The sequence below is a fragment of the Thermoanaerobaculia bacterium genome (genome assembly GCA_018057705.1).
Lineage (GTDB): Bacteria > Acidobacteriota > Thermoanaerobaculia > Multivoradales > JAGPDF01 > JAGPDF01.
This window is the reverse complement of record JAGPDF010000002.1, coordinates 84589-141463: the sequence shown is the minus strand read 5'-3', so window position 1 is coordinate 141463 and position 56875 is coordinate 84589. Positions and strand designations below refer to the sequence as shown.

The following is a 56875-nucleotide window of genomic DNA, read 5'->3' as shown; positions in this document are numbered from 1 at the left end:
TCGTCGAGGCGGCAAAAAAGACGCAAACCGGCTTCCCGCTCAAGCGCGTGACGGTCGCCAAGAGCCAGAGCAAGGCGACCGGCAGCGGCATGATGGCCAAGATGATGCAGAAGTCGGCCGACAAGCAGAACGCCGCGGGCCCGCAGACGACGACCTTCATCGTCACCGAGCTCTCCGAGGAGAAGGTCCCGGCCTCGGTCTTCGCCATTCCCCCCGGCTACACCGAGACCGAGCTCATGGCTCCCGGCATGATGATGCCGAACATGAACCCGCCGGACTGAGGCCCTCCATCGCCGGGATTCTCCTCAACACTTTCGGGTCGCTCGGCGACCTCTACCCGTACCTCGCCCTCGGCCGGGAGCTCCGGACGCGGGGGCATCGGGTGGCGGTCGCCACTTTGCGCCACTACGCGTCGCGCGTGACGGCGGCGGGGCTCGGGTTTCATCCGATCGGACCCGACTTCGACCCGACCGATCCCGTGCAGCTCAAGCGGGCGATGCACAAGCGTCGCGGTCCGGAGTACGTGCTGCGCGAGATGACCCTCGGGCATCTGCGAACCGCTTTCGACGACCTGCGTCCGGCGGCCGCCGCCGCGGATCTGATGGTGACCCATCCGCTTGCCCTGGGCGCCCAGCTCCTCGCCCGAGCCGCCGGACGGCCCTGGGTCTCCACCGTACTCTCGCCACTCAGCCTGTTCTCGACCACCGATCCGGCGATCTTCTCGGGCGTCCCGTTCGAGCACAGCCTCGCCCGGCTCGGCCCTCGCGGCCAGCGGGTCGTCCTGCGCCTCGCCGACTTCATGCTCAGCCGCTGGCTCGCGCCTTATCGCGAGCTCGAAGCGGAGCTCGGCCTCGCACCCGGTGCCAATCCGATCCTCCACGGCCAGCACTCACCCCATCTGGTTCTGGCGCTTTTTTCACCGCGCTTCGGTCCGCGGCAGGCCGACTGGCCGCAGAACACCCAGGCCGTGGGTTTTCCCTTCCTCGCCGATCCGCAGGCTTTGACGGCCGAGCTCGAGCGCTTCCTCGCGGCCGGGCCGCCGCCGGTGGTCTTCACGCTCGGCTCGGCGGCGGTCGGTGCGGCCGGAGCCTTCTACGAGCACAGCATCACGGCGGTCGAGCGTCTCGGACTGCGGGCCGTGCTGCTCGTCGGCACCGACCCGGCGAATCTTCCGCGCCGCGCGCTGTCGGAGAGACTGCTGGCGGTACCGTACGCGCCGCATGCCGCGCTCTTCGCCCGGGCAGAGCTCGTGGTCCACCAGGGAGGTGTCGGCACCTCGGCGGAGGCTCTGCGCTCCGGACGACCGATGCTGGTCGTCCCGCACTGCCACGACCAACCCGACAACGCCCACCGCCTCGCGCGGCTCGGCGTCGCCCGGGTCCTTCCTGCGGAGCGCTACTCCGCGCGGCGCGCGGAGCGCGCGCTCGCCGCTCTGCTTGCCGACGCGACGGCCGCCGGCCGCGCGCGTCTCCTCGGCGCGCAGATCGCCGCCGAGACGGGCGTCGCTTCCGCCTGCGACGAGCTCGAACGGCTGCTCTGAAGATCCGCAGGTAGGATCTCCCTCATGCGCACCTCGCAGATCTGGCTTCTGCTCGTCCTCTCCGCCGCCCACCTGCCGGCCCAACAGGGGGCCAACCCTCCGGCCCCCTCCGACGACCCGGCGCAGCTCTCGTTCATGCAGTACGACCCGCCGTCGACGCTCAAAGTCTCCGAGCATCCGGTGCCGCGGGCGAAGTTCCCGTTCGTTGACGTCCACTCGCACCAGTTCGGCCTCACCGAAGCCGAGGTGCGGACGCTCGTCGAGGAGATGGACAAGCTGAACATGGCGGTGATGGTGAACCTCTCGGGCCGCGGCTTCGAACGCACGACCGGCCCGGACGGCCAGCCGCGCTTCGCCCTCAAGGCGCCGCAGTACATGCGTGACGCGATGGCGCTCACCGAGCGGCTCGCTCCCGGAAGGCTCGTCCACTTCACCAACGTCGACTTCTCGCGCGTCGGCGCCGCCGACTGGCCGGCGGCAGCGGTCGCTGAGCTCGAGGCCGACATCGCGGCCGGCGCGCGCGGCTTGAAGATCTACAAGGGCCTGGGGATGGACACGGTGGACGTCGCCGGCAAGCGCATCGCGGTCGACGACCCGCGCCTCGCGCCGATCTGGGCGGCCTGCGCGCGGCGCGGCGTGCCGGTGCTGATCCACACCGCCGATCCGGCGCCGTTCTGGCAGCCCAGGGACAAGGACAACGAGCGCCTCTACGAGATGATCGAGATCCCCGGCCGCTGGCGCGACCCGGCGGAGAACACGCCGTGGGAGCAGCTCATCAGCGAACAGCACAACCTCTTCCGCGCCAACCCGAAGACGACCTTCATCAACGCGCACTTGGGCTGGCTCGGCAACGACCTCGGGCGGCTCGGCAAGCTCATGGACGAGGCGCCGAACGTGATGACCGAGATTGGCGCCGTGCTCGCCGAGCTCGGCCGCCAGCCGCGCTTCGCGCACGACTGGCTGGTGAAATACCAGGACCGCGTGATGTTCGGCAAGGACTCGTGGGAGCCGTCCGAGTACCCACCCTACTTCCGCGTCCTCGAAACCGCCGACGACTACTTCCCCTACTACCGCCGCCGCCACGCCTTCTGGAAGCTCTACGGCCTCGCCCTCCCCGACGAAGTCCTGCGCAAGCTCTACTACGAAAACGCCCTGCGGGTCATCCCCGGCCTCGATCGCTCGCGGTTCCGCTGATTTCCGCGGGCGACGCATGCGTCGCCCCTACGGAACACTTGGAAATTCCGTTCCGAACCTCGGAGGGATAGAGCGCGACCGCTGCGTTTCGCTGCGCGCTACGCCGCTCACGTATCTGCATTTGTAGGGGCGACGCATGCGTCGCCCGCGCGGCCCATCCGGAGATTCCCGGCGGCGGGCGAGCGGCGAGCCGCACCCCTCCAACGCTACGGAGCCGGCGGCGCCGCCGCGCTCTCCAACAAGCTCGTCATGGCGGCGTTGCCTTTTTCGCGCGCGGTGGTGAGGAGGAGGTCGCGGTCGCGGGGGAGGTCGGCGCCGGCTTCGATCAGGAGGCGGGCGTTCTCGACTTGGCCCTCGAGGACGGCGTGGTAGAGCGGGGTGAAGGCGGACGAGGTGCGGAGCTTCGGGTTGGCGCCGGCGGCGAGGAGGGCCTGTACGACTTCGGGATGCGGCCTTCCGGCGGCGAGCATCAGCGGCGACATTGCCGAGCGGTCGGCGCGGTAGTCCGGCGCCGCTCCGGCCGCGAGCAGGCGGGTGATCGCGGCGAGGTTCCCGGCGTCGGCGGCGATCGCCAGCGCGCTCATGCCGCCCGCGCCTCCGATCCCGCCGACTTTCTCCAGGTCGGGCGAGAGCGCGAGCGCGGCGTCGATCTCGTCGCCGGTGCCGTCGCGGAGTACCTCGTCGAAAGAGCGCTCGGGCGGCAGAGTCCGCTCATCGGCGGCGATCTCCGGCCAGTCGCCGGTCTCCCGGCGCAGGATCGGGGCCGAGAACCAGGCCTCGAAGTTCATCCCTTCACCCGAGAGCACCAGGCGACCTTCGAGCCGCGCGACGCTCTCGCTCTCGGGGGTGAAATGCGCCAGGCCACGCAGCGAGATCCCGCGCGGCAGGCGCGGATGGTGAAACCAGACCTCGATCTCCCCGCCATCCCCTGGCAGGCCGGCGACGAGCGATCGCGCCTCGTCGCGAGCGGCGAGCGCATCGCGCTCCGCGGCGCTCGCGAGCGCCTCCTCCGTGAGCTCGCGGTCGGCGAGCACCACCCGCAGCTCGCCGCTCGCCCCGTCGCCCGATTCCCCGAGCACATAGGCGTAGCGCAGCACCGTGCGCTCCCTCGCCACCTCGAGCCAGCCCTCGGCCCCGCCGCCGGAGGCGGCCTGTCCGTCACCGCCGGAGGCGGCCGGCCCATCAGCGCCGGACGCGACTAGATCTTCACCACCGGAGGCGGCGTCTTCTCTGCCACCGGATTCGGCCAGTCCTCCGTCAACGCCGGAGGCGGCCGGTTCATCACCGCCGGCGACGTCGGGCGGAGTGTCCTGGGCTCGGGCGGTGACCGAGAAGAGGCCCGCCAATATCACTGCGAGCGCAGCGGAACGTGCGGCGGCGGACTTCCTACTCTTTCGCACCGGCCGCCTTGAGCATCGCGACGACATCGTCCTGGTCGCCGTTCCTGGCCATCTTGAGCGGTGTGTCGCCGTCCGGCGCCTTCTGGTTGACGTTCGCCCCGAGCTCGATGAGGACCGAGACAACTTCGGGCTTTCCGGCGGTGATGGCGCTGGTGAGGGCGCTCTGACCGGTCTCCTTCGAGGCGTAGTTGACGTTGGCGCCGTAGCGCACCAGGAGCCGGATGAGATCGGTGTTGCCGGCGAAGGCGCCGAACATCATCGGCGTCAGGACGAGGCCCGGGAGCTCAGGTTTCGCTTTCGCCTTGAGCAGCATCTCGGTGACCTCGAGGTTGCCGGCAGCTGCGGCGTTCGACAGCGCCGACTGCATGTACTTGTTGACCGTGTTCGGATTGGCCCCCTTCTCGAGGAGAAGCGCCACCATCGCCGTCTGGTCGCGGCTGATCGCCGCCTCGAGCGCCGTCGCCTGCTCGTTGTCCTGGATGTTGACATCGGCGCCGCGGGCGAGGAGGAGACGCGCGATCTCGAGCGTCCCCGAACGCGCCGCCTTCATGAGCGGCGTCTCGAAGTTCTCGCCGTAGTCGATGTGGGTGTCGGCGGACAGGCCCGAATCGAGGAGGGCCTGCACCTTGTCGAGATCGTCGTCCTCGATCGCCACTGCGAACTTGGCACCCGGAGAGAGCTCCGACTCCGGAATGACCTCGATCTGGGCCTGCAAGAGAGCGGACTGCGCGGCGAGGCCGGCGGCGAGACACAGGACGCGAACGGTTTCGGAACGCTTCATGATCGACCTCCCTTGACTCTCGAGAACGGATTCGACATCGAATGGGTGCCATCTGAAGTCTAGCCTGCGATCAAGGCGTCCGCCTCGCCGCGATGTCTCCCTTCACCGCCACCCTCCGTTCTCCCTGGTGAAAGCAGGAGATCTCGACATGCGCCCCATCGCCCCATCCGCCGTGCTCTGCCTCACTCTCGCCATCGCCGGCGCACTGGCCCCAGCCCCCGCGCGGTCCGAGGCCGTCAACACCCGCCTCGGCGGTCCGGGGAGCCCGACTACGGACGCTACGGACGACTCCCGGCTGACGCCGGACGGGGAATGGGCGATCGTCCTCTGGGACCTTCAAACGGACGGCCTCTACGAGCTCTACGCCATCCGCCGTGACGGCAGCGAGGGACACTCGCTGTCGGCCGCCGCGCCCGCCGCGGAGGTCGTCTCCTTTCTCATCTCAGCCGACTCGCGCTACGTCGTCTACGAGGCCGAGCTCCTCTCGAACGGCGTCCGCGAGCTGCGGAGCGTCCCGATCGCCGGCCCTGCCGTCACGGCTCGCCTCAGCCCGGACTGGACCGACGGCGACGGCGTGGTCGACTACGCGATCTCGCCCGACTCGAGCCGGGTCGTCACCTACGGCGACTTCGAGGTCCCCGGCATCAACGAGCTTTCGAGCGCGCCGATCGCCGGTCCTACCGGCTCTTCCATCCATCTCAGTCCAGCGCCGGTCGCGAACGGCGAGGTCGTCGAGTTCCAGATCTCGCCCGACTCGACCCGCGTCGTGTTCGCCGGCGACCTCACGCAGGTCGACCGCCTCGAGTACTGGACCGTGCCGATCGCCGGACCGTCCGCCTCTGCCGTGCGCCTCACCACCTCCATCGCCGCCGGCACCACGACCTCCAGCTCGATCCACATCAGCTCCGACAGCGCGCGCGTCGTCTACACCGGTACGTTCAGCACGGCCTCGCAGACGGAGCTCTGGAGCGTCCCCATCGCCGGGCCCGCGTCGAGCTCGCGCAAGCTCAATCCATCCGTCGTCGCCGGTGGCGACGTGCACACCAACCACCTCGAGATCACCTCCGACGGCGCCTATGTCGTCTTCTTCGGCGACCTGCGGGTCGATGAGCGGCGGGAGATCTGGAGCGTGCCGATCGACGGCTCCTTCGGCGACGCGGTACGTCTCAACCCGACGCCGGTCGCCGGCGGCACGCTACACAATGCCGACCCTTTCGTCATCAGCCCCGACAGCACCTGGCTGGTGATGCACGGTGACCTCGAGACCGATGGCGCCTCGGAGCTCTGGCGGGTGCCGATCGCCGGCCCGGCCGCCTCTGCCGTCAAGGTCCATCCGGACCCGGTCGCCGGCGGCGACGTCGGCATCGGCGACTACGAGATCAGCCCCGACAGCGAATTCGTCGTCTTCCTGGGCGATCTGGTCACGGACGACAAGATCGAGCTCTGGAGCGCCGCGCGCGACGCCGCTCCGGAGACGGCAGAAAACCTCTCCGCGGGCCTCATCACTCCTGACGACGTTCTGGACTTCCAGATCGCGCCTGACAGCTCGCGTGCGGTCTTTCGCGGGGATCTGGTCTTCGCCGACAAACACTGGCTCTTCAGCCACGCCCTCGACGGCTCCGGCAGTCGCCAGTTTCTCACTGACGAGCTCTTTTCCAACCCCGATGCCGACGTCGACGACTGGACGATCACCGCCGACAGCCGCGACGTCCTCTATGAAGCGAACCCCGACGACCCCGACCGCAACGAGCTCTTCCGCCGCCGCATCGCCGACGGCGAGGACTTCCAGCACCTCTCCGACGGCGACCCGGCGTGGAGCGACGCTCAGCTCCTCGGCTCGAGCCCCGAAGGCCGCGGGGCGCTGTTCCTCTCCGACACCCAGTTCGACAGCGCCTTCCTGCTTTGGATCGCTGACGACTGGATCCTGTCCGCCAATTTCGAGGAAGGAAACTTCACCGAGTGGTCGAGCAGCGTGCCGTAGCCTGAGCGCGCTGCGGGAGGAGGAAGAAATGGACTCGACTTCGAACGCGCTGCATGAGCGGTACAGGAACTTCCACCTCTGGATGCTCCTGCCGTTCGCGATCTCGTTATTGGGGTTTTCTTACAGCTACTATCTCCGGCTGTCGACTGCGACCTTTCATCAACATGTACACGGCCTTTCCGCGACACTCTGGTACGTGCTGGTCGTCGTGCAGCCGTATCTGATCGTCCGCAAAAAGAACATTCAACGGCACAGAGCGCTCGGCGCCCTGGCGCTGCTCGTAGCGGGCGTCGTGGCCGGAAGCGCGCTCACGATCATTCCCAAGAACATCGATGATGTCGGGACGCTGGATGAGAACGGATTCTTCAGCCCGACGTTTGCCTACTTCGCCGTACTGATCGATCTCCTGCTGGTGAGCATGTTCATCGCAAGTGTCTGCATGGCGATTCTCTGCATCAAGCGGAAGGATCTCTCCGGCCACGTACAATGGCTGATGGCCTCGGTCTTCTTCGTCCTGTCGCCGGGCCTCGCGCGGTTGCTCGGACTGGGCCTCATCATGGCCAATCAGGGGAACATGGAGGGCATCTCGCTGGTCAAGCTGGCGGTGCCATCCATGGCGGCGATGATGGCGCTCATCGTTCTCTACTACTGGAAGTACGGCAGCTTCAAGCACGCTTCCTTCTGGCTGTTGCTCGTCTGCCATGTGCCGTATCTGTTCGTCGAGCAGATCGGCGAGAACCCATCCTTCAGGCACATGGCCTCGATCATCTTCAAGTAGCGCCTGCCCTTCAGAACCTCTGGGTGAGGCGCTTCGGAACGGGGGTGCTTCGTTGAGTCCTAACCCCTACGATTTCGCAAGTGCTTCCGCGGCGGCTCGCAGCGCGCCGGCTTCGCGGCAGAGCGCCTCGGCCGCTGCGACCACCGGCGACGGGCCCGCGACGCCCGACGTCGCTGCCGCGCCTGCCGCCGGCGCCGGGCCGGGGTGCGCGTCGTCGGGGTCGCCCAGTCCGGTGTCGCGGTGACGGCGTAGCGAGGCCTCGATGCGGTCGCGCAGGGCGGTGGCGTTCTCGATGCCGCGGAAGCGGCCGACGTGGAGGTCTGTGCTGGTGCTCCCGGGCTCGTCGCGCGAAGACTTGCCGCCGCCGGCGGTGCGGACTTCGAGGTCGGCGATGCCGAGCAGCTTCTGAAGAGGTCCGCGGCGGATCGAGAGGTTCTGGATGTTGGCCACGGTCATCGTGCGTTCATGAGTGCGAAACAGGCCCTCCCGGATGCGCAGGCTCTCGTCGCTCACCATGTACCAGCGCGCCTCCCAGTCGAGGCGGAGCAGCACCCAGCTCGCCGCCAGCCCGACGACGAAGAAGGCCACAGCCAGGAGCTCGAGGGCACGGACGACGTTCCACACCTGGTCGGTCAAATGGGCGGCGAGCTCGGGCCGGTCGATGTGGAAGATCCGGTCGGCGAGCCTCGCCATCACCTTGTTCAGGGTGCCCTCGCCCGCCTGCTCGACGGCCGCGAGGAAGGCGAGAGAGAGCACGATGCCGGCAAGAGCCAAGGCCTGGCCGAGCGCCCAGCGAGCCGCCTGGAGTTGGAAGAAGCGGGGCGAGGCCCGGAAGATCTCGAGTGTCGGGCCCGATCCCGGCGGCGGCTCGGGCCGCTCGGCGAGTCGCAGGAGCCGCAGCAGGTGCGCCTTCACGGTGCGCCCGCCGCCGTGCCGCGCTCGGCCTTGCGAATGTCTGCGACGCCTTCGAGGAGCTCGCGTACCCGCCGGAGCTCGGCCGTCGCCTCCTGGAGCGCCGCAACCACCCGCTCGGCCTCGGGGAGCGCCGCGGGTCCGACGGCGGGGGGCGCCGCTGGGTGCCGCCGGGCACCGCGGGTCCGGGTGTAGATCCAGTCGCGGACCGCCTCGAAGTCGGGCAGCCCCTCGATCGTCATCTCCGCACCGCTCGAGCCGCTCGCGGTCTGAATCTGGATGCGGGCCAGTCCGAGCCAGCGCTCGAGGAGGTTACTGGCCAGGTGGATGTCCTGAATGCGCGAGTAGGAGAGGCTGATTTCGTGGCGGAACAGGATTCCCCACTCCGCCGCGAGCCCTGCGCCGTCGAGGTGGTAGCGCAGGCTCCGGTACTTGAAGAGGCGCGGCACGAAGAGCATCGGAAAAAACGGGCCCAGCAGCAACGAGTGGAGGAAGTAGTAGACGAGGAGGTTCTTGTGCGGCCTCCTCAGGCCGATCGCTGCGCTCTCGCCGGAGGCTTCGTCGAGGTTCATCCCGCCACTCTATGGGGTCTCGATCCGAAGGCGCACGCCCAAGCGCGGCGGTCGCTCCATCCGGCTCTCTCCAAGGCTGCGTCGAGGGGGGGCAGGGCCAGGGAATCACCCTGGTCCTGCCCGGCTGTCGCGCTCTGCGTCAGTTCCCCAGGCGCCAGGCCTGATTCCCGCTCCCCTGGCACTGGTACTGGATCAGGCGCGCACCGTCCTGGCGGCCGCCGCCCTCGACGTCGAGGCACCGGCCGCTCGCGACGTTGACGATCTGGTAAGCGCCGCCGCCCAGGCGTTCGATCCGCCAGAGCTGGTCTTCGTTGCCGTTGTAGCGGAACTGCCGCACGGGATCGCCGTCGCGCTCGGCGGCGCCGCGCACGTCGAGGACCTTGTTGCTGTCCTGACTGACGAAGACGACGCGGCCGCGGCCGGCGTCGATGACGTCCCAGAGCTGGTTCGGCGTGCCCTTGAAGGCGTACTGAATCACCGCCGCGCCGTCATAGTTGCTGCCCGCCGCGACGTCGAGCGCCTTGCCGCTCTGGACGCTGATCACGGCGCCGCTCCAGATCACGCGCCCCTGCGGCATGTGGTTGGGGCCGCCCGGCCATCCGTCGTCGTCCTTCGGGCCCAGAGCCGGCCCGGTCCAGTCGTAGCTCGCCTTGGCCACTCCCGTGCGGGAGTTGAAGGTGCACTTGTAGGCGTAGGGCCGGCCGCGGTCGAAGCGATCCCGTCGGTAGAGGCCCTGGCCTTCGACGCGAATTTTGGAGGACGACAGCGCTACGACCCGGGCCCGGCGGTAGTCGAGTCCCGAGTCCGGGACGTTGCCGCCGGCCTTCCGGGAGATCTGGTAGGCGAGCTGCAGGTCGCAGCGATCCTTGGCCACCTCAGCGGCGGAGTTCTGGGCTGCGGCCGGGGCGAAACCACCCGCGGCGAGAGTGGTGGCCAATGCGAGGGCGAACGGCAAAGACGGAAGAATCTTCATAACTCTCTCCTGGTCGCGCTCCGCCGCGCCTTGCGGCGGAGCTCCTGCACGGCGCAGGGGCGCAGAGAGCGGCCTCGCTGGAGGTTCCGACCCGGCGCACCCGGTCGCCTGCCCCAGGCGACTGCAGGAGCGCTGCCAGAAGGAGATGAGGGCGCGCCGGGCTAGAGTCTCAGCGCGGGGGGCCGAGGCGGCGGGAGAGGTGGTACTGCGCCTGCCGCTTCCACCAGGCCCAGTTGTGGGCGACGTCGTAGCCCCAGATGTCGCGATCGTGCGGGATCCCCTTGTTCTCGAACAGGTCGCCTAAGGCCTGGGTCTCCTCGATGCAGCCCTCTTCGAAGGCTCCCTGACCGCAGACCAGGGTGATGTGAGTGTTGCGGCGCACCCGGTCGAGAGGCTCGCCGGAGAGGCCCTGGACGTAGGCCAGCGGGTTGTTGAGATAGACGTCGAGGTTCGAGTAACCCTCGGTGAAATGAGTCATAAGGTAACGGCCGCTCATGCAGAGCGCCCAGCGGAAGATCTCCGGGTACTTGAGCGCGATGTTCGCCGCGTAGAAAGCGCCCAGGCTCGCGCCGGCGGTCATCATCGGAGCCGCTGGAGTGTTGCAGTCCTGCCGGATGTGCGGCACCAGGGTCTCGACGACCCACTTTTCATAGAGGACGTGACGCTGGATCCGCCAGGCGGCGTCGTTCTCCTTCTTCGTCCAGGCCTCGGCGACGTTCGACTCGGGGCAGTAGAGCTTGAGCTTCCCGGCCTCGAGCCAGGGGGCGAGCGCCTCGACCATCCCCTGCGCTTCCCACTCGTGCGCGAAACCCGCCGCTGTCGGGAAGACCACCAGAGGCGGCCCCCAGTGGCCGTAGCTCCAGAGACTCACTGTCCTGCCCAACTGCGGGCTCTGCACCCTCTCGAGCCGTTTCTTCATGCCGATCCTCCGAAAAGAACGCCGCGAATCCTATCCCAGCCCTCCTCTCGAGTCCGACGCCGGACCGCCCGACGGCGCGCCCGCAGGAGATGCCTTCCATCCGGCTCCGGCGACCGCGCCGTACCTGATCCATAGCGCGGGGTTCGACCGCCCGCAAGGGTGGGTCGGGTTTGACAAGCCGCCGACCGATGTGAAATTTTTCGCCGACGCTTCGCACGCCCTCGGCGCGCCCTGGACACGTGCGCGACAACGGAAAGAGCTAACAACCTATGCCGCAGATCTTCCCTCGCAGCGCGAACGCCTTGGCTCGGGCATCGGTCTTCGTGGCCCTTTTTCTGGCCGCGGCGGGCGGTTTTGCCCTGTGGACCCTGGCCCACTCCGGCTATGTCACCCGCGAAGGCATCGTTCTCCAGCAGCCGGTTCCGTTCAGTCACGACCACCATGTGGCGCAGGTCGGCATCGACTGCCGGTACTGTCACACCAGCGTCGAGCGCGCGGCTTCGGCCGGAATTCCGCCGACGCAGACCTGCATGAACTGCCACAACCAGATCTGGACCAACGCCGCCGTGCTCGAGCCGGTGCGCGCCAGTTTCCGGGACGGCAAGCCCCTGACCTGGAACCGCGTCAACGATCTCCCCGACTTCGTCTATTTCAACCACAGCATCCACGTCGCCAAAGGGGTCGCCTGCACGACCTGCCACGGCCCGATCAACAAGATGCCTCTGATGTACCAGGGGGCGCCGCTCACCATGAAGTGGTGCCTCGACTGCCACCGCGACCCGGTTCCGAACCTGCGGCCGCGCGAGGAAGTCACCAATGTCCTCTGGCAACCGCCAGCCGACCTTGCCGCCAAACAGAAAGAGTGGGCGCTCGCCAACAATGTCCAGAGCAAGGTCAGCTGCTCGAACTGTCATCGCTAGAGATCCCTCATGACCGAACTTCTGATTCCGCATCCCTCGCCGGTCTCGCCGGACACGCAGGCCCCGCCGGCCCCTCCGGTCAGCTCCGCCGGGTCGCCCCCCGCGGGCGACTGCCACGTCGAGTGGAAAAAGCCCTCGGCGCAGCAGGCTCCGCTCGATCTTTCGGCAGCGCGCGAGCGCCTGCAGAGCCGCGGTGGAGCGACCTACTGGCGGAGCCTCGAAGAGCTCGCCGAGACGCCGGAGTTCGGTGAGCTGCTCGATCGTGAGTTCCCGCGCTTCGCTTCCGAGTGGCCGGACGGCGTCTCGCGACGCAACTTCCTGCAGCTCGCCGCGGCCTCGCTCGGCCTCGCCGGGCTCACCGCCTGCACCCGCCAGCCGATCGAAAAGATCGTGCCGTACGTCCGCCAGGCGGAGGAGCTCCTTCCCGGCAAGCCCGTACTGTTCGCCACTTCGATGGCGCTCTCCGGAGTCGCCACCGGCCTGCTCATCGAGAGTCACAACGGCCGCCCGACGAAAGTCGAAGGCAATCCCGAGCACCCGGCGAGCCTGGGCGCGAGCGATGCCGTGACCCAGGCCTCGGTGCTCGGCCTTTATGACCCGGACCGGTCGCAGGCCATCTCCCAGCTCGGCAACGCGGCCACCTGGACGGCCCTGAACCAGCAGATCACCGCTGCCCTGAACGCCCAGTCGGCCTTCGGCGGCGCGGGGCTGCGCCTGCTGACCGGTCCGACGAGCTCGCCCACCGAGGCGCGTCTGATCGCCTCCCTGCTCGAGAGCTACCCCCAGGCGCGTTGGCACCGCTGGGATCCGCTGGCCGCCGACAACTCGACGAAGGGGCTCGCGGAGGCCTTCGGAGCGCCGGTCGGACTGCGCTACGACCTCGCCAGGGCCGACGTCATCCTGGCGCTCGAGTCCGACTTCCTGACCGCCGGACCGGGCTCGGTGCGCTACGCCCGCGACTTCGCCGATCGCCGCCGGGTAGGACACGGTGCCACCGCGATGAACCGGCTGTACGTCGCGGAGTCGAGCCCGACGGCGACCGGGACGGTCGCCGATCACCGTTTCCGCATCCGGCCCTCTCAGGCCGCCGGCATCGTTCAGGCGCTGGCCGCGGCGGTCGGTGTCGCGGGTGTCGGCGCTCCGGCGCTCGATTCGGCGACAGCCAGGTGGGTCGAAGCCGCGGCGCGCGACCTCGTTGCGCATCGGGGTGCCGCCCTCGTCGTTGCCGGGGAGTCGCTTCCGGCCGCGGCGCACACTTTGGTCGCCGCGATCAACGAGGCGCTCGGAGCGAGCGGCGCCAGCGGCGCGAGCGGCGGGACGCTCGTCTACAGCGCCCCGATCGCCGCCGATCCAGTCGACGGCCTCGCCTCCCTCGTCGCCCTGCTGGACGACATGAAGGCCGGAAAGGTCGACCTGCTGCTGGTTTCCGGCGTCAATCCGGTCTACGACGCGCCCGCCGACCTCGACGTCGCCGCGATCTGGAAGAGCAGCTCGGCGTTGCGCATTCATCACGGCCTCTACGACGACGAGACCGCGGCCTACTGCCAGTGGCACGTGCCGGCGGCGCACTATCTCGAGTCGTGGGGTGACGCGCGGGCCTACGACGGCACCGTGACGCTGGTGCAGCCGTTGATCGAGCCGCTCTATGGCGGGAAGACGGCGAGCGAGATGATCGCTGCGCTGCTCGGACGCTCGACCGACGATGCCTACACCCTGATGCGCGAAACCTGGGAGGCGCAGATGGGCGGCGAGACTTTCGATCCGTCCTTCCGCAAGCTCCTGCACGACGGGATGCTGCCGGGCAGCGCTCTGCCCGCGACCCAGCCGGTTCTGGTCGCGGCAGGCGTCGCCGCCGCCGTCCAGACGCTGGCAACCGAACCGGCCGGCGGCGCGCTCGAGCTCGCCCTGCGGCCCGACCCTTGCGTCCTCGACGGGCGCTTCGCCAACAACGGCTGGCTGCAGGAGTTGCCCAAGCCGATCACCAAGCTGACCTGGGAGAACGCCATCCTGCTCTCGCCCGGCACCGCCGAGAAGCTCGGCGTGGCGGGCAACGAGATCGTCGCGCTCACCGCCCCGGACGGGCGCAAGCTCACCGGTCCGGTCTGGCTGCTGCCCGGCCAGGCCGACGGCGTCGCCACGGTTCACCTGGGGTACGGCCGCACGCGCGCCGGCAGGGTGGCCAACGGCATCGGCTTCAGCGCCTACGCGGCGCAGACCCGCACCAGCCGCTACGGCCTGCCCGCCGTCACCCTCGAGGCGACCGGCGAAAGCGCCCAGCTCGCCACCACCCAGGGTCATCACTCGATCGACTGGATGCGGGAGGAGAGCGAGCAGGCGACCGCGCGCGCCGTCGTGCGCCAGGCGACGCTTTCCGAGTTCGAAAAAGACCCCCATTTCGCTCACGCCGGCGCCCACGAAGGCATCGACGTCAACGCCTCCTTCAACCCGGGCTTCGAGTACAAGGGTTACGCCTGGGGCATGGTCATCGACCTGAACGCCTGCAACGGCTGCAACGCCTGCGTCATCGCCTGCCAGTCGGAGAACAACATTCCGGTGGTCGGCAAAGAGCAGGTGTCGCGCGGCCGTGAGATGCACTGGATCCGCGTCGACCGCTACTACCAGGGCGACGTCGACGAGCCGTCGTCCATCGTCAGCCAGCCGATCGTCTGCATGCAGTGCGAACAGGCCCCGTGCGAGGTCGTCTGCCCGGTTGCGGCGACGGTCCACTCGACCGATGGCCTGAACGACATGGTCTACAACCGCTGCGTCGGCACGCGGTACTGCTCGAACAACTGCCCCTACAAGGTGCGCCGGTTCAACTTCCTCCTCTTCCAGGATTGGGAGACCGAGCAGTTCAAGCTGCAGAGGAACCCCGACGTCACCGTGCGCAGCCGCGGCGTGATGGAGAAGTGCACCTACTGCGTGCAGCGCATCAACCGCGCCCGGATACCGGCCGATCGCGACCTGCGCCAGGTCGCGGACGGCGAGATCCAGACGGCCTGCCAGCAGGCCTGTCCGCCGCAGGCGATCTCGTTCGGCAACCTGAACGACCCGGCGGCCAAGGTCGTCTCCGAGAAGAAGAATCCGCGCAACTACGCGCTGCTCGAAGAACTGGGCACCCGGCCGCGGACCACCTATCTCGCGATGGTCAAGAACCCCAATCCGGAGCTTTCCGCATGAGTGTCGCCGAATCCCCTCGTTTGCCCGTGCCGCTCGTCGACCCGCCGGTCATCGCGCCCGGACACTCTCCGGCCTCGGTCGGCGACAAGATCAGCTCGGTCGTCTTCGGCAAGATGCCGCTCTGGTTCTACATCGCGATGGCGATCGCCTTCGGCGGCGCGATGATGCTGCTGACCGCCCTCACCAAGCTGGTTTTCACCGGCATCGGCATCTGGGGCAACAACAACCCCGTCGGCTGGGGCTTCGACATCATCAACTTCGTCTGGTGGATCGGCATCGGCCACGCCGGAACGCTGATCTCGGCGATCCTGCTGCTGCTGCGGCAAGAGTGGCGCACGTCGATCAACCGGTTCGCCGAGGCGATGACGCTCTTCGCCGTCGCCTGCGCGCTGCTCTATCCTCTCTTTCACACCGGCCGGCCGTGGCTCGCGGTCTACTGGCTGCTGCCCTATCCCAACACGATGGCGATCTGGCCGAACTTCCGGTCGCCGCTCATCTGGGACGTCTTCGCGGTCTCGACCTACGGCTCGGTCTCCCTGGTGTTCTGGTTCATCGGCCTGGTGCCGGACCTCGCGACCTTTCGCGATCGCACCAAGAAGCTCTGGCAGAAGAAGATCTACGGCGCCCTCGCCATGGGCTGGCGCGGGTCCGCCCGGCACTGGCACAACTACGAGTCGGCCTACCTGCTGCTCGCCGGCCTCTCGACGCCGCTGGTGCTCTCGGTGCACTCGGTGGTCTCCTTCGACTTCGCCTCCGGCCAGGTCCCCGGCTGGCACGCCACGATCTTCCCGCCCTACTTCGTCGCCGGCGCCGTCTTCGCCGGCTTCGCGATGGTGCTCACACTGATGATTCCGCTGCGCAAGCTCTTCGGCCTCGAGGACTTCATCACCATGAAGCACATGGACAACATGGGCAAGGTGATGCTGGTGACCGGGCTGATCGTCGGCTACGGCTACCTCGTCGAGATCTTCACCGCCTGGTACAGCGGCAACATCTACGAGTGGTACATGATCCGCAACCGGATCTTCGGCCCCTACAAGCTCATCTGGATGAGCCTGATCCTGTGCAACGTGCTGGCGATCCAGCCGCTCTGGTTCCGCAAGGCGCGCAAGTCGATCGCCGCTCTCTGGATCATCTCGATGTTCGTCAACTTCGGAATGTGGTTCGAACGCTTCGTGATCATTCCGACTTCGCTCCACCGCGACTTCCTGCCGGGCTCCTGGGGCATGTACTACCCGACCCGCTGGGATTTCGCCACCTTCTTCGGCTCGATCGGCCTGTTCATGGCGCTCATGTTCCTCTTCGTGCGCGTCTTCCCGGCGATCGCGATGTTCGAGATGAAGGGGCTCACCCCCGACGCCAAAGTCAAGGAGCCCGCGCACGGATGACTACCTCGACCGCAACCCCGAGCCCGGGCCTCCACGGCCTGATGGCGGAGTATTCGACGGCGCAGCAACTGCTGGATGCCGCCGGCAAAGCTCACAGCGCCGGATTTCGCGCCATGGACGCCTATACGCCGTTCCCGGTGGAAGCGATCTCGGAAGTGATCTGTGACCACCACAAGTCGAAAGTGCCGCTCATCTGCCTCACGGGCGGCATCGTCGGCGCGCTCGCCGGCTGGGGGCTCCAGATCTGGACCTCGACCGTCGACTACCCGATGAACATCGGCGGCAAGCCCTACAACAGCTGGCCGGCCTTCATCCCGGTGCTCTTCGAGTGCACCATTCTCTTTGCCGCGTTCTCGGCCGCCATCGGCATGTTCCTGCTGAACGGCCTGCCGCAGCCGTACCATCCGGTCTTCAACGTCGCGCGCTTCCGCGAGAAGGCCTCGCGAGACGGCTATTTTCTCTGCATCGAGGCGCAGGACGGGAAGTTCGACCCCTCCGGCACGCGCGAGTTCCTGCTGTCGACCGGCGCGATGGAGGTCAACGATGTCGAGCTCTGACCGGAAGACGGCTTCCACCCGCGCCGTCGCGGGACGCACCGGCCTCTTGCTGCTGCTGGCGCTCGGCGGTTTCGGAGCCATCGGCTGCCGCCAGGACATGCACGACCAGCCGAAGCTCAAGCCCTACCGGGGCAGCACTTTCTTCGCCGACGGCAGCGGCATGCGTCCGTTTCCGGTGAACACGGTCGCCCGCGGCACGTTGCGGGAGGATTCCCACTTCTACACCGGCCGGCTCGCCGACGGCAGCATGGCCACCGAGCTGCCGATGCCCATGACGCGCACCCTGCTCAAGCGCGGCCAGGAGCGCTTCAACATCTACTGCACGCCCTGCCACGGACAGGTGGGCGAGGGCCGCGGGATGGTCGTCCGCCGCGGCTACAAGCAGCCGGTCTCGTACCACGAGGAACGCCTGCGGCAGGTGCCCATCGGCTACTTCTTCGACGTGATGACCAACGGCTTCGCCGTCATGCCGAGCTACGCGCCGCAGATTCCGCCGGAGGATCGCTGGGCGATCGCCGCCTATATCCGCGCCCTGCAACTCTCGCAGCACGTCGAGGCCGCGAGCCTCACGCCCGAACAGCTCGCTCAGCTCAACGCGCTCGACGCGCCGGCCGCCGCCGCGCACGCCGCCGGGGGCGCGCATCCATGACCGGCCCGAACGACCTCACCTCCGGGACGGAGTCGGCGAGCCGCACCCGCTCGATCCGCCCCACCCGCACCACCCGCGCCACCCGAACAACGAGAGGAACCGCGATCGCGCCATGAGGACGCTCCACTTCCCGCTCCGCTCCGCTGATTTCGAGGCGCCGGCCGCGCTCTCCGGCCTCGCCGGCAAGTCGCTCGTCGTCGGTGCCGCCGGCGCCGCCGCCTCGATCGCCGGCTTCTTCCTGGCGCGCCAGGAGTTCTTCGAGGCCTATCTCGTCGGTTGGCTGCTCTGGTACACCGTGGCGGTCGGCTCGCTCGGCTTCCTCATGCTGCAGCATCTGTCGGGCGGCGGCTGGGGCCTTGCGGCCCGGCGTATCGTCGAGGCGGCGGCACGCACCATTCCGTTCGTCGGCATCGCCGCAATTCCGCTCTTCTTCGGACTCGACGCGATCTTCATGTGGGCCGATCCGGCCAAGGTGGCGGTGGACCATGCCCTGCAGCACAAGGCGCCGTACCTGAACGTACCCTTCTTCATCGCGCGTACGCTGTTCGCCTGCGCGCTCTTCTCCTTCTACGCCTACTACCTCTCGGCCAAGTCGAAGCGCCAGGACGAGACCGGCGACCCGGACCTCAAGCGGAAGATGCACGACGTTTCGGCGGTGGGCCTGCTCCTCTACCTCATCGTGAATACGTTCATGGGCTTCGACTGGCTGATGTCGCTCGATCCGCACTGGTTCTCGAGCCTCTACGGCGCCATCTTCGTCGCCGGCGAGGCGCTGGCGGGAATGACCTTCATCATCCTCGTCGCCAACTGGCTGCGCCAGCGAGAACCGATGGACGCGATCTTCAGCCGCAAGCTCTTCCACGACTACGGCAAGCTCCTGTTCGCCTACGTCATGTTCTGGACCTACCTGACGATCTCCCAGTTCATCATCATGTGGCAGGGCAACCTCCCGGAAGAGGCGGTCTGGTTTGCGGTGCGCTTCCACGGCGGCTGGGGTTACGTCGCCGCGGGCCTGCTGATCTTCCACTTCTTCTTTCCGTTCCTGATCCTCCTGTCGCGCAGCGTCAAGGAAAAGGCCCAGGCACTCTCAGCCGTGGCCGCTTTCGTGCTCGTCATGCGCTGGGCCGACCTCGTCTGGCTGACTCGTCCGACGCTGCGCGAAGGCGGCTTTTCGATCCACTGGCTCTTCGTCGCCATTCCGGTCGGGATCGGGGGCCTCTGGTTCTATCTGTTCGCGCGCGAGCTCGGCAGACGCCCGCTCGTCGCGGTCAACGATCCGCAGTGGAAGGAAGTCCTCGGTCATGACTGATCACAAGCACGGCGGCCACAGCGCTCACTCCAGCGCCGCAGGCGCTCATCCGAATCCCGGCCGGGCTCCGATTGACTCGGAGATCGACGTTCGCAGGACGATCGAGATCGGCCTCTGGCTGGGCGGCACGACGATCGGTGCGCTGGTCATCGGCTACTTCATCTATCTCGGCCTCTCGAAGTGGACGGCCAGCCAGGACCCGGTGGCCTCTCCCCTCACCGAGGCCGCCAGGAACGTCCTCCCGCCGGCCCCCAACCTGCAGGTCGCGCCCGAAAAGGAGCTTGCGGCGATGCGCGCTGCGGAGCGCGAGCGCCTGACGACCTGGGGCTGGACCGACAAGGCGGCGGGCTTCGCCCACATGCCGATCGAGGCCGCGATCGACCGCCTCGCCGTGCCCGAGCCGGAAGCCGCACCGGCGGCACCCGCGCCGGCGCCAGCGCCGGCCGATCCCTCCGCCGACGCCCACGCCGCCCCGGCTGCCGCCGCTGTGCCGCCCGCGGCCCACGAAGGATCGGCGCACTGACGTTGCAGATGCCGATCCGCAAAGTACCTCTCCGCCCTGACCCGCAGCCGGACCCCCGCCCGGGGCCCCGGGCGTCCTCGCTGTTGGCGCTCGCAGCCTCGGCGTTCGCCGTCGCGGCGGCCGCCATGGGGCCGCTCGCCGCTGGCGCGGCGGCCGAAACCCGGCAGTTCACGGGTCCGGGGCTCGCCGAACGCACGCCCCAGCCGGGGGCGCTCAACGCCCAGAAGATCCAGGATCTGGTCGGTTTCGATCAACGGCTCGGAGAGACCCTGCCGCTCGACCTGCCCTTCCGCGACGAGACCGGCAAGCCCGTCCTGCTGGGCGACTATTTCGGCACCCGGCCGGTGCTCCTGACCTTCGTCTACTACCGCTGCCCCGTGCTCTGTCCGCAGATCATCATCGGTACCGCCGCCGCGATGAAGGGCGTGCCTTACGTGCCCGGCACGGAGTTCGAGGTCGTGTTCGTGAGCTTCGACCCGGAAGACACCCCGGAGACGGCGGCCGAGCGCAAGAGCTCTGCCGTCGAACGCTACGGCAGGCCCGAAAGCGCCGCCGGCTGGCACTTCCTGACCGGCGACGCCGACGCGATCGCGCGCCTGACCGCGGCGGCGGGCTTCCGCTACGCCTGGGACCCGACGATCCGGCAGTTCGCGCATGCCAGCGGAGTCATGATCGCTACCCCCGACGGCCGCCTGGCGCGCTACCTCTACGGCGTCGAATACGCGCCGAAGGATCTGAAGCTCGCGCTCTTCGAGGCCGCCGAAGGCCGAATCGGCGGCCTTTCGGAGAAGCTCATGCTGCTCTGTTTCAACTACGACGCCGCGCTCGGGAAGTACACCACCGTCTCCCTCCTTGCGGTCAAGGTGGCGGGAGCGGTCACCCTCGCGGCACTCATCTTCTCGATGTTCTGGATGTCTCGCAGCGAGCGTCGTCTCGAACGCGCCGCAGCCGGAGGAGTCGCACGGTCATGAACTTCAAGCTCCCCTTCGTGCCGGAGCAGGCTTCGGCCGCTGCCAGCGAAGTCGACAACCTGACGCTCTTTCTCGTCGGCATGGGCACGTTCTTCACCGTGCTCATCGCCGCGATGGTCATCTTCTTCGCGATCCGCTACCGCCGGACGAGCACCAACCAGGTCGGCAGCAACTTCGAGAACTCGGCCTTCCTCGAGATCACCTGGACGGTCATTCCCCTGCTGATCGCGCTCTTCTCCTTCGCCTGGGGGGTCAAGGTGTTCTTCCGCCTCTACCGGCCACCGGCGAACGCGATCGAGTACCAGATCTCGGGCAAGCAGTGGATGTGGAAGATCCAGCATCCGACCGGCCAGCGCGAGATCAACGAATTGCATGTGCCGCTCGGGCAGCCGACCCGGCTGGTGATGACCTCCGAGGACGTCATCCACAGCTTTTTCGTGCCCGCCTTCAGGGTCAAGGCCGACGTGCTGCCCGGCCGCCAATCCTCGGTCTGGTTCACGCCGACCAAGGTCGGACGGTTCCACCTGTTCTGCACCGAGTTCTGCGGCACCGAGCACTCCGGGATGATCGGCACCGTTGTCGTCCAGACGCAGGAGGAGTACCAGGCATGGCTCGCCACCGCGCCGGCGCCGAAGGCGTCTTCCGCCGACGGCGAGCGACTGTTCGCCCAGTACGCCTGCAACACCTGCCACAAGCCGGAACCGGGCGGACGCGGACCTTCGCTCCAGGGCCTCTACGGCACCCGGGTCGCGCTCGCCGATGGCGGCACGGCTCTGGCCGACGACGCCTACCTGCGCGAGTCGATCCTGATGCCCGCCGCGAGAATGGTGCAGGGCTACGAGCCGATCATGCCCTCGTTCCAGGGCCAGTTGAGTGACGAGGCGCTGCAGCAGCTGATCAGTTACATCAAGAGCCTGTCGGCCGCGGACACTGCGGCGGCAGGAACGACGCCGGCCTCCCAGGGGACTACCCGATGAACGCAATTGCATCCGCTCCCGCCGAGCGGCCGAACTTCCTCACCAACGGGCACGGCCTGAAGTCCTGGCTGCTGACGCTCGACCACAAGCGGGTCGCGATGCTCTACCTCATCTCGGTGAGCTGCTTCTTCCTGCTCGGCGGGATCTTCGCGATGCTCATCCGGCTCGAGCTCATGACGCCGCTCGGCGATCTGATGCTCCCGGACACCTACAACCGGGTGTTCACCGGCCACGGCGTCACGATGGTCTTCTTCTTCCTGATTCCGGCGATTCCCGGCATCCTCGGAAACTTCCTCATTCCGCTGATGATCGGCGCCAAGGACGTGGCGTTCCCGCGGCTCAACCTCGCGAGCTGGTACCTCTACATGACCGGCGGCGTGCTGATGCTCATCGGCACCCTGAACGGCGGCGTCGACACCGGCTGGACCTTCTACCCGCCCTACAGCACCTCCTACACCACGACCAACGTGCTGATCGTCGGCATCGGCGTCTTCATCAACGGCTTCTCGTCGATCCTGACCGGCCTCAACTTCATGGTCACGGTTCATCGGATGCGCTGCCCGGGCATGACCTGGTTCCGTCTGCCGCTCTTCATCTGGGGGCAGTACGCGACCAGCCTGATCATGGTCCTGGGCACACCGGTCGTCGCGATCACCCTGCTGCTGCTGGTCTTCGAGCGCCTCTTCCACCTGGGGATCTTCGATCCGGCCAAGGGCGGCGATCCGATTCTTTTCCAGCACCTCTTCTGGTTCTACTCCCACCCGGCCGTCTACATCATGATCCTGCCGTCGATGGCGGTGATCTCGGAGCTCATCGCCTGCTTCTCCCGCAAGCGGATCTTCGGCTACCACTTCGTCGCCTTCGCCTCGATCGGCATCGCGGTGCTCGGCTTCATCGTCTGGGGTCACCACCTCTACGTCTCCGGCCAGTCGGTCTATGCCGGCGCGATCTTCTCGCTGCTGACCATGCTGGTCGCGATCCCCTCCGCGGTGAAGGTCTTCAACTGGTCGATGACCCTGTATCAGGGCTCGGTCTCGCTCGAGACTCCGATGCTCTACGCCCTGGGCTTCATCGGCCTGTTCACCATCGGCGGCCTCACCGGCGTCTTCCTCGGAACGCTCGGTTTCGACGTTCACGTCCACGATACCTACTTCGTGGTGGCGCACTTCCACTACGTCATGGTGGGCGGAACGATCATGGGTTACCTGGGCGGCCTCCACTTCTGGTGGCCCAAAATCACCGGCCGGATGTACCCCGAGTTCTGGGCGAAGATCTCGGCCCTGCTGGTCTTCGTCGGCTTCAACCTGACCTTCTTCCCCCAGTTCCTGCTCGGCTACATGGGGATGCCGCGCCGCTACCATGCCTATCCGGAGGAGTTCCAGGTCCTGAACATCCTCTCGACGGCGGGCGCCTCGGTGCTCGCCATCGGCTTCGTGCTGCCGACGATCTACTTCATCTGGTCGCTCACGAGCGGTCCGCTCGCCGGCAACAATCCCTGGCAGGCGCGCGGCCTCGAGTGGGAGACGACCTCCCCTCCGCCGACCGAGAACTTCACTTCGACGCCCAGCGTGTCACGTGAGCCTTACGACTATTTCGAGGCGGCCGAAGAGGCCGCGGGGCGTGCGGTTCCTCCCGCGCGTTCGCATTGATAGAGAGCGACGAACAAGGAGCCGCCCTCGTGTCCCACGTTCATTCCCCGTTTCTGGCGCACCACTTCGACGACCTCGAGCAGCAGAAGGAAGCCTCCACCCTCGGGATGTGGCTCTTTCTGGTGCAGGAGGTCATGTTCTTCGGCGGGCTGTTCATGTGTTACCTGCTCTACCGCTGGAAGGACCCGACCGCCTTCGCCGCCGGCAGCCACGAGCTCTCGATCGAGCTCGGCGGGTTCAACACGATCGTGCTGATCGCGAGCTCCCTCACCATGGCGCTGGGCGTCCGCTCGGCGCAACAGGGAAGGATCAAGGCGCTGGTCAACTGGCTCATCGCCACCGGGTTCCTCGGCACGGTCTTCCTGGTGGTGAAGTACTTCGAGTACTCGGCGAAGTGGGAGCACCACCTCGTCCCCGGACCGAACTTCCATTTCGCCGGCGAGGTCGGGTCGCGCGCCGAGCTCTTCTTCTCGCTCTACTTCGCGATGACCGGCATGCACGCCCTGCACATGATCATCGGTCTGGGGCTGCTCGTCTGGCTGTTGCGGAAGGCTCTGAAGGGGCATTTCTCGGCCGAGTACTACAACCCGGTGGAGAACTTCGGCCTCTACTGGCACTTCGTCGACATCGTCTGGATCTTCCTCTTCCCGCTGCTCTATCTGATCGGCCGGCACTATCACGGAGGCGCCTGAGCCATGTCCGAGCACCACATCGTTCCGCTCAAGACCTACTTCTCGGTCTTCGCGGCTCTCATGGTCTTCACAGCGATCACCGTCGCCGTGGCGTTCGTCGACCTCGGGCCGGCCAACAACGTCGTCATGCTGTCGATCGCGGTGGTCAAGGCCACCCTCGTCGTGATGTTCTTCATGCACGCCAAGTACGGCACCCGGCTGATTCCGCTGGTCGCGGCGAGCGGGTTCTTCTTCGTGATGCTGATGTTCGTGATCACGATGTCCGACTACATGTCACGCGGCTGGCTCGGCGCGGGCCTCCCCTGGAGACCCTGAGGCAACCCGGCTTGCGCCACGCCAACGCCAGCCTGCTCGATCTCCTGCTCGAGCTCCAGACGCTGGACCGCGTGCCGCGCAGCGGCTACTTCCTGCGCGGCATCTCCGACTGCGAGTCGGTCTCCGAGCACACGTTTCACCTCGCGCTGCTGGTCTGGTTCCTCGCCGGCGACGAGCCGGCAGTCGACCGTGCGCACGCCGTGGAGCTGGCCTTGATGCACGATCTCGCCGAGCTGCGGATCGGCGACCTGCCCCGAACCGCCACCACTTACCTGCCGGCCGACGTGAAGCATGCCGCCGAGCGCCGGGCGGCGGCCGACATCCTCGCCCCGGCCGACCCAAAGGCGACCGCCCTCTACGAGGAGTACGAGGACGGGGCGACCGCCGAGGCCCGCTTCGTGCGCGCCTGCGACAAGCTGCAGTTGATGATCAAGGTGACGGTCTACGAGAGCTGGGGACACCGGGGCCTGGCCGAGTTCTGGGGCAACCCGGCGAACTTCCCGCAATCCGACTTCAACTCGATTCAGAAGCTCTTCCGGAGCCTCCAGGAGCGCGCGACCGCGAGCACCGCCCCGCCGGCCTCGCCGGCCCCGCCCTCTCCATTCACCGCCTGACCAGCTCGGCCGGGATCCAGCCGCGCAGGGAGTTGACCAGGAGTATCCGGCACGCGCGGGCGAGATCGTTTCGCGTCAGCACGGCCTCCCGCACCTTGCCGCGCTCGAGCAGCGACCGACGGAAGACTCCGGCCAGGAGGCCGCACTCCCGCGCCGGGGTGAGGCGTTCGTCACCGAGCTCGAGCACCAGATTCGTCCGCGTCCCCTCTGTCAGCTCCCCCCGCTCGTTCCACAGGATCGCCTCCTCCGCACCCGCCGCGCGCGCCTCGGCGAGCGCGGCATCGTAGACCCGGCGATCGGTCGTCTTGTGAAAGAGACGCACGTTCCCGGAGGCGACCGGAGTGCTGGCGAGCGTCACGCGCCATTCGTGCCGATCGGGACGAAAAAGGCTGCTGGTAAAGGAAAAATCTCCATCCGGGGCGAGCTCGAGGCGGAGGCGCTGGCGCTGCGACTCCCGGCCGGCAAGACCGGCGAGCCCGGCCTCGACGGCAGAGCGCCAGGCCGTCTCGTCGTGGTCGAAGCCGAAGTAGCTCGCCGATGCTGCCAGGCGTTCGAGGTGTTTCTCGAGGAGACTGACGCCGCAGCGCGGGCGCCAGAGCAGGGTCTCGAAGAGCGCGAACGGCGGTCCTGGGTCCTCGAGCGCCCTGGCTTTGGTGAGGCATTCCCGGTACTCCGCTGCCGCCTCCGAGTCCCAGACGACGCCGCTGCCGACGGCGTACTCGAGGATCTGCGCGGTGCGGTCGACCACCGCCGTGCGGATGGCCACCGAGAAGCTCGCTCGGCGCTGCGGCGCCACCCACCCGATCGCTCCGCAGTAGATTCCGCGCGGCCGGCGCTCGAGCCGGGCGATCCACCGCATCGTCCGTGCCTTGGGCGCGCCGGTGACCGAGGCACAGGGGAAGAGCGCCGCGAAGATGTCCGGTAAGCCCGCCGTGGTGTTCGCCGCGACCGTCGAGGTCATCTGCCAGACGGTTGGGTAGCGCTCGAGCGCCATGAGGCTCTCGACGGCGACGCTTCCGGTCGCGGCGATCCGGCCGAGGTCGTTGCGCACCATGTCGACAATCATCAGATTCTCGGCGCGCTCCTTCGCCGAACCGGCGAGCTCCGCGGCCTGGCGGTCGTCCTCGATCGTGAATCGACCCCGGCGCCGCGTGCCCTTCATCGGACGCATGACCAGTCGATCGCCCTGCCGCGAGAAGAAGAGCTCCGGTGAGAGTGAGACGACGGCAGTTGCGCCGCAATCGAGGAAGGCCGCATACGGCGCCGCGCTGGCCGGAGCAAGACGCCAGAAGAGCGCTTCGGCGTCGCCAGCGAAGCGGCCGCGCAGGGGGAAGGTGAAGTTGACCTGGTAGGTCTCCCCGGCGGCGATCGCAGCGCGGATCGCTGCGATCGCTGCTGCGTGTGCCGCTTCGTCGAGCAGGGGGTGAAGACCCGCTTGCGGCGCCGCCTCGGCGCGGGCCGGGACGTCGATCCGCTCCGGCGGCGGAAAGAGACCGAAGGCCGCGAGGGGCGCGGCTCCCGGCGCCGTCACCGCGAGCGCTGGATCGAAGGCCGGCGCCGCCTCGTAGGCGAGAAACCCGACCGCCCACAGACCGCGCTCGCCGGCGCGCTCGACGTGCTCGAGCAGCTCCGGGATCTCCTCCGGGGCGGTAGCGACGAGGCTCGCCTCGGGGGCCTGGAAGCGCCACCACCGTCCGTCCGCGGCCTCTCCTGGCGGCGGTCGCAGCAGGGCGCGGGTGAGAGCGCCGCTCAAGCCGGTGTCGCTGTCCGGGAGGCCGCCCGCGCCGCCGCGAGACGCTCGGCGACGATCCGTTCGGCGACTCGAAAGGGCGCCGAGCCCTCACGCTCGGCCCGCCCGAGAAGCTCCGCGAGGTCGGCGCCGATGCGCTCGACCCGCCGCACGATGCCGGTCTCGTCGAGGACCCCGGTCTCGAACAGCACGGAGAGCAGTCCACCAGCGTTGACGACGAAGTCCGGCGCGTAGAGCAGGCCGCGACGGTGAAGGTCTTCTCCGACCTCTGGCGAAGCGAGCGGGTTGTTCGCGGCCCCGACGATCGCGCGGCAGCGCAATTGCCCGGCAACGCCGGCCGTCACGATTTCGCCGGCGGCGCAGGGAGAGAAGAGGTCACACTCGACGTCGAAGATCTCGTCCGGCGCCACGGCCCGCGCGCCGGTCGCGCGCACGACAGCGTCCGAACGGCCGCGGACGGTGTCCGTGACGATCAGGCTGACCCCTTTCCCAGCAAGTTTCTCGGCCAGTCGCCCCCCGACCTCCCCCAGGCCCTGAAGCGCGACGGTACATGAGGCGAGCGGCTTGCCGAGGCGCCCCGCGACGACCTCCATCGCGGCGAGGACACCGATCGCTGTCAGGTCCGAGGCATCGACCCCGGCAGTCGCCGGCGTATGACCGATATGGCTCGTAGCCCGGCCCATGATGGCGAGATCCGCGGCGTCGATTCCCATGTCGCCGCCGGTGAAGAAACGACCGCCCAGTTCGTCCACCGCCCTGCCGAAGGCGAGGAGCAGCTCCGGCGTCTTCTCGCGCAGGGGGTCGCCATCGATCACCGCCTTGCCGCCGCCGCATGGCATGCCGGCGAAGGCCGCTTTTGCGGTCATGGCGTGCGACAGCCGCAGGGCGTCCTCCATGGCATCCTCGAACGCAGGATAGCTCCGCATGCGCGTGCCGCCGATGGCGTGGCCCAGAGTTGTGTCATGGAGGGCAATTACCGCCTGCAGGCCGGCCGCGGGCTCCTGGACGATCAGCACGCGCTCGTGCCCGAGCTCGCGAGCAAGAGCGACAGCGTCGCTCACGGTTCGTGGACCTCGTCGAAGCCGGGAGCGACGACCTCCAGACCGTGGATGCGCGCCGCCGCGCCAAGGCGCCGGTCGTAGCAGAGAAAGGCCCGGGGCAGAGGAGAGAGAGCCAATGCCGTCGCCAGATGAATCGCGTCGAGCGTCCGCAAAGTCGCGGGTCCGAGGCGGGTCGCGCGATCGAGTGTGGCTGCGTCGAGACGGATCAGGGCCAGTGAGTCGAGGTAGGCGGCGGCACGTTCTTCGTCGCGGCGGTCCCCACGCCGCCGCAAGGTGCGCAGCACCTCCACCCTGACCAGCTCGGAAGAGCTCAGCACGCACTCTCGGCCGAGGAAAGACCGCAGTGCCTGGGAAACCTCCTCCTTCACGAACAGCTTGACCAGCGCGGAAGCATCGCAGTAGACGAGCATCCGCGGTCAGAGGCTCTCTTCGTCCCGCATCTCCCGCAGGACTTCGCTCAAGGGTCTCTCGCCGGGAATCGCGGGGCGGGGCGGATACTGGCGAAGGACCTCCTGCAGGTCGCGCGTCGCCGGAATCACCCGGCCCTCCGCGATCATGCGCTCGAGCTGATCGTCGTCGTCGGGCAGCGGCACCAGGAGCGCGACAGGGCGGCCGTGCTCGGTGACCTCCAGGCGCTCCCCCTCCTTCACCCGGTCGAGGTAAACAGAGAGGTTCTGGCGCAGCTCGCGAACCCCGACCTGAGGCGTGCGGGGGTTTTCTGTGTCGCTCATGGAGCACACCGTAGCACAATCGCGCTGCCGCCCCCGGTGCGCGATACGCGCCGAGCTCAGTGTGGCAGCAGATAGGCGACGGCGAAGCCGATCTGGGCGGCCATCATCATGAGGTACATCTGCTTCCAGCTGGGGTGGTTCTCGGTGCGCGTCAGGTCGTCCGGATCGCGCAGAATCAAGTAAACCGTGTAGCAACCCCAGACCGTCAGGAGAGCACCCAGACCCGTGAGCGCCCACTGGTTTCCGGTCAGGATCGGATGGGAGGGATTCTGCGGATCGGGCAGATGGGCGAAGAGCGGCACCAGCAGCCAGGGGAAGATGAAAAACGGCGCGATGATCCAGGCGGCCTTCTTCGGGCCGTGCAGGATCGGCAGCGTCTTGCAGCCGCCGGCCGCGTCGCCCTTGATGTCGGCGAAGTCCTTGGTCGAAGCGGCGCCGACCAGGAAGAGCATGAAGATCGAACCCAGCGCCCACGGCTCCCAGTGTCCGATGCGGGCGACCATCGCCCAGCCGGCGACCTTGAGAAGGCAGCCGCGTGGAATCGCGATCGTCCAGTTCGCCCACATCCCCCGCGCCTTGGTGCGGCCCCAGGAGGGAACCGAGTAGACCAGGGTGAAGATCATCCCGGCGAGATAGATGTAGAAGGTCTCGTGCCAGGGGAGCGGCGCCCCGATCTTCGCCGCCAGAGTGGTGTGGGGGAAGACCACGACGGCCCAGGTGGGCACCAGCGCCAGGGCGTAGAAGACCCAGGTGAACATCCAGCCCTCGCGCAGAGAGAGCGCCCCGGTCACGAGAGGCCGGCCGGGCTTGTTGACCCGGTCGATCTCGAGGTCGGTGATCTGGTTGATCGCGTTCGAGGCCGCGTTCATGAAGCTCGCGCAGAGCGAGCCCAGCGCTACGGTGAGGATCACCGAGAGCGTCAGGGCGCGGTCGGGATCGGGATTGTGGATCGAGCCCCAGGCGCAGATCGCCCCCGAGATGATCCCGAGGAGCGGCGGCAGGAGCGTGAACGGTCGCGAGAGCTGGGCGTAGAGATCGAGCTTCTTCATATGATTGCGAAGCTTAGCTCACCTTCCCGTCTTCCTCCGGCATGGCGAGCACGTCGGCGAGCACGCGCTCGATCTGGGCGCGCGCGAACGGCTTCTGCACAATGGCGTCGGCACCGAGCTCCTGCAGATCCGACGAGTCCGCCAGCAGGTCGGCGTAGCCGGTCATCAGAACAACTCGGAGCTTCGGCCGCGCCGAGCGCATGAGGCGCGCCAGGTCCCGTCCGTCCATGCCCGGCATGACGATGTCGGAGAGCAGGAGATCGAACTCCAATCCGCCTTCGCCGGAGAGCGCGAGAGCCTCGCGCGCCGACGCCGCCGTGAAAACCCGGTAGCCGATCCGCGTCAGCATCACCTCGACCAGCCGGCGCAGCGGCGCGAGATCTTCCACCACCAGGATGGTCCCCTGGACCTTGCGGTCGGCCGCGGCCGAATGCGCGGCAGCCGCGCCGCTCGAGTCGCGTTCGGATCGCGGCAGATAGAGGGTCAGGGTCGTTCCGTGCGCCGGCGAGGATTCGATCTCCACGCAGCCCTTGAGCTGCTGCACGATGCCGTAGACCGTGGCGAGCCCGAGCCCGGTGCCGCCCGTCGCAGCCTTCGTCGTGAAGAACGGCTCGAAGGCCTGCTCGACGACGTCGGGAGTCATGCCCTGCCCGCTGTCGCGGACCGTCAGGCAGACATAGCCGCCCGCCGACAGCCCCTTCCCGGCCGCCTCCTCTTCCGCGAGGTCGGCGTTTCCGGCCGCGATGGCCAGCCGACCGCCGAGCGGCATGGCGTCGCGCGCGTTCACGGCGAGGTTGATCAGCACCTGGACGAGCTGAGTCGAATCGGCGCGCACCGACCAGACCCCAGGAGCGACGTCGAGCCGGAGCTCGATGCTCTCCGGCAGGAGACGCTCGAGCATCTTGCGCGAGTCCTCGAGTAGCGCCGCGACGTCGACCACGCGGACCGCCAGCACCTGACGACGGCTGAAGGCCAGCAGCTGGCGTGTGAGATCGGCAGCTCGCACCGTGGCCTTGCGGATCTCGGCGAGCTGCTCGCGCCCCTCCGAACCCTCGTCCAGAGTCGACCCGAGAAGGTCCGAGTAGCCGAGGATGATCCCGAGAAGGTTGTTGAAGTCGTGCGCAACTCCGCCCGCGAGCCGTCCAAGGGCCTCCATTCTCTGCGCCTGGTAGAGCTCGGTGCGGGTCTCCGCGAGGGCCCGCTCGGCCGCCCGGCTCTGGGTGACATCCTCGCCGACGCCGAGAAAGTACTCGACGCCGCCATCTTCGCCGAGGATCGGATGAACGCTCAGCAGCCAGGGAAAGTACTCGCCGTTCCTGCGCCGGTTGATGAGCTCGCCCTGCCATTCCCTGCCCGCCCGGATCGCCTCCCAGAGCTCGCGATAGGTGGCTGGGGAAGTCTGTCCTGACTTGAGGATCGCCGGGGTATTGCCGACGGCCTCCGCCAGCGACCAGCCGGTGATCCTGCTGAAGCTCGGATTGACATACTCGATCCGGCCCGCAGGGTCGGTGATCACCATCGCCGAGGGACTCTCATCGACCGCGCGCGACAGCAGGCGCAGACGCTGTTCGAGCGTTCGCCGCTGCGAGACGTCGCGTGCCAGCCCGAGGAAGCGGCCATCGGGCAGCTGCTGGATGGCGACCTCGGCGATGATCCTGGTGCCGTCCTTGCGGAGGAGAGTACGCTCGCTCACGACCTTCTCGCCGGCCTGCAGCTCCGCAATGTGCATCGGCCGGGTGGCAAGCTCCTCCGCCTCGACCAGTTGCGTGAGGGGCCGACCGAGGACCTCCGCCCGCGTGACGCCGATCAGGCGGCACGCCGCGGCGTTGACCTCCACCATGACGAACTCGTTGTCGACGACGAACATCGCCTCGCTGGCGTCGTGGAAGAGTTGGCGGAACTCCTCGGCGCGCTGATTCTCGGCGCGCTCGGCGTTGCGCCGAGCGCGGGTCCAGACGAGCATTGCGGTCGCCGAAACGGCGATCAGCAGCTGCAGGAGCAGCGCTCCGAGCCGGAGCGCGAATCCCGCGTCGCCCTCCTCCGAGGCGGACTCGCGCAGCTCGAGTTGGAAGATGAAGACCGTTCCGCCGAGAAGCCAGACCGCGGCGAGGGCGGCCAGCAATGCCCGGCGGAGGCGGGACGACCGGGTCGACGGGGTGGCTACCATGCGCTCTTTGCGGCCGCACCGGCAGAGGCGGCCTCGAGGTTCCACCATAGCACCGCGGCGGCCGGGTCCTCGCTTCCGGCCGCCTCAGTCGAAGTGCTTGATCCGGGGCCAGAGCGCGCGCAGATCGGCACGCGGCCGACGGACGATCCAGACCGGGAGTAGATCTTCGTACGGCATGCAATCCCGGCAATCGAACGTGGCCCCGAGCTCGACCTCGAAGAAGAGCTCTTCCAGGCGCTCGGCATCGTCACCGATGACCAGCAGGACTTCCATCGTGCAGGCGCCTGTTCCCCAGAGAAACCAGTTGTTGTGCGCCGAAATCGCCGGCGGCAGGGCGAGCTCGCGGCCGAAGTACTCGACCGCGCCCGCCTCGCCGTAGTTCTGTCCGAAGACGCAGGCGTGACGGCGCTCGGCGGCGGTGAGCCGCGCGGTCGCCTCTCCCACCGCCTCGGCGAGGCCACGCCACTCCTGCATGTCGGCGTAGAACTGCGGCAGGCGGGCGACCGCCTTGCGCTCGTCGGTTCCCGGATCGATGCCGAAAGCACGGGCGTAGCGCACGTACTCGTCGACTGGCAGGATCGGTCGCGCGAGCGGGGCCAGAGCGAGACCCGAGAGCACGACGAGCCCCGGCAAGCCCCAGCGCGCGATGCCCACAACCGCCGCGCGGCCGCGCCAGGAATCCGTCCAGGCTTCGAAAGCCACCGCGCCGGCGGCCCAGAGAACCGGGTAGATCGGCGCGAGGTAGTAGGGCTTCGCGGCGGTAGAGAGCATGACGGCGAGGATGGCGAAATAGGCATAGCCGACGGCGCGCCAGGGTCGAAAACGCACCGTCATCAGGAGCGCTCCGAGGCCCGCGATCCAGACGACGGCGTGGACGGGCCCGGTTTGCAGGAACTGCTTCGCCAGAAAGTCGAGCGGCGCAAGAGCCAGGTTCTTCGTCCCCCGGGCGTTCGCCATGAACTCGAGCGTCGGCCAGCCTTGCGCCCGCTGCCAGAGCAGATGCGGCAGGAAGAGCAGCCCGGCGAGCGCTCCGCCGAGCCAGAAGTAGCGGCTGCGCAACACCGCGAAGCGGCGCGCCGCGAGCGTTCCAGCGACCAGCCCGAAGCCCAGGAGGAGCATGCTGATCTTGTTCTGCAGTCCGACTCCCGCGACCGCACCGAAGGCGAGCCAGAGGCGCTCGTCGTCGCCATCGAGGAGCCCGACGGCGAGCCGGCAGGCGAGCGCCCAGAAGAGGAGATCGAAGGCGTTCATCGACAGCACCGAGGTGAGCCCCAGCACGATCGGCGAGAGCCCGACTGCCAGCCCGGTGAGCGCGACCGCGAAGTTGCCACCCCCCAGGCGCCTTGCGATCGCGCCCGCCACCGCCACCGTGCCCGCGCCGGCGAGCGCCGCGAGGAGGCGGATCGACGCCAGGCCAGGGCCGAAGAGACTCGTCCACAGCGCGGTGAGCGCGGCGACGAGCGGAGGATGATCGACGTAGCCCCAGTCGAGTCGCGCCGCGCAGGCCAGGTAGTAGAGCTCGTCGCGGAAGATGCCGTAGGTGGTGGCGAAGAGCGCGTGCAGGGCGAGCACCGCGAGCGCCGGCCCCCAGAGAGCGAGCCGCTTCATTTGCACTGCGCGCCCATTCACGGTCATCTCTCTCCCTGGCCTGCTTCGTCTACGGCCAGCGGCATCGGGAGTTTCGTTCGCGGAGCTCGCGCAGCAGGTCTCGCGCCGGACCGGGACCGTCAGAGCAGAAGGAAACCGCCACCGGCGGCGAGCAGCGCGCCGGCGAGACTGTTGAGGAAGTTGACCGCTTCGTTGTCGAGCAGGCCGCGCTTCTCCAGCGTCGCGCCGACGACGCTCTCCAGCGTCGTCGCGACGAACGCCGCGACGACGACGGCGACGATTCCGGCGGCCGGGTAGAGCCCCAGCGCGGCACCCAGACCGCCCAGGAGAACGGCGGCCGCCAGCCCCGAGAGCGTGCCTTCGAACGAGACCGCGCCGTCGGTACCTCTCGGAACCGAGCGCAGCGTGGTGATGAGGTAGGTGCGGCGGCCGTAGGCCTTGCCGACCTCGGAGGAGACGGTGTCGAAGGCCGCGGTGGCGAACGCTCCGGCGAGCGCCAGCGCGAACAGCTCCGGATAGCTGGTCGTGGCGGCGAAGACCGCTGCGAGAGCGGGAATGGACGTTTTCGACAGGGCGTTGCCGGGCCCGCGCCGGCCGCCCTTCTCCTGCGCGATCCCGGCGGCCGCCTTGCGCGCATACCCGAGCTTCGTAGCGGCCGTACCGAGCACGAAGAAGGCGAAGAGCAGCGCGAACGCCGGCGCTCCGGCGAAAGCCCAGATCGCCGTGCCGAGAAGGGTTCCAACCGCCGCTCCGGAGCGCCCCACTCCGCGGGTCGCGTAGGCGGCGACCGCGAGAACGACGTTCACTGCCAGGCCGATGAGGAACCGCCGGCGAAAGTCGGGCGTGTCCACCACGCCCCACTGTCCCTGGGTGAGCGTGAGACAGAAGAGCACGACCCCGGTGACCAGGGGCACCCCGAGATTGTCGTCCAGGCCGAGGGGCTGGGACTCGAGCGCCGCCGCGAAGAGCGCCGCGGCGAAGGCGATCGTGATCGCGAAACCGGCGCCGTAGAGACCCGGCGCGCTCCACAGGAGGAGGATCGCCGCCGCGAGCCCGCCGAAGAGGACGAACGCCATCGACCCCGCCCAGCTCTTGGCCGGGTTCCAGGGGAGTTTGCGGCGGCCAACCGCCATGCCCACGATCGAGGCCATGCCGTCGCCGAAGGCGAGGATCCCCCAGGTCGCCGCCGCCACTTCGAGCTGCCTCGCAAAGGTCACGATCAGCAGCAGGACGGCGATCGGATAGAGCACGATGCCGAGCGCGAATCCGCTCTGCGTCTCGCCCTCGCGCCAGAGATTGCGGCCCCCGATCCGGGGCAGCAGGAAGGCGTTGAAGAGAATGGCTGCGAGCGCCGCCAGAGCCGCGAGCGGCGCGCCGAGCGGGCGCACGGCGAATGCGAAACCGCCGACCGCCATGTGCACGGCCTTGCGGCCGAGCTCGCCCGCCGTCAGGCCGGCCAAGAGCCGATCTCCCGCAGCCAGCCGATCGTCGTTTCGAGGCCGGAGCGCAAGCTCCGCGGCCGGTAGTCGAGCTCGCTGGCGGCGGTCGACGAGTCGTACGCCCAGTCGTGGCGGTAGATCTCGACCAGGTCGGGCGTCAGCCTCGGAACACCGCCGGTGAGGCGCGCCCAGCCCTTCATCGCCGCCCCGCTCGCGCTGGCGAGGAAGTCCGGCATGCGCAGTCGCGGCACCCGGATCCCGCCGATCTCGCCGACCAGCCGGTAGAGCTCCTCCTGGGTGACGTTCTCTCCCCCGAGCAGATAGCGCCGGCCCGGCGCTCCGCGCTCGAGCGCCGCGACGATCCCGTCGGCGACGTCGTCCACGAAGACGTAGTTCCAGCGGCGCTCCGCTTTGCCGACGAGCGCCGGCAGGCGGCCGTGCGCCAGGTCGAGCAGGTGGCGCACCAGGATGTTGCCCTCGGTGAGCTCACCGGGGCCGTAGATCACTCCCGGGTAGAGGACCGTGAGCGGCACTCCGGCGGCGATCGCCTGGCGGGCATGGAGGTCGGAGATCGTCTTGGTGCGCTGGTAGTCGTTGATCCAGTTGTGCCGTTCGACCGTGCCGTCGGCGGCGAGACGGGCGGGCTCGGCGTGCTCGTCCTTCACTCCGCCGGGAGCGCCCTCGGTGGGCCCCAGGGCGATGAAGCTCGAAACATAGAGGATCCTCGAGACGCCGCAAGCGTCTGCCGCCGCGAGGACGTTGCGGAGTCCGGCGACGTTGACGCGATCGAACTCGGCGGCGGGAGCGTCGATCTTGACCAGGGCCGCGGCGTGGAGGACCGCGTCGCAGCCGGCGGCGCCGGCGGCGAGGCTCGAGGGATCGGTGACGTCGCCGGCGACGAACCCGACCCCTTCCGGGAAGCGCTCGCGCGAGGCGGTCCCCCGCACCAGGAGGCGCAGCTCGTGGCGCGGCGCGAGGGCGGCGACGACGCGGCGCCCGAGAAAGCCGGTCGCGCCGGTGATCAGAATCCTCAAGCGGGCGGCCCCCCGGCCGCGCTCGCCGCCGCCGCCTTCCGCGCCTTCCGGTGATCGCGCGCTTCGGCGAGGAGGTCGCCGAGCGCCGCTTCGACGCCGCGCTCCGGCGCCCAGCCGAGGGCCCGCAGACGCGCGGCGTCGCCGCAGAGACGGGGCACGTCCACCGGCCGCAGCTTCTCCGGATCCTCCTCGAGGCGCACCGCGAGCCCCGAGAGGGCGACGAGGCGCGCAAGGAGCTGGGCGATCGAGTGGTCCTCGCCGCTCGCGAGGTTGTAGATCTCCCCGGGCCGCGGTCGTTCGGCGAGCCCTGCGAGCGCCGTCACGGCATCGTCGATGTGCACGAAGTCGCGCCGGGCCGAGAGGTTGCCGACCGAGAGGACCGCGGGGGCGCCGCTCTCGATCGCGGCCAACTGCGCCGCGAAGGAGGGCAGGGCGAAGCTCGGAGCCTGGCCGGCACCGATGAGATTGAACGAGCGCACGACGGTGGCGCCCGCGGCGAGCGCCAGGCGCTCGGCGGCCGCCTTGGTCAGCGCGTAGGGCGTACGCGGCGCGACCTGGCGGCTCTCGGGGATCGGTTGCGCCGTGTCCGGAACGAGGCCGTAGACCTCGGCGCTCGACATGAAGATGAGGGGACAACCGCGGGCCGAGGTGACGACGTGCTCGACGCCGAGGACATTGATCGCGAAGTAGTCGGGAATCCGCCGCCACGACTCTCCGACATGCGAGAGCGCCGCGAGGTGCACGATGCGCTCGGGGGCGAAGCGGTCGACCACCCCGGAGAGCGCCGTGAGGTCGCGGATGTCGACCGAAAAGCGGACGGCCGCGACCGGCAGCTCGTGCTGATCGATCGCGACCGCTCCCACCGCGTGCCCCGCGGCGGCAAGCCGCGCCACCACCCTGCGACCCACGAAACCGGTCGCGCCGGTGACGAGGATTCGCAGCGGCTCGAAACCGGGCTCGGGGAGCGAGAGGGGAGGCAACCGCGCTCTACTTCCTTGCGATGCGCTGGCGCCAGTAGTTGAGCAGGTCCTCGAGGGTCTGGTCGAAGGGAATCTTCGGTTCCCAGCCGGTGTCGGCGTGGAACTTGGAATAGTCCCCGATCAGCACTTCGACATCCGAGGGCCGCAGCCGCGCCGGGTCGGTCTCGACCTTCACCTCGACTTTCGCCAGGGCGACGAGCTTGTCGAGCATGGCGCGAATGGTGATCGCCTTGCCGGAAGCCAGATTGTAGACCTCGCCCGGCTTGCCCTTCTGTGTCGCAAGAACGTAGCCGCGCACCATGTCGCGGACGTCGGTGAAGTCGCGCACTGCATCGAGGTTGCCAACCTTGATCACCGGCAGGGCCTTGCCGGCCTCGATCGTCGCCACCTGCTTGGCGAAGTTCGAGGTGACGAAGACCTCGCCGCGGCGCGGGCCGGTATGGTTGAAGCCGCGCGTTCGGACCGCCCGGATGCCATAGCTCATGAAGTACTGGTAGGCGAGGAAGTCCTGGGTGACCTTGGAGACCGCATAGGGCGAGAGCGGCCGCAGGGGGTTGGTCTCCTTGATCGGCACCTCGTTCGGCAGCACCAGCCCGTACTCCTCCGAGGAGCAGGCGATCTGGATCGCCGGGTCGAGACCGAGCGACCGCACCGCCTCGAAGATATTGGTCTGGCCCGAGACGTTGTCGGTCAGCGTCTGCAGCGGCGAAACCCACGAGGATGGCACGAAGCTCTGCGCCGCCAGATGGTAGATCGCGTCGGGACGGCTCGTCTCGAGCGCGTTGCGAACGGCGGTCATGTCAGAGAGGTCGCACTCCAGCAGACGGATCCGGCCCTCGATCGCTTCGATGTTCTCGCGCCGGCTGCGCCAGCGGTAGGTGCCGAAGACTTCGACGCCGGGATGGTCAGCCAGAAAGTGCTCGGCAAGGTGCGAGCCCGCGAAGCCGGTGATGCCAGTGATCAGTACGCGTTGCATTCAACTGCTCCTTTGTCTTCGTCCGAGGTGGCTCGTGAGTCCGTCCAGCCAGGACTCGACGCTTCGCCCCGCGAGTTTCTCGAATCGATCGACCGCCAGCACCGAGTAGGCGGGGCGCTGCGCCGGACGGGGTGCCTCCGCGGTCGGGATCGGCACGACTTCGACCGAAGGCTCCAGCCGTCGGGCGATCTCCCGCGCCAGCTCGTACCAGGACACCGTCGGGCGATTCTGGTAGTGCACCAGCCCCGTGGTACCCCATTCTCCCAGATCCGACACGGCTCTGGCCAGAAAGGGGGCCCAGGTCGGAGCGCCCACCTGATCGTCCACGACCCGGAAGCTCTTCTGTCCGTCGCGGATCCGGCCGGCGATCGTGTCGACGAAGTTCGGCCCCCCCGAGCCGAAGATCCAGCTGGTCCGCACGACCAGCGCCCGGCCGAAGGCGAGCGCCTCGATCTCTCCGGCGAGCTTGCTCGCGCCGTAGACCGACTGCGGCGCGGTGGGATGCGCTTCGTCGTAGGGTGAAGTCGCACGGCCATCGAAGACGTAGTCGGTGGAGAGATGGACGAGGCGTGCCCCGGTGGCCTCTGCCGCGCGCGCCAGATTGCCGACCGCGGCGCCGTTGACCGCGAAGGCCTGCGCGGGCTCGCTCTCGCACAGGTCGACCTTGGTGAAGGCGGCGCAGTTCACGATCAGATCGGGCCGGAAGGCGGCGCAGACGTCTCCGACCCGGTCACGGTCGGTGATCTCCCCCTGGCCCCGCGACAGACCGAGCACGGGCCAGCCCCGGCTGCGCCCTTCGCGCACCAGGGCGCTGCCGACGATGCCGGCGCCACCGAAGACGAGCGTCCGCATCGGCTCCTGCCGCCCTCAGCTGCCGCTCGACGCGCCGCCGGAGATGTCCAGAAACGAGCCGACGTTCTTCAGCGTGAGGGAGAGGCGGTAGTCGCGGTCGACGAGCAGGCCGCGGGTGTACTCGCGCCCTTCGAGCTGCACGCTCCAGCACTGCGAGAGATAGTTCAGGAAGTAGCGCTGCTGCTGGATGTCGCCGTTCTCGACGTCGTAGTTGACCTGGCCGTCGAGCCGCAGCCGCTTCGGCAGGATGTCGACTCCGAAGTTGAACCGCACCTGGTCGGAGAGCGTGTCCGAGCGCCCGGGGTCGTTGTAGCTCTCGGCGGCGTAGCGGGTGAACCAGGTGAGCCCCAGGCTGCCGCGCGGCAATCTGGCCGTGCCGGAGAGCGAGGTCGAGTCGAGGCCGGTGAAGAGAGTGTTGTAGGCCGCCTGCGCCTGCAGACTGAACGCCCGGCTCGGATTGAAGCGTACCTTCGCGAAGATCGCGCTCGCCTGATCGCTCGTCTGCCCGTCGCGCGACCGCTGCAGCGGCTGCTCGTCGTCGAACGAGTAGGCCTGCGCGAGCTCGAAGGAGGCGATCTCGAACGCTCCACCCATGGTGGCGTCCGCCGGCCGCGCCAGGAGGCGGTTGATCAGGGCGACTTCGGCGATGTTGCTCGGGTTCAGCAGGTCGATCTCGTCGAACTGCGCGACCCGGTTCTGATCGTCGAAGGCCCCCAGGAATCCGTAGGACCAGCGCGGCTCGATGACGTGCTTGAACTTCGAGAAACTCTTGCCTGCGGTCTCGAAGATGCGCGAGAACGAAGGTCCGACCATCTCGACGTTGGCGGTCGGATAGACCCGGGTCAGCGTCTCGCCGCAGTAGAGCTGGCCGGAGGCGACGGCCTGGTCGTCGCAGCGCTGCTGGCCGACGCCGGTCTCCGGATCAACCTCGTAGGTCGAGAAGCTGTCGCCCCACCAGGTTGCCCGGCCGCCGGCTGCGACCGCGACCGAGAGCCAGGGCGCCGGCCGCAGCGGCAGTTTGACCTCGGGCTGCAGATCGAAGCGGCCGTAGCCCGTATCGTAGGAACCGTCGCGCTTCGATTGGAGATAGTTCGCGGTGGCGCCGATCGAGAGATAGAACGGGCTCGCCCCGATCTTGCGTTCGCGCAGCTGGTAGGCGATCTCGGGCAACTGGCTCTGGATGGTCGTCTCTTCGTTGTCACCGAGAAAGGTCTCGCGCCGGTCGGCGAGGATGTTCAGCGAATGCGCGCCCCAGTTCCCGGAGACGAAGGCGTTCGAGTAGATGAAGCGCCGGGTGTTCTGACTCTCGCTGCGCTCGAAATCGCGGAAGACCTCGAAGTCGGAATAGTGCTCGATGTCGACCACGCCGCGCATGCCGAACGGCAGGGCGTCGTCGACATGGGCCCAGTCGAAGCGCAGGGCATCGTCGTCGAGCTCTTCGTTGTGGAAGTAGTAGGCCCTCGCCAGGCCCCGGATGCTCTCCGAGGGCCGGTAGCGGAACTCGTCGCCCACGCCGTAAAAGCCCTCGGTGTAGCCGTCGACGTAGACGGTGTTGTCGTAGCTGGGTCCGAGCACCTGGTACCAGGCGAGCCCCAGGTACTCGCCGCGCCGCTGTGAATAGCCGACGTTCGGCACCAGGAGGCCGGAGGTGCGCTCCGTCTTCGCCGGCCAGATCATGTAGGGCCAATAGAAGACCGGGAGCTTCTTGACGTGCAGCCGCGCGTTCTTCACCCGCGCATAGCCCTCGACCTCGACTTCGGCCGAAGACATGACGAAACTCCAGTCGGGAGTCTTGTCACCTGTGCAGGAGGTGAAGACGCCGTTGTCGACGGCGAAGTCGTTCGGCCCGGTCTTGGCGATGATGTCGCCCGAGAAGTAGTAGTCCGGGTGGACGAATGCCGTCGCCTGCCAGAAGGTGCCGGTGCGCTGCTCGAGGTCGAACTCGAGTCGCTGGCCGGAGATGCGCTGCGGACCCTGGTCGAAAACCACCTCGCCTTCGGCCTGGACGGTCATCGTGTCGCGATCGAGCGTCAGACGCTCCGCATGAACGACGACATCGCGGAAGTGGATCTCGACCGCTCCGCTGGCCGAAACCTGACTCTCGCCGAAGCTCTCCAGCTCGCCGGCCGATCCCGAGATCGTGCCGCCGCCGCGTTCCTGCGGCACCTTGAGCTCGAAAGTGATCCGGTCGGGTGCCGGCGCCGCCGGGACAGGCTGCGTCGGCGCAGGGACGGGCGCCGGCGTCGTCTCCGGGGCGGACGCTGCTGGGGCTGCAGGCTGCTGGGCCTGGGCTTCGGCCATCCCCGCAAACAGCACCACTTGCGCGACGAGCGCGGCGTGGAAGATCCGGCCGCGGAGGATCGCCATCAGGCGAGCCGTTCGACCACCACGGCGGTCGCTTCGCCGCCGCCGATGCAGATCCCGGCGCAACCCCGCTTGAGCCCCCGCTCCTCGAGCGCGGCCAGCAGCGTGACGAGGATCCGCGCCCCCGAGGCACCGATCGGATGACCCAGCGCGACCGCGCCGCCACGCACGTTCAACTGCTCGTGGGCGATTCCGAGATCGCGCATGCACGCGAGCGCGACGACCGCGAAGGCCTCGTTGATCTCGAACAGGTCGATGTCGGCCACGGTGAGTCCGGCCCGGTCGAGGGCTTTGCGAATGGCGGCGACCGGGGCGGTCGTGAACCACTCCGGCTGCTGCGCGTGCGACGCCTGGGAAATCAGACGGGCGATCGGCTTCACGCCGAGACGCTTCGCCTCCTCGCCCGTCGCCAGCACCAGCGCTGCGGCGCCGTCGTTGATCTTGCTGGCGTTGGCGGCGGTCACCGTGCCGTCCTTCTCGAACGCCGGCTTCAGGCCGGCCATCTTCTCGAGGTCGGACTTGCCCGGTTCCTCGTCGCGATCGACAACCGTGGTGCCCTTGCGCGAGACGATCTCGACCGGCACGATCTCGGAGGCGAACAGGCCGCTCTCCTGCGCGGCGCGCGCGCGGGCATAGCTCTCGCGCGAGAAGGCGTCCTGCTCTTCGCGTGTCAACTTGTACTCGCGGGCGCAGGTTTCGGCGCAGTTCCCCATGTGCTTGTCGCCGTAGGGATCCCACAGGCCGTCGTGGACGAGGGAGTCGACGAGCTTGCCGCCTCCGAGCCGCAGTCCGTCGCGCACGCCCACGGCGAGATAGGGCGCCTGGCTCATGCTTTCCATGCCGCCGGCTGCGACCAGGGAGAAGTCGCCACAGCGCAGGTCGTTCGCGGCCGACATGACGGCCCGCATCGCGGAGCCGCAGACCTTGTTGAAGGTGATCGCGCCGGTCGACTCCGGGCAGCCGGCGCCGAGCGTCGCCTGGCGGGCGGGAGCCTGCCCGATGCCGGCGGCGAGGACGCAGCCCATGTAGACCTGCTGCAGATCGGCGGGGGCCACACCGGCGCGCTGGAGCGCTCCGGCAATCGCGCGGGCGCCCAGTTTCGGCGCCGGCTGGTCACGAAAAACGCCCTGAAAAGCGCCGATCGCAGTGCGCGCTCCGGCGAGGATGAACACTTCGTGCATCTTCCATGTCCTCCGGGACTTGCGAATTGCTCGGGGCGTCCTTCAAGATCTCCGCAAGGAGGCCCGACAGCGGCCGGATGCTAACACAGGCGCTGCGCGGCTCCCGACCCATGAGAGCCCTCGGAATCGACTTCGGCGAACGCAGGATCGGGGTGGCCATTTCCGACCCGGAGGGGAGCTACGCGCTGCCCAGCGAGTCCCTCGTGCGCACCGACGACGCGAGCGCGCTGGCCGCGATCGCGGCCATCGCCCAGCGCGAGAACATCGCCTGGATCGTCGTCGGCGAACCGCTGCGCAGCGACGGATCGGCCGGTCCGCCGGCCGTGCGGGCGAGACGCTTCGCGGCCCGCCTTGCCGCAGCGAGCGGCCTGCCGGTGGAGACCATCGACGAGACACTCACCAGCCGCGAGGCCGACCATCGATTGCGCGAGGCCGGGGTCCCGCCGGCGCGCCGAAAGGAGCGGCGCGACGCGCTCGCCGCTCAACTGCTGCTGCAGGAGGCGCTCGACCGCCACCGGAGCCGTCCCGCGTGACGGCACCCGCCGAGTCGCCTCGACCTTCTTCCGAGTCGCCCACGCGACCGGCGGGCAGGGTCCGCCGCTACGGCTGCCTGCGTCTCCTCGCTGGCCTCCTCTTGTGCGCCCTGCTCGCGGCGGGCGGAGCGGCCGTCTGGGGCTGGCGCGAGGTGCATCGACCCGGACCGGGCACCCCCGGGGAGGTGGCGTTTTTCGTGGTCGAGCCCGGCGAGGCCGGGGGCCGGATCCTGCGCCGGCTGGAGAGCGCAGGGCGGATCCGCTCTTCTCTGCTGGCCCGTGCCTATCTGCGCTGGGGCCTGGGCTCGCCGAATCTCAAGGCCGGCGAATACGAGCTCGCTGCCGACTCTTCGACGGTGGCGATCCTCGACAAGCTCCGCCGCGGCGAGATTCGGACTCTCGCGGTCACTCTCGTCGAGGGGCTCACCCTCGACGAGACCGCGCAGGCCATCGCCGCAGCCGGCCTCGGCGAGCCTGGCCGCTTGCGCGCCGAGTTCGCCTCGCCGGGCCGCATCGCCGATCTCGACCCGTCGGCCCGCCATCTCGAGGGCTACCTCTTTCCGGATACCTATCGCTTCGCCCGCGGCACCGGGGAGGGCGAGATCGCCGACGCCCTCGTCGTGGCCTTCCGCCGCCAGTACGAATCCCGCGTCCGTCCCCTGCGCGCCGCGGACGACCTCCGGCCCCTTCGCGAGCTGGTGATCCTCGCCAGCCTGGTCGAGAAGGAGGCCAGGCTCGACTCCGAGCGGCCGCTCATCGCGGCGGTCTACGCCAACCGCCTGCGGCGCGGCATCGGCCTCTACGCCGATCCGACGATCATCCACGGCCTCAAGCTTCTCGGCCGCTGGAACGGCAATCTGACCCGGAGCGACCTGCGGATGGAGTCGCCCTGGAATACCTACCGCGTTCCGGGCCTCCCCCCCGGACCGATCTGCTCCGCCGGACTGGCCAGTCTCGAGGCGGCCGCGCGCCCGGCCGAGGTCTCCTTTCTCTATTTCGTCAGCAGGAACGACGGCAGTCATGTCTTCGCCGACACCCTCGCCGAGCACAACCGCAACGTCGAACGCTGGCAGAAGCGACCCTTTCGGGCGCGCGCCGGCACGCAGTAGAGGCCGCGGAGGCGCAAACTTCGTGATTGACAGTTCCCGCGATCCGCTGTGGAATAGCCCACAGCAGCTCATCGATAACAGGGCCTTCCACGTCGCGGCGCTCGCGCCAGCGTCACGCCGGCGGGCCTAGGGGGCGGAATGAACACACGCGACCAGTTCGGCAACTACCTTCTCCTCAAGAAACTCTCTGAGGATGCTCTTGGTGAGACCTTTCGCGCCGGCAAGCTCGGCAAGCAGGGCGTCGAGAGGGTCATCCTCCTGCGCGTCTTCAACGGACAGGGCCTGGATGGCGAACGACTCGTGCAGCGGATCCAGTCGCGCGCCCCGTTGCAGCAGGCGCTGAAGAGCCCGAACCTCGGCCTCGGCGTCGACCTCGGCCAGGTGCGCGGCGTTCCCTACGTCGCCTACGACTACATCTCGGGCAAGACGCTCGCCCAGGTTCTCGAGCAGTCGGCCAAGAAGCACTCCCCCATCCCGCTCGACCATGCACTGTTGATGACCGAGCGCATCGCCCTCGGTCTGGCGGTGGCCTACGAGACCCGCATCGGCGACGAGCGCGTGCAGCATGGCTTTCTCACGCCCCACCTCGTGATCGTCTCGAACGAGGGTGAGCTCCGACTGCTCGGCTTCGAGGCCTCGAGCGGCCTGCGAGAGGCAGCGAACCATCCGCTCATCAAGCAGTCCGCCGGCCGCTACCTCGCGCCGGAGGTCCTTTCGGGCGCCGCGCCGGCCAAGTCGGACGACGTCTATTCCCTCGGAGCGATTCTCTTCGAGCTCCTGACCGGGCGCGCCCTGCCGGTCTCCACGGCCGGCGGCCAGGCGGCGCTCGTCGATCAGGCGGTCATCGCGGCCGACGGCGGCAACCTCCATCCAGAGTTGGCGAATCTGCTCAAGCGCAGCCTGGTGCCGCGCGAACAGCGCATCGGCGACGCCGTCACCTGGCACAAGACGCTCGCCAAGATGATGTTCGAAGGCCAGTACAACCCGACGACCTTCAACCTCGCATTCTTCATGCACAACCTCTTCCGTGAGGAGATCGAGCGCGAGACGCAGGAGCTGGAGCTCGAGAAGACCACCGCCATTCCGGTGCCGGCTCCGGCCGCGCCGCCCGCGGCCAAGCCACAAGCTCCCTCGTTCGGGCAGAGCGGCGGCGCCCCGGCCCGCGAGACCCCGGCGCGCGAAGAGACCCCGTCGGGACGCGAGCGCCAGAGCATGGAGAGCAAGCCGGCGAAGAACAACAGCATGCTGATCGCCGCAGGCGTCGGAGGCCTGATCGTCCTTGGCGGCGTGGGCTACTTCATGTTCGGCCGCGGGGGGGCGGCACCCGCTTCTCCCGGGGTGGCGGACGCTCCCCTGAGCGCGGCCCCGGCCGACACCGGGGCGGCTCCGGCCGGTCCGACGCCGGAGGAGATCCAGGCCCAGATCCAGAAGATCGTGGACGACAAGATCAAGAGCTCCTCGGCGCAGTACGAGGAGCAGTTGAAGACCTTGCAGAAGCAGCTCGACGACGCGAAGAAGGCGCAGGAGGCGAGGACTGCCGCAGCGTCGGCACCACGGCCGGTGACGGCCCCGCCGCCGGCGGCACCCGCCGCCACCGCGGCCGCAGTGCCACCGCCGGCGGCCGCGGCAGGATCGGCGTCCACGGCGGCAGCGCCCGCCGGGAGCACGACGGCGACGACGCCGGCGGCCGCACCGACCACCGCCGCGGCCGAGCCCAAGCCCGCCCCGCCGGTCGAGTCCGCGGCGGCGGCTCCCGCACCGGCGGCGACGGCGCCCGGCGCCGTCCGCGTCGGCGACCTCGTCACGATGGGCGCCGGCGTCACACCGCCGAAGGTCGTCCGGCGCGCCAGCCTGCGCTATCCGCCGCTCGCCCAGCGCATGAAGAAGGAAGCGACGGTCACCGTTCGCGTCCTGGTCGACGAGACGGGACGACCCGCCGACGTCCAGGCGACCGGCGCCGCCGCCGGTTTCGGCATGGACGAGGCCGCGATGGACTATGTCCGCGGATTCTCTTTCACGCCGGCGACCAAGAACGGCGTGGCCGTGAAGATGTGGATGGACCTCAAGGTCGCCTTCAACCTGACCGGCGGCTGAACCAGGGGCAGGGGCGACGCACGCGTCGCCCCCGGACACCCGATCGCAGACACAAAAAGAGGCGCCCTCGCGGGCGCCTCTTTTCGTACTGCGATCGCTCGACAGCGTTTACAGGTCGGCAGCCTTGATGCTGGCTACGAGCTGCTGGACGACCGGCTTCATCACCTTGTCGAACTGGCGATCGTCGTAGTCGACGCCACCGCCGAAGCCACCGATGTTGAGCTTGAACTTCGAATCTTCGCCGCGCGCTTCATCGGCCCACAGGATCTCGCCCGTGGTCGTGTCGATGATGCGCGCATTCGCCGCTGCGGTGAAGGTCTTCTTGCCGCCGGAGAATCCCGGCAGGCCGCCGACGCTGGGGGCGCTGGCCGAAGTCCCCTGCGCACCGTACTCGGTCACCGCGCCGGTGAGGAAGTACTGCACGCCGAGGAGCTTTCCGGCCTTGACGGCGGTCTTCGGGTCGACGTCACCCGAGATCGAGAGGTTCTTCTCCTGCATCAGCGCCGCGAGCTGCTCGCGGTCGATGACCCGGAACTTGCCGCTCTTGACGAGCTCGGTCACGAAGACGTCCTGCATCGCCGCGGCGCCACCGTTGTACCACCACTGTCCGTCCGCCTTGTTCTTGAACTCGAGCACCGCGATGCGGGGCTTCGTGTTGTCCGCAGCCTGCACCGGCATCGGCGCGATCGCAAGCAGCAGAGCCAAAACCGTCGTCCATCCGATGATGCGCTTCATAGTCTGCCCTCCCGGGGGTTGATGGGGGATTCTAATGTCCTAATACGGCAATCCTCAAACCAGGGTGCCACTGCCCCCTCCCGCCCCCTTTGGGCCGGTCCGTCCGGCAGTGGTCTACTTGCCCTGTCTGGCCTCGAACTCCTGCGCGTCGACGACGCAGATCGCGGCCATGTTGACGATGTCCGTCACCTCGACACCCCTTTGCAAAACGTGGACCGGCCTCGCCATGCCGAGCAGGATGGGACCGATCGCCTCGGCTCCGGCCAGCCTCCAGATCAGCTTGTAGGCCGTGTTCGCCGAGTTGAGCTCCGGGAAGATCAGGACGTTCGCCGGACCTCCGAGCTTCGTCCAGGGATAGGTCTCCTGGAGCACCGAGGCCATGACCGCGGTGTCGGCCTGCATCTCGCCGTCGATCGCCAGCTCCGGCGCGCGGGCACGGACGATCTCCACCGCCCGACGGGCCTTCCTGGCCGAAGGGTGGGGGTTGGAGCCGAAGTTCGAGAACGACAGCATCGCCACCCGCGGTTCGACGTCGAACCGGCGGGCGAACTCTGCGGTCAGGATGGCGATCTCCGCCAGGGTCTCTGCGTCCGGGTCGATGTTGACCGTGGTGTCGGCGAAGAAGAAGAGCCGGTCCTTGAGAATGAGGATGTAGGCTCCGGCGACCCGATTCACCCCCGGCCGGGTGTGGATGATCTGCAGGGCCGGCCGGATGGTGTCGGCATACTCGTAGGTCAGACCGGAGATCAGTCCGTCGGCATCCCCCTCGGCGACCATCATGCTGCCGAAGTAGTTGCGGGATCGCATGCGCTTGTAGCCGTCCTCGAGAGTCACGCCGGCGCGCCGCCGGAGCTCGTGGAAGCGATGTGCGTAGCGCTCGTATTGCGGAGCGCTCTCGGCGTGCACGATGGTGATCTTGTCTTCCGACAGGCCCAACTCGGCGAGCTTGGCGGCGATGCTCTCTCGCCGGGCCAGCAGGATCGGGTGCGCAATCCCCTGGTCGACGAGGATCTTCGCCGCACGCAGGATCTTGTCCTCCTCGCCCTCCGGAAAGACGATGCGCTTCGGGTTCTCCTTGGCGCGATCGAAGATTCCGCGCATGAGCTCGAGGCGGCGCGAGACCAGATGTTCGAGGCGGTGCCGATACTCCTCGACGCTCCCCACCGAAACGCGGGCGATGCCGCTCTCCTCGGCCGCCTTGGCGACCGCTGGAGCGACGGTGAGCAGGACACGGTAGTCGAACGGCTTGGGGATGAGGTAGTCGCGGCCGAACTTGAGAGCCTTGATTCCGTAGGCCTTGAGCACCGAGTCGGGCACGTCCTCGCGAGCCAGGCCCGCGAGGGCGCGCGTCGCCGCGAGCTTCATCGCGCCGTTGATGTCGGAGGCGCGGGTGTCGAGCGCGCCGCGGAAGAGGAAGGGGAAGCCGAGAACGTTGTTCACCTGATTGGGATAGTCGCTGCGTCCGGTTGCCATGATGGCGTCGGGACGGGCCGCCAGGGCTTCGTCGTAGCCGATCTCCGGCGTCGGGTTGGCCATCGCGAAGATGATCGGGTTCGGCGCCATCTTGAGCAGCATCTCGGGCGTGACGGCGCCGGCGACTGAAAGGCCGACCAGCACGTCGGCGCCCGCCAGGGCGTCCTCGAGGGTGCGCGCCGAGGTGTCGGCGGCGAACTCCATCTTCTGGGCGTCGGTATCGTTCGGGCGGCCGCGGTAGATGACGCCCTTGCGATCGCAGAGGATGATGTTCTCCCTGCTGAGTCCGAGCTCGAGGTAGAGGCGCAGGCAGCCGAAGGCAGCGGCACCGGCGCCGGAGAGCACCAGTTTCACATCCTCGATGCGCTTGCCGGCAATCTCGAGTGCATTGACGAGCGCCGCGCCGGAGATGATCGCCGTGCCGTGTTGATCGTCGTGGAAGACCGGGATGTTCATCTCGGCCTTGAGCCGGCGTTCGATCTCGAAGCACTCGGGAGCCTTGATGTCCTCGAGGTTGATGCCCCCGAAGGTCGGCTCGAGCAGTTTCACCGCCCGGATGAACTCTTCCGGATCCTCCGTCGCGACCTCGATGTCGAAGACGTCGATGCCGGCGAAGCGCTTGAACAGGACACCCTTGCCCTCCATGACCGGCTTGCCGGCCAGGGCACCGATGTTTCCCAGCCCGAGAACGGCCGTGCCGTTGGAGATGACCGCCACCAGGTTGCCCTTGGCGGTGTATTCGTAGGCGAGAAGGGGGTCTTTCTCGATGGCGAGGCAGGGCTCGGCGACCCCTGGCGTGTAGGCCAGCGAGAGGTCGCGCTGTGTGGCCGTCGGCTTCGACGGCAAGACTTCGATCTTTCCTTTGGGAGCGCGGGAGTGGTACTCGAGCGCTTCTTCGCGCGTGATTTTTTCCATGCGAGAAGTCTATCGCCCCGTGCAACCTCCTTCCGGGCAGGTACCCCTCCTCCAGGGACCTTCCGCCGGGGCGGGCGAGGTAAGGTTCACCGCATGGAGAGCTCGCTCGAGTGATCGTGACCCGGACACCCTCCGGCAGCCGCCTCGTCACCCAGGCGGATCACGCCCGGCTGGCCGGCGACATCCTGCGGCTCGTGCGCCTGCCGGAACTGGTCGAGCACCCGCGGCGCGAGCTCTTGCTGCGGGCGGTGCGGGAGCACGACAACGGCTGGTGGGAGGCCGACTCGGCACCGAGGCTCGCGGCCTCCGGAAGCACGGCACTCGATTTTCGCGACTTTCCGGGGGACCTCCGGCAGGAGATCTGGCGGCGCGGGGTCGAGCGCTTCGCCGCCGACAGTCCCTATCTCGCGGCGCTCCTTTCGGCCCACAGCCTGCGTCTGCTCCGGCGCTTCGGCGGCGAGCCCTCCTGGGCGGCCTTCCGGGCCGAGCTCGCGGAGCGCCAGCAGGAGCTTCTCGAAGCGGCAGGAGGGAGCCTGGACGAGGTGGCTGCAGACGATCCCTGGATGGAGCTCGCCGACGGCCTCTCGCTGGCCGCCTGTACCGGCGAAGCCGCCTTCGTCGAGGTTCCCGGCTGGCAGGCCAGGGTCGAGCTCCTCGGCGACGGCGAGAACGCCGGCGAGCGGGTCGAGCTCCGGCTGCAGCCCTTCCCCTTCGCCGGCTCGACCACCTTCGACCTCCCCTGCCGAACCCTCGCCGAGGCTCGATTCGGCTCCGGCTCAGCGCTCGGCGTGGCGCTCGTCGGCTCGCCCTGGAGGCGCCTGCAGGTGCGCGTCCGGGCACTCTAGAGGGCCGTGGTCTCCGCCCGGCCGGGTCCGGCTCAACCGGGTGTGCTGCGGGCGTAACTTTCGAGCAGCCCGCACTTCGTGCAGCGCCAGGCCTCGACGGGGAGCTTGCGGCGTCCCCGCATCTTCAGGAGCCCCAGGAACCAGAACTCCGGTGCGCCCTCGGCCCAGTGGCCGACCCGGGCCGAATTGTGCGCCCTGTCGAGCAGGAAGCCCTCCTTCTGCGCTCCACCGCACTTGCTGCAATGCCGCTCGTTCATGGCCTCTCGCTTCCGTCTTCCGGGAGCTCACGGGGAGGATTCCCCGGAGCGGTCGGCCGGCGCTCCCTCCCCGAATCGCGCAGCGCCCGGCGCAGCAGAAACTCGATCTGCGCGTTCAGGCTCCGCAACTCGTCCGCTGCCCAGTGCTCAAGGGCGGCGTGCAAGTCGCGGTCGACGCGGAGCAGGAAGGGTTTGCGGTCCGCCAACTCTTCCCCGTCAACCGTTGTAGAGCGTTCCCGCGTTGACCACGGGCGTGACGGCGCGATCGCTGCACAGCACGACGAGGAGATTCGAGACCATGGCGGCCTTGCGCTCTTCGTCGAGCACCACGATCTTGTTCGCCGACAGCCGGTCGAGAGCCATTTCGACCATGCCGACCGCGCCCTCGACGATCTTCTGGCGGGCGGCGATGATCGCCGTCGCCTGCTGGCGCTGCAGCATCGCCTGCGCGATCTCCGGAGCGTAGGCGAGGTGGGTGATGCGGGCCTCGAGCACGTCGACTCCGGCCTGCACGAGCCGGTCGTGAATCTCCTTGCGCAGCTGGTCGGCGACTTCGACGGTATTGCCGCGCAGCGACTTCTCGTGCTCCCCGTGCGAGTCGTAGGTGTACTGCGTCGCCAGGTTGCGCAACGCCGACTCCGACTGGACGTGCACGAAGTCCTCGTAGTTGTCGACCTGGAAGACGGCGTCGAAGGTGTCGATGACCCGCCAGACGACCACCGCCGCGATCTCGATCGGGTTGCCATCCGCGTCGTTGACCTTGAGGTGCGCGGTCTCGAAGTTCCGCACCCGCAGCGAGATCGCCCGCTTGGTCATGAACGGATTCGCCCAGCGTAGTCCTCCCCGCCGCTCGCTGCCGCGATAGGCGCCGAACAGGGTGAGGACTCTCCCCTGATTCGGCTCGACCATGAACAGCCCGGCGAGCAGGAAGACCGCCGCCACCGCTCCGACGAGCCCGCCCAAGATCCAACCGGGCTCCCCACCGCGCACACCCAGAACCACCATGGCCACGCCACCGGCAAGGACCGCCAGCAGCAGCAGAAGCACCATCAGGCCGTTTCCCGTCGTCGCTTCCCGTTCTTTCATCTCGCCCTCCTAGGCTAGCAAGATGATATCACTTTGAAAGCGCAAGTCAAGACCTCTCCCGCCCCGGAGCTCCGGGTCGGGAAAGATCTCGAAAAGAGGGAGGAAAGGGGGAGGGGTGTTACGTCTGCGGCCGGAGATCGTCGAAGACGATCCCCAGATTCTGCGCGCCGTTGTTCCGGCAGAGGTCCATGAACTCGACCACCTTCTCGTAGGAGAGCTCGCCGTCCGCAGCGAAGAAGGCGAGCTTCTTCTCGCGACCGGTCATCGCCGTCCGCAGGCGTTCGGCGAACTGGGTACGCGGCACCTCCAGCTTGTTGATGAAGGTCTTGCCGTCGGCGTCCATCCGGATGATCACCTGCTCGCTGTTCTGCGGCGGCGGGGTCGCGGACTTCACCTCCGGCGGCGTCTCCACTTCGTAGCCCATCTGCAGCATGGGCTGAATCACCATGAAGATGATCAGCAGCACCAACACCACGTCCACCAGGGGCGTGACGTTGATCTCGCTCTTGATGCCACCGCTGCTGCCTACGTCCATACTCATCGGCTCGTCCTCCGGTCCGGCATGCTCAGCCGCCTGTACTCTCGCGCTTGTCCGTCACCAGCCCGACACCGCCGAACCCGGCCTCGTTGACGGTCTGCATGATGCGACGCACTTCCTTGTACTTCAGGGCCTTGTCCGCCTTGATCACCAGCGTCTTCTCGGGCGACTGCGTGAACAGATCCTTGAAGTACGCCTTGAGATTCTGATCGGGGATCCAGACCCCGTCGATCACCACTTCGGCACGTGCCGTCATCGAGATCGTCTTCTGCTTCGACCCCTCCGGCATCTTCGGAGGCATGTTGGTCTGCGGCAGGTTCACGTCGGCGCCGGCGCGCAACAGAGGCGTGACCACCATGAAGATGATCAGCATCACGAGGCAGACATCGACCAGCGGGGTGACGTTGATATCCGACTTGACGTTGTTCTCGGACGACCCCGGTATGTTAAACGCGGACCCCAACGGCATCGCTGCCTCCATGCTTCTTGATGAAGAAGTCGATGAGTTCGGACGAGGAGTTCGACATCTCGACGCTGAAGCGCTCCAGCACGCCGGTGAAGTAGTTGAACATCCATGCCGCCGGAATGGCCACGAACAGGCCGAGCGCCGTCGTCACCAGCGCCTCGGCGATACCACCCGAGACGGCGGCGATGCCGCCGGCGCCGGAGGACATGCCGCGGAAGGCGTTGATGATGCCGACCACCGTTCCGAACAGGCCGATGAACGGCGCCGTCGTCGCGATGGTAGCCAGGGCGCCGACGCCCTTCTTGAAGTCCGAGTAGGTGATCAGCGTCTCGCGCTCGATTGCCCGACGGGCGGACTCGACCAGGTCATGCCCCGAGAGGCCCGAAGAGGCGCCGCGGGTCGTATCGAGCTGAAATTCGATCAGTCCGGCCCGGGTGACGCGCGCCAGATGGCTGGCCGGGAACTTCCGGGCCACGTCGACCGCCTGCTGGATCTGATCCTTGGCCAGAGCCGCCGTCGCCTGCTTCGCGAAGTCGAGCGACTGCTTCTTGGCCTTCTTGAAGAACAGCCAACGCTCGAGCGTCACGTACAGCGAGTACACAGAGCAGATGACCAGCGTGATCGCCACGCCTTGGGCGATCCACGTCATCGACTCCCACAGATGCATCGGGCTAAAATCCATAGCTCCTCTCCTCTTCCCTTTTCAGTTCGGTTTTATTGCAGTCGGAAGTTGACCGTCAGCGAGTAATAGACGCTCACGGGCCGCCCGTTCAACGTCGCCGGCTTGAAGCGCCAGCTCTTGACCGCGTCCACCGCCGACTGGTCGAGACCCATCGGCAGGCCCTTCAGGACGCGGACGTTGGTCACCCGGCCCTCTTTGTCGATGATCGCTTCGACGATCACCACTCCCTGGATTCGCGCTTTGCGGGCGAGCTCCGTGTAAGCCGGCTGCGCTCCACCGAGGCGGACCGGCTTGGAGATCTCGCCGCCGACCCGGAGGATCTCGTCGCCGACGCTCTGCGGAACGCCACCGACCTGCCCACCGGCGACTCCGCCTTCGACTCCGCCTTCGACTCCGCCCTCGGTGCCCTCACCCTCGGAGGCGACCTCGGTGCTGGGTTCGGGAATCTCCTCCGGCACTTCCACCGGCTGCACGATCTCCGCGACCACCTGCGGCGCCGTGACCACCTTCGGAGCCGCCGGCTTCGGAGCTGCCGGCGGGGGCGGGGGCGGCGGCGGGGGCGGTGGCGCTGCCGCCTGGAAGAAGGAGACCTGGATCGGCGGCTCTTCCACCGGGTCGATCGTCCAGTATTGCGCGGCCAGCACGACTCCGATGATGAGCACGTGCATCAGCAGCGCCATCTGGATGATGAGGATCCGGTTCCTCGGCGCCTTCTGTCTCTGCGATTCGATCAGTGCGGTTTCGAACATGGGCTCTCCCGGCGCCTCAAGAAGCGGCGGCCGTCTGGGCCTTGCGGGCGGCGACGATCGCTTTGGCCTTATCCTGGAAAATGACCGCTTCGGCAATCCACTCCTGCTGCTTCACGGGATCGACTTCGAGCTTCGCCTTCTCGCGCAGGATGAGGTTCAGATAGACCAGGGAGTCGAACGAGTCCGGAGTCATCGCTACCGACTTGCGCAGCGACTCGATGCCGGCGTCGACGACGACTCCGCGCTGCTCCGGAGAGAGCATCGGATCGCGGTAGGCCTTGTCCCAACAGGCGACGCCGACCGTGTAGTGCGACACGCCGTCCGCACGGGCCCCGAGTGACTTGACGTAGGCGATCGCCTCGTCGAGCTTGCCGGCCCGAATGAGGACCGTCGTGATCGCCTGGTTGTTCTCTTTGTCGCCCGGGTTCTTCGCCGCCTTGGCCCGCAACCGCTTGAGCGCATCGTCGAAGCGCTCCGAGCTCATCAGGATGGTCAGGATGTAGTCCTGGACCTTCTGATCTTCAGGGTAGGCCTCGGCGAACTTCTCGAACGCGCCGAGCGCCTCCTCCGCATACTCGAGGTTCTGTTTGGAGACGTCGCCAGGCCGGTAGACCGCCATCGCCGAGAGGCCGACCGAGCGCCAGACCTGCTTGGCCGCCGGATCGAGCTCCAACCCCTGCTTGTAGTACCGGATGGCCTCGCGGTAGTTCTCGCTCTTGTAGGAGGCGTTGCCCTGCTTGAACTCCATGCGCGCCTTCACCTTGCCGCAGCCGGCGAGGAAGGTGCAGAGCGCAAGTGGAATCAGTACTGCCTTCAGCCGGTCGGTTGCCATTTGAATGATCGTCCCGATGCGAGATGGTTGCCGGAGTACGACGCCCGCGCATTCTGCTGCAACCCCGTCCCGCTCCGCAAGGGGCAGCAAGGCAATTGTGTCGCATCTGGGCCGCATATGATGATTTCGTGAAAAATATTTTTTCCAGGCTGCTCTGGGTACTGTTTCCGCTGGGACTCGCCTCCGACGTGCCTGTCACGGCCGCGAGCGCCCTGCAGGAACCGGCGGAGGGGGAGGTGCCGCGCGTCGGCGCCACCACCGCCCTGCGGATGACCGGGACCGCCCTCGGCGCCCGGCTGGAGATCGAGGTCCTCGATCTCTCCAAGGCTGCTGGCGAGCAGGCCTTGAACGCCGCCTGGGATGCCGTCGTCGGTGCCGAGCGCGAGCTGCGGGCCCTCGCCGCGGCCGCCGGCAGCGGGAAGGCCCGGCTGTCGCCCGACCTCCTCGACCTGGTCGGACGCGCGAGCTCCTTCTGCACCTGGAGCGACGGCGCCTCCGGCCCGATTGGCGGGGCGGTCTATCGGCTCTGGGCCGAGGGCGCCCAGCACGGCGCGCTTCCCACTCCGGATCGGCTCCAGAGCGCGGCGGAGAGCACCAAGTGCAGCCGCCTGACCCTCCGCCTCGAGACCCGCGAGCTCGAGCTGGCTCCCGGGACCGAGCTCGACCTGCGTGGCTTCACCCGCGGCTGGGCAGTCGATCTTGCGGTACGGAGTCTGGTCGCATCAGGGGCCGCGAACCTCCGGGTGGAGCTCGGTCCGGTGGCGCGCGGCCTCGGTCCCGGACCGGCAGGGCAAGGCTGGCCCATTGCGCTGCCGACGCTTTCTGCCTCCGGCAACGCCGCCAGCCAGGTCCTCCTGCTCGACCAGGCGATCGCCGTCGCCGAACCGGCCTCGGAGACCTTCCTGGTAGGGGGCGAGCGCATCCTGCCCGCCTTCGATCTGCGCAGCGGCAGGCCGGCCACCGGCGTCTCGAGCGTCGTCGCCGTCACGACGTTCGCCGCGGATGCCGAGCCGCTGGCACTGGCGATGAGCGTGCTGGGCGCCAACGGCGGCCAGATGCGTCTCGGCTCCTTGCGTCCCAAGCCGTCGGTGCTGTGGCTGCTCGGCAGCGGCGAAACCGCCGTTGTCGCCTCCTCGAACTGGTCGGCGGTACGCAGGCCGTGACGCTGCCCGCCGTCGTCCTCGTCCGCCCGCAGCACGAAGGCAACATCGGCGCCGTCGCCCGGGCGATGGCCAACATGGGGCTCACCGAGCTCCTCCTGGTAGAACCCGCCCCCGAGCTCGGGGACCCCGCCTACGCCTTCGCGATGCACGCCCACGACATCCTGCGGAGCGCCCAGCGGCACCCGAGCCTGCAGGCGGCGCTCGCGCGATTCGACTTCGTGGTCGCGACCGCCTCGCTCCGGGATCGCCTCTGGCCGCATCCGGTCGTCGCGCCGCGTGACCTGCCGGGGCACCTCGAGCGTCATGCCGGGGGCGCCCGTGTCGCCCTGGTCTTCGGCGCGGAGGTCTCCGGTCTGACGAGCGACGAGCTCGCGTTCGCCAGAGTCCTGGTGAGCATTCCTGCGGCGCCGGCGAACCCGACCCTGAACCTCGCGCAGGCCGTGCTCCTCCTCGCCTACGAGCTCTACGTGGCACGCGGGGCGCCCGGGGCGATCGCTCTCGAACCGGTGTCGCGCGCCACGGTCTTTCAGCTCGACCATCTTTTCGGCCGGCTGCAGGACCTGCTCGCCGAGGTCGGCTTCGCGCGCGACACGACGATTCATCGGGTGGCACGGGATCTCCGCCAGTTGCTCGCCCGCGCGGGTCTCTCCGAACGTGAGGCAGCGCTCCTCTCGGGGCTCTTGCGGCGCACCCGGAACGCCATCACTCGCGTCCAGAAGCCCCCTCGTTCCTGACCCCGGGAGAGCGCCCGATCGGGACCCGGATGATAGAGTTCCGGCAATGTCCTCCTCGGCCCTCGAGCTCAAATCAGCCGTTGCGGAAAGCCTCCGGCGGGCTCCGATCGTCGCCGTGGTCCGCCATCCGGACCGCGCCGTGGCGGCGGCCCAGGCGCGCGCCTTCCTCCGCCACGGTCTCGAGATGATCGAGATCACGTTCACCGTTCCGGGCGCCGCCGAACTGGTGCGCGAGCTGCTCGGCGAGCGCCCTCCCGGGTCGCCGGTCCGCTTCGGCATGGGAACCATCACGACAGCCGCGCGCGCCCGCGAAGCGGTCGCTGCGGGGAGCGAGTTCTTCGTCACTCCGAACGTCAGCCCCGAGGTCGCCGACATCGCCCGCGCGCACGATCTCTTCCTGTGCATGGGCGCGCTCACGCCGTCCGAGCTGGTGGCTGCCCACGAGCTCGGCGCCGACCTCCTCAAGGTCTACCCGCTGCCACCAGTGGGTGGCCCGTCCTACCTCGCGATCGTTCGCCAGCCGTTGGGCGACATCGGGCCGATGCTCGCCGGCGGCGGCTTCGGAATCGAAGAGATCCCCGCCTATCGCGCCGCGGGTGCGGTCGCCTTCGGCATCGGCGCGCCGCTCCTCTCGCCGGACGAGGAGACGACTTCCAGGAACATCCGGCGCGCGCTCAC

Annotated in this window: 53 protein-coding genes (2 of these 53 running past the window's edge); 24 read left to right on the top strand and 29 right to left on the bottom strand. The window is 68.3% G+C overall.

The window, feature by feature from the left end; genetic code table 11:
• Both KBI44_01335 and KBI44_01330 read left to right on the top strand, forming a co-directional pair.
• On the top strand, positions 1-1540 hold the 3' portion of the coding sequence (locus tag KBI44_01335) for a glycosyltransferase family 1 protein (protein ID MBP9143101.1). The gene continues 173 nt to the left of window position 1, outside the view; 1540 of the gene's 1713 nt are visible here — the last part of the coding sequence; its start codon lies beyond the left edge, outside the window; the stop codon is at positions 1538-1540.
• 24 nt (positions 1541-1564) lie between these two features.
• Entirely contained in the window at positions 1565-2734 is a 1170-nt protein-coding gene (locus KBI44_01330) for an amidohydrolase family protein (protein ID MBP9143100.1), read from the top strand.
• Between the two features lie 206 nt (positions 2735-2940).
• On the opposite strand, the gene KBI44_01325 is transcribed toward KBI44_01330, so the two are convergent.
• Both KBI44_01325 and KBI44_01320 read right to left on the bottom strand, forming a co-directional pair.
• A complete protein-coding gene (locus KBI44_01325; GenBank protein ID MBP9143099.1) occupies positions 2941-4134 on the bottom strand; it encodes an ankyrin repeat domain-containing protein in 1194 nt (397 codons plus the stop codon).
• A complete protein-coding gene (locus KBI44_01320) occupies positions 4121-4915 on the bottom strand; it encodes an ankyrin repeat domain-containing protein (protein MBP9143098.1) in 795 nt (264 codons plus the stop codon). The genes KBI44_01325 and KBI44_01320 overlap by 14 nt, the downstream gene beginning before the upstream one ends.
• A gap of 148 nt (positions 4916-5063) precedes the next feature.
• Here KBI44_01320 and KBI44_01315 point away from each other — a divergent pair, with 148 nt between their 5' ends.
• Together KBI44_01315 and KBI44_01310 are read left to right on the top strand one after the other, a co-directional pair.
• Entirely contained in the window at positions 5064-6896 is a 1833-nt protein-coding gene (locus KBI44_01315; GenBank protein ID MBP9143097.1) for a hypothetical protein, read from the top strand.
• A 28-nt stretch (positions 6897-6924) separates the two neighbouring features.
• A complete protein-coding gene (locus KBI44_01310; protein ID MBP9143096.1) occupies positions 6925-7674 on the top strand; it encodes a hypothetical protein in 750 nt (249 codons plus the stop codon).
• 66 nt (positions 7675-7740) lie between these two features.
• On the opposite strand, the gene KBI44_01305 is transcribed toward KBI44_01310, so the two are convergent.
• The 4 genes from KBI44_01305 to KBI44_01290 form a co-directional block, all read right to left on the bottom strand.
• Positions 7741-8589: a PH domain-containing protein gene (locus tag KBI44_01305; GenBank protein MBP9143095.1), complete on the bottom strand. Its 849-nt coding sequence runs from the start codon at positions 8587-8589 to the stop codon at positions 7741-7743.
• On the bottom strand, positions 8586-9116 hold the full coding sequence (locus KBI44_01300; protein ID MBP9143094.1) for a PH domain-containing protein: 531 nt from the start codon (positions 9114-9116) through the stop codon (positions 8586-8588). The genes KBI44_01305 and KBI44_01300 overlap by 4 nt, the downstream gene beginning before the upstream one ends.
• A 181-nt stretch (positions 9117-9297) precedes the next feature.
• Positions 9298-10131, bottom strand: a complete 834-nt coding sequence (locus KBI44_01295; GenBank protein MBP9143093.1) for an RICIN domain-containing protein — start codon at positions 10129-10131, stop codon at positions 9298-9300.
• 169 nt (positions 10132-10300) lie between these two features.
• Complete coding sequence (locus KBI44_01290) at positions 10301-11050, bottom strand: esterase (protein ID MBP9143092.1); 750 nt, start codon at positions 11048-11050, stop codon at positions 10301-10303.
• A gap of 269 nt (positions 11051-11319) precedes the next feature.
• Here KBI44_01290 and KBI44_01285 point away from each other — a divergent pair, with 269 nt between their 5' ends.
• The 13 genes from KBI44_01285 (at position 11320) to KBI44_01225 (ending at position 24794) form a co-directional block, all read left to right on the top strand.
• On the top strand, positions 11320-11970 hold the full coding sequence (locus tag KBI44_01285; protein ID MBP9143091.1) for a cytochrome c3 family protein: 651 nt from the start codon (positions 11320-11322) through the stop codon (positions 11968-11970).
• 9 nt (positions 11971-11979) lie between these two features.
• On the top strand, positions 11980-15150 hold the full coding sequence (locus tag KBI44_01280; protein MBP9143090.1) for a TAT-variant-translocated molybdopterin oxidoreductase: 3171 nt from the start codon (positions 11980-11982) through the stop codon (positions 15148-15150).
• Positions 15147-16538 carry a polysulfide reductase NrfD gene (gene nrfD / locus KBI44_01275; GenBank protein MBP9143089.1) on the top strand — a complete coding sequence of 464 codons (1392 nt, stop codon included), beginning with the start codon at positions 15147-15149 and terminating at the stop codon, positions 16536-16538. Before KBI44_01280 ends, nrfD begins: the two co-directional genes overlap by 4 nt.
• The gene (locus KBI44_01270; protein ID MBP9143088.1) at positions 16535-17095 is read left to right on the top strand and encodes a DUF3341 domain-containing protein; all 561 of its coding nucleotides are present in this window, start codon (positions 16535-16537) and stop codon (positions 17093-17095) included. The genes nrfD and KBI44_01270 overlap by 4 nt, the downstream gene beginning before the upstream one ends.
• Positions 17082-17744, top strand: coding sequence for a cytochrome c (locus KBI44_01265; GenBank protein MBP9143087.1), 663 nt, complete (start codon positions 17082-17084; stop codon positions 17742-17744). Before KBI44_01270 ends, KBI44_01265 begins: the two co-directional genes overlap by 14 nt.
• 112 nt (positions 17745-17856) lie before the next feature.
• Positions 17857-19053: a hypothetical protein gene (locus KBI44_01260; protein MBP9143086.1), complete on the top strand. Its 1197-nt coding sequence runs from the start codon at positions 17857-17859 to the stop codon at positions 19051-19053.
• Complete coding sequence (locus tag KBI44_01255; GenBank protein ID MBP9143085.1) at positions 19046-19576, top strand: hypothetical protein; 531 nt, start codon at positions 19046-19048, stop codon at positions 19574-19576. Before KBI44_01260 ends, KBI44_01255 begins: the two co-directional genes overlap by 8 nt.
• 83 nt (positions 19577-19659) lie before the next feature.
• Entirely contained in the window at positions 19660-20547 is an 888-nt protein-coding gene (locus KBI44_01250; protein MBP9143084.1) for an SCO family protein, read from the top strand.
• Entirely contained in the window at positions 20544-21524 is a 981-nt protein-coding gene (gene coxB / locus KBI44_01245; GenBank protein MBP9143083.1) for a cytochrome c oxidase subunit II, read from the top strand. Before KBI44_01250 ends, coxB begins: the two co-directional genes overlap by 4 nt.
• A complete protein-coding gene (ctaD, locus tag KBI44_01240) occupies positions 21521-23173 on the top strand; it encodes a cytochrome c oxidase subunit I (protein ID MBP9143082.1) in 1653 nt (550 codons plus the stop codon). The genes coxB and ctaD overlap by 4 nt, the downstream gene beginning before the upstream one ends.
• A gap of 107 nt (positions 23174-23280) precedes the next feature.
• Entirely contained in the window at positions 23281-23865 is a 585-nt protein-coding gene (locus tag KBI44_01235; GenBank protein MBP9143081.1) for a cytochrome c oxidase subunit 3 family protein, read from the top strand.
• Positions 23866-23868: 3 nt separating this feature from the next.
• The gene (locus KBI44_01230; protein MBP9143080.1) at positions 23869-24180 is read left to right on the top strand and encodes a cytochrome C oxidase subunit IV family protein; all 312 of its coding nucleotides are present in this window, start codon (positions 23869-23871) and stop codon (positions 24178-24180) included.
• 11 nt (positions 24181-24191) lie between these two features.
• Positions 24192-24794, top strand: coding sequence for an HD domain-containing protein (locus tag KBI44_01225; protein MBP9143079.1), 603 nt, complete (start codon positions 24192-24194; stop codon positions 24792-24794).
• Here KBI44_01225 and pabB read toward each other — a convergent pair.
• The 14 genes from pabB to KBI44_01155 form a co-directional block, all read right to left on the bottom strand.
• Positions 24784-26547: an aminodeoxychorismate synthase component I gene (gene pabB, locus KBI44_01220; protein ID MBP9143078.1), complete on the bottom strand. Its 1764-nt coding sequence runs from the start codon at positions 26545-26547 to the stop codon at positions 24784-24786. The genes KBI44_01225 and pabB overlap by 11 nt on opposite strands.
• On the bottom strand, positions 26544-27605 hold the full coding sequence (locus KBI44_01215; GenBank protein ID MBP9143077.1) for a Glu/Leu/Phe/Val dehydrogenase: 1062 nt from the start codon (positions 27603-27605) through the stop codon (positions 26544-26546). The genes pabB and KBI44_01215 overlap by 4 nt, the downstream gene beginning before the upstream one ends.
• On the bottom strand, positions 27602-28015 hold the full coding sequence (locus KBI44_01210) for a type II toxin-antitoxin system VapC family toxin (protein ID MBP9143076.1): 414 nt from the start codon (positions 28013-28015) through the stop codon (positions 27602-27604). The genes KBI44_01215 and KBI44_01210 overlap by 4 nt, the downstream gene beginning before the upstream one ends.
• Before the next feature lie 6 nt (positions 28016-28021).
• Positions 28022-28336 (bottom strand): type II toxin-antitoxin system prevent-host-death family antitoxin, encoded by a 315-nt coding sequence (locus tag KBI44_01205; GenBank protein ID MBP9143075.1) that lies wholly within the window; start codon positions 28334-28336, stop codon positions 28022-28024.
• Positions 28337-28392: 56 nt separating this feature from the next.
• Complete coding sequence (locus KBI44_01200; GenBank protein MBP9143074.1) at positions 28393-29385, bottom strand: UbiA family prenyltransferase; 993 nt, start codon at positions 29383-29385, stop codon at positions 28393-28395.
• 13 nt (positions 29386-29398) lie between these two features.
• Positions 29399-31552: a PAS domain S-box protein gene (locus KBI44_01195; protein ID MBP9143073.1), complete on the bottom strand. Its 2154-nt coding sequence runs from the start codon at positions 31550-31552 to the stop codon at positions 29399-29401.
• An 84-nt stretch (positions 31553-31636) separates the two neighbouring features.
• Complete coding sequence (locus KBI44_01190; protein MBP9143072.1) at positions 31637-33160, bottom strand: glycosyltransferase family 39 protein; 1524 nt, start codon at positions 33158-33160, stop codon at positions 31637-31639.
• Positions 33161-33279: 119 nt separating this feature from the next.
• A complete protein-coding gene (locus KBI44_01185) occupies positions 33280-34620 on the bottom strand; it encodes a DUF92 domain-containing protein (GenBank protein ID MBP9143071.1) in 1341 nt (446 codons plus the stop codon).
• Complete coding sequence (locus KBI44_01180) at positions 34608-35633, bottom strand: NAD-dependent epimerase/dehydratase family protein (protein ID MBP9143070.1); 1026 nt, start codon at positions 35631-35633, stop codon at positions 34608-34610. Before KBI44_01180 ends, KBI44_01185 begins: the two co-directional genes overlap by 13 nt.
• The gene (locus tag KBI44_01175) at positions 35630-36613 is read right to left on the bottom strand and encodes a GDP-mannose 4,6-dehydratase (protein ID MBP9143069.1); all 984 of its coding nucleotides are present in this window, start codon (positions 36611-36613) and stop codon (positions 35630-35632) included. Before KBI44_01175 ends, KBI44_01180 begins: the two co-directional genes overlap by 4 nt.
• 7 nt (positions 36614-36620) lie before the next feature.
• Positions 36621-37589 carry a GDP-mannose 4,6-dehydratase gene (locus tag KBI44_01170; protein MBP9143068.1) on the bottom strand — a complete coding sequence of 323 codons (969 nt, stop codon included), beginning with the start codon at positions 37587-37589 and terminating at the stop codon, positions 36621-36623.
• Positions 37590-38441 (bottom strand): dTDP-4-dehydrorhamnose reductase, encoded by an 852-nt coding sequence (gene rfbD, locus KBI44_01165; protein MBP9143067.1) that lies wholly within the window; start codon positions 38439-38441, stop codon positions 37590-37592.
• 15 nt (positions 38442-38456) lie between these two features.
• Entirely contained in the window at positions 38457-40808 is a 2352-nt protein-coding gene (locus KBI44_01160; GenBank protein ID MBP9143066.1) for an LPS-assembly protein LptD, read from the bottom strand.
• Positions 40808-41986 (bottom strand): thiolase family protein, encoded by a 1179-nt coding sequence (locus tag KBI44_01155; protein ID MBP9143065.1) that lies wholly within the window; start codon positions 41984-41986, stop codon positions 40808-40810. The genes KBI44_01160 and KBI44_01155 overlap by 1 nt, the downstream gene beginning before the upstream one ends.
• 110 nt (positions 41987-42096) lie before the next feature.
• Here KBI44_01155 and ruvX point away from each other — a divergent pair, with 110 nt between their 5' ends.
• The 3 genes from ruvX to KBI44_01140 all read left to right on the top strand — a co-directional run bounded on the left by ruvX (position 42097) and on the right by KBI44_01140 (position 45722).
• Positions 42097-42519 carry a Holliday junction resolvase RuvX gene (gene ruvX, locus KBI44_01150; GenBank protein MBP9143064.1) on the top strand — a complete coding sequence of 141 codons (423 nt, stop codon included), beginning with the start codon at positions 42097-42099 and terminating at the stop codon, positions 42517-42519.
• Positions 42516-43628: an endolytic transglycosylase MltG gene (mltG, locus tag KBI44_01145; GenBank protein MBP9143063.1), complete on the top strand. Its 1113-nt coding sequence runs from the start codon at positions 42516-42518 to the stop codon at positions 43626-43628. The genes ruvX and mltG overlap by 4 nt, the downstream gene beginning before the upstream one ends.
• 138 nt (positions 43629-43766) lie before the next feature.
• Positions 43767-45722, top strand: a complete 1956-nt coding sequence (locus tag KBI44_01140) for a TonB family protein (GenBank protein ID MBP9143062.1) — start codon at positions 43767-43769, stop codon at positions 45720-45722.
• A gap of 108 nt (positions 45723-45830) precedes the next feature.
• On the opposite strand, the gene KBI44_01135 is transcribed toward KBI44_01140, so the two are convergent.
• Complete coding sequence (locus KBI44_01135; GenBank protein ID MBP9143061.1) at positions 45831-46457, bottom strand: hypothetical protein; 627 nt, start codon at positions 46455-46457, stop codon at positions 45831-45833.
• Between the two features lie 114 nt (positions 46458-46571).
• Positions 46572-48845, bottom strand: coding sequence for an NADP-dependent malic enzyme (locus KBI44_01130; protein MBP9143060.1), 2274 nt, complete (start codon positions 48843-48845; stop codon positions 46572-46574).
• Between the two features lie 110 nt (positions 48846-48955).
• Between KBI44_01130 and KBI44_01125 the strand changes: the two genes are divergently transcribed.
• Positions 48956-49690 (top strand): DUF3891 family protein, encoded by a 735-nt coding sequence (locus KBI44_01125; protein MBP9143059.1) that lies wholly within the window; start codon positions 48956-48958, stop codon positions 49688-49690.
• 32 nt (positions 49691-49722) lie between these two features.
• Here KBI44_01125 and KBI44_01120 read toward each other — a convergent pair whose 3' ends face one another.
• From KBI44_01120 to KBI44_01090, 7 genes are all read right to left on the bottom strand, one after another.
• The gene (locus tag KBI44_01120) at positions 49723-49947 is read right to left on the bottom strand and encodes a hypothetical protein (protein MBP9143058.1); all 225 of its coding nucleotides are present in this window, start codon (positions 49945-49947) and stop codon (positions 49723-49725) included.
• A gap of 216 nt (positions 49948-50163) precedes the next feature.
• Positions 50164-51033, bottom strand: coding sequence for an SPFH domain-containing protein (locus KBI44_01115; protein MBP9143057.1), 870 nt, complete (start codon positions 51031-51033; stop codon positions 50164-50166).
• Positions 51034-51151: 118 nt separating this feature from the next.
• The gene (locus KBI44_01110) at positions 51152-51574 is read right to left on the bottom strand and encodes a biopolymer transporter ExbD (GenBank protein MBP9143056.1); all 423 of its coding nucleotides are present in this window, start codon (positions 51572-51574) and stop codon (positions 51152-51154) included.
• Positions 51575-51599: 25 nt separating this feature from the next.
• Positions 51600-52040 carry a biopolymer transporter ExbD gene (locus tag KBI44_01105; protein ID MBP9143055.1) on the bottom strand — a complete coding sequence of 147 codons (441 nt, stop codon included), beginning with the start codon at positions 52038-52040 and terminating at the stop codon, positions 51600-51602.
• Positions 52018-52686: a MotA/TolQ/ExbB proton channel family protein gene (locus KBI44_01100; protein ID MBP9143054.1), complete on the bottom strand. Its 669-nt coding sequence runs from the start codon at positions 52684-52686 to the stop codon at positions 52018-52020. The genes KBI44_01105 and KBI44_01100 overlap by 23 nt, the downstream gene beginning before the upstream one ends.
• A 65-nt stretch (positions 52687-52751) precedes the next feature.
• Positions 52752-53387 (bottom strand): energy transducer TonB, encoded by a 636-nt coding sequence (locus KBI44_01095; GenBank protein MBP9143053.1) that lies wholly within the window; start codon positions 53385-53387, stop codon positions 52752-52754.
• 97 nt (positions 53388-53484) lie between these two features.
• Positions 53485-54300: a tetratricopeptide repeat protein gene (locus KBI44_01090; GenBank protein MBP9143052.1), complete on the bottom strand. Its 816-nt coding sequence runs from the start codon at positions 54298-54300 to the stop codon at positions 53485-53487.
• Between the two features lie 128 nt (positions 54301-54428).
• Here KBI44_01090 and KBI44_01085 point away from each other — a divergent pair, with 128 nt between their 5' ends.
• The 3 genes in view from KBI44_01085 to KBI44_01075 are tightly spaced (at most 46 nt apart) and all read left to right on the top strand, a layout consistent with a single transcriptional unit that may run on beyond the window.
• Positions 54429-55463: an FAD:protein FMN transferase gene (locus KBI44_01085; protein ID MBP9143051.1), complete on the top strand. Its 1035-nt coding sequence runs from the start codon at positions 54429-54431 to the stop codon at positions 55461-55463.
• The gene (locus KBI44_01080) at positions 55460-56197 is read left to right on the top strand and encodes an RNA methyltransferase (GenBank protein ID MBP9143050.1); all 738 of its coding nucleotides are present in this window, start codon (positions 55460-55462) and stop codon (positions 56195-56197) included. Before KBI44_01085 ends, KBI44_01080 begins: the two co-directional genes overlap by 4 nt.
• Before the next feature lie 46 nt (positions 56198-56243).
• Positions 56244-56875, top strand: the 5' portion of a protein-coding gene (locus KBI44_01075) for a hypothetical protein (GenBank protein MBP9143049.1). Its footprint extends 22 nt past the window's final position; only the first 632 of its 654 coding nucleotides appear in the window; its start codon is at positions 56244-56246; its stop codon lies beyond the right edge, outside the window.

Coding starts and splice junctions, on each gene's coding strand:
- KBI44_01330 (MBP9143100.1), top strand. CDS start 1,565: ATGCGCACCTCGCAGATCTGGCTTCTGCTCGTCCTCTCCGCCGCCCAC.
- KBI44_01320 (MBP9143098.1), bottom strand. CDS start 4,915: ATGAAGCGTTCCGAAACCGTTCGCGTCCTGTGTCTCGCCGCCGGCCTC.
- KBI44_01315 (MBP9143097.1), top strand. CDS start 5,064: ATGCGCCCCATCGCCCCATCCGCCGTGCTCTGCCTCACTCTCGCCATC.
- KBI44_01310 (MBP9143096.1), top strand. CDS start 6,925: ATGGACTCGACTTCGAACGCGCTGCATGAGCGGTACAGGAACTTCCAC.
- KBI44_01295 (MBP9143093.1), bottom strand. CDS start 10,131: ATGAAGATTCTTCCGTCTTTGCCGTTCGCCCTCGCATTGGCCACCACT.
- KBI44_01290 (MBP9143092.1), bottom strand. CDS start 11,050: ATGAAGAAACGGCTCGAGAGGGTGCAGAGCCCGCAGTTGGGCAGGACA.
- KBI44_01285 (MBP9143091.1), top strand. CDS start 11,320: ATGCCGCAGATCTTCCCTCGCAGCGCGAACGCCTTGGCTCGGGCATCG.
- KBI44_01280 (MBP9143090.1), top strand. CDS start 11,980: ATGACCGAACTTCTGATTCCGCATCCCTCGCCGGTCTCGCCGGACACG.
- nrfD (MBP9143089.1), top strand. CDS start 15,147: ATGAGTGTCGCCGAATCCCCTCGTTTGCCCGTGCCGCTCGTCGACCCG.
- KBI44_01270 (MBP9143088.1), top strand. CDS start 16,535: ATGACTACCTCGACCGCAACCCCGAGCCCGGGCCTCCACGGCCTGATG.
- KBI44_01265 (MBP9143087.1), top strand. CDS start 17,082: ATGTCGAGCTCTGACCGGAAGACGGCTTCCACCCGCGCCGTCGCGGGA.
- KBI44_01260 (MBP9143086.1), top strand. CDS start 17,857: ATGAGGACGCTCCACTTCCCGCTCCGCTCCGCTGATTTCGAGGCGCCG.
- KBI44_01255 (MBP9143085.1), top strand. CDS start 19,046: ATGACTGATCACAAGCACGGCGGCCACAGCGCTCACTCCAGCGCCGCA.
- coxB (MBP9143083.1), top strand. CDS start 20,544: ATGAACTTCAAGCTCCCCTTCGTGCCGGAGCAGGCTTCGGCCGCTGCC.
- ctaD (MBP9143082.1), top strand. CDS start 21,521: ATGAACGCAATTGCATCCGCTCCCGCCGAGCGGCCGAACTTCCTCACC.
- KBI44_01235 (MBP9143081.1), top strand. CDS start 23,281: ATGTGGCTCTTTCTGGTGCAGGAGGTCATGTTCTTCGGCGGGCTGTTC.
- KBI44_01230 (MBP9143080.1), top strand. CDS start 23,869: ATGTCCGAGCACCACATCGTTCCGCTCAAGACCTACTTCTCGGTCTTC.
- KBI44_01210 (MBP9143076.1), bottom strand. CDS start 28,015: ATGCTCGTCTACTGCGATGCTTCCGCGCTGGTCAAGCTGTTCGTGAAG.
- KBI44_01205 (MBP9143075.1), bottom strand. CDS start 28,336: ATGAGCGACACAGAAAACCCCCGCACGCCTCAGGTCGGGGTTCGCGAG.
- KBI44_01200 (MBP9143074.1), bottom strand. CDS start 29,385: ATGAAGAAGCTCGATCTCTACGCCCAGCTCTCGCGACCGTTCACGCTC.
- KBI44_01195 (MBP9143073.1), bottom strand. CDS start 31,552: ATGGTAGCCACCCCGTCGACCCGGTCGTCCCGCCTCCGCCGGGCATTG.
- KBI44_01190 (MBP9143072.1), bottom strand. CDS start 33,160: ATGAAGCGGCTCGCTCTCTGGGGGCCGGCGCTCGCGGTGCTCGCCCTG.
- KBI44_01170 (MBP9143068.1), bottom strand. CDS start 37,589: ATGCAACGCGTACTGATCACTGGCATCACCGGCTTCGCGGGCTCGCAC.
- rfbD (MBP9143067.1), bottom strand. CDS start 38,441: ATGCGGACGCTCGTCTTCGGTGGCGCCGGCATCGTCGGCAGCGCCCTG.
- KBI44_01160 (MBP9143066.1), bottom strand. CDS start 40,808: ATGGCGATCCTCCGCGGCCGGATCTTCCACGCCGCGCTCGTCGCGCAA.
- KBI44_01155 (MBP9143065.1), bottom strand. CDS start 41,986: ATGCACGAAGTGTTCATCCTCGCCGGAGCGCGCACTGCGATCGGCGCT.
- ruvX (MBP9143064.1), top strand. CDS start 42,097: ATGAGAGCCCTCGGAATCGACTTCGGCGAACGCAGGATCGGGGTGGCC.
- KBI44_01140 (MBP9143062.1), top strand. CDS start 43,767: ATGAACACACGCGACCAGTTCGGCAACTACCTTCTCCTCAAGAAACTC.
- KBI44_01135 (MBP9143061.1), bottom strand. CDS start 46,457: ATGAAGCGCATCATCGGATGGACGACGGTTTTGGCTCTGCTGCTTGCG.
- KBI44_01130 (MBP9143060.1), bottom strand. CDS start 48,845: ATGGAAAAAATCACGCGCGAAGAAGCGCTCGAGTACCACTCCCGCGCT.
- KBI44_01120 (MBP9143058.1), bottom strand. CDS start 49,947: ATGAACGAGCGGCATTGCAGCAAGTGCGGTGGAGCGCAGAAGGAGGGC.
- KBI44_01115 (MBP9143057.1), bottom strand. CDS start 51,033: ATGAAAGAACGGGAAGCGACGACGGGAAACGGCCTGATGGTGCTTCTG.
- KBI44_01110 (MBP9143056.1), bottom strand. CDS start 51,574: ATGAGTATGGACGTAGGCAGCAGCGGTGGCATCAAGAGCGAGATCAAC.
- KBI44_01105 (MBP9143055.1), bottom strand. CDS start 52,040: ATGCCGTTGGGGTCCGCGTTTAACATACCGGGGTCGTCCGAGAACAAC.
- KBI44_01100 (MBP9143054.1), bottom strand. CDS start 52,686: ATGACGTGGATCGCCCAAGGCGTGGCGATCACGCTGGTCATCTGCTCT.
- KBI44_01095 (MBP9143053.1), bottom strand. CDS start 53,387: ATGCACGTGCTCATCATCGGAGTCGTGCTGGCCGCGCAATACTGGACG.
- KBI44_01090 (MBP9143052.1), bottom strand. CDS start 54,300: ATGGCAACCGACCGGCTGAAGGCAGTACTGATTCCACTTGCGCTCTGC.